Here is a 55,267-nt window from a genome sequence, read left to right on the forward strand (position 1 = left end):
TGTCGAGCGCGGTGCCGGGATCCATGATCAGCGGCTGGCCCTTGACGTTGAACGACGTGTTGACGACGACACCGGCCCCGGTGCGGGCCTTGACCTCGCGCAGCAGCCGGGTGAAGCCGGGGGCGAGGTCGTCGCGCACCGTCTGGATCCGCGCCGAGTCGTCGGCGTGCACGATGCCCTCGACCACGGTGCGCGCCTCGGGGCGGACCTGCGCGGTGCAGAGCATGTAGCGGTCGGGCTCGAAACCGCGGGTGACGAAGAGGCGGTCGACGTCCTCGTCGAGCACCGCGGGGGCGAACGGGCGGAACGCCTCGCGGAACTTCACCGCCCCGTTGATCCGCTCCTTGATCCGGTCGCCGTCGGGCCGGGCGAGGATCGAGCGGTTCCCCAGCGCGCGGGGCCCGAACTCCATGCGCCCGGAGAACCAGGCGACGATCCGGTCGGCCGCGATGTCCGCGGCAGCGCTGGCGTAGTACTCCGCGGTCTCGCCGACGTGGGTCCACCGCAGGTCGGGGCGCGCCTCGAGGGCCGCGCGCACCTCGTCGGGGTCGTAGCGCGGGCCCAGGTAGGGGTCGAACGCGCCGGTGACCGGGGCGAGCCCGCCGCCCTCGCCGCGGGCGACGTGCCAGGCGGCGCCGAGCGCGGTGCCGTCGTCGCCGGAGGCGGGCTGCACGAACATCGCGTCCACGCCCGGCAGGTCGGCGATCGACTGGTTGGACTTGCAGTTGAGGAAGGTGCCGCCGGCGAGGCACAGGTTCCGCTCGCCGGTGCGCTCGAGCCAGACGGAGGTGAGCTCGACGAGCAGCGTCGTCAGCCGTTCCTGGAGGGCGGCGGCGAAGTCGGCCTCGTCGCGGTGGATGTCGCCGTCCGGCGTCCGCGGGGTGAACGACGCCTCGGCCAGGAACGCGCGGGCGTGCGGATAGCCCTGCTCGGCGTCGGCGAGGCCGTTCGTCGGCCAGTCGATGGTCACCGTGCCGCGGTCGGCGTCGACGCGCGCGAGCTTCTCGAACACGGGGCGGAAGCGCTCGGGGTCGCCGTACGGGGCGAGCCCCATGACCTTGTACTCGTCGTTGTTGAACTGGAAGCCGAGGAACCGGGTCGCGATCGAGTAGAGGATGCCCAGCGACGACGCGATCGGCGTGGTGTGCAGCCGCTCGAGCGTGCCGTCGACGGCCCGGAACACCGAGAGCGACTCGGTCTCGCCCATGCCGTCGCTGACGAGGCACAGCGCGCGGTCGAACCCGCTCGGCACCAGCGCGGACTCGGCGTGTGCCTCGTGGTGGCGCACGGGCCGGAAGCGCTCGGCCACGCGGGTCCAGCCCAGGCCGGTGAGCCCGTCGATCACGGTGGCGCTCGAGTACACCTCGTCGAACGGCGCGCCGGTGATCTCGAAGGCGCGGCGGTGGCGGTCGTAGTCGAAGCCGTGGGCGATCAGGTCGACGTCCTCCGGCGTGATCCCGGCCTCGCGCAGGCACCACGCGATCGCCTGCTCGGGGAGGCGCCCCGTGCCCTTCTCGCCGGTGAACCGCTCCTCGGACGCGGCGGCGACCAGACGCCCGTCGACGACGAGCGCCGCGGCGCTGTCGAGGCCCTGGACGATCCGCTCGTCGAGCGGCGAGAGGTCGGGGTGGGTGCGGCGCAGGTGCTCCTGCGCACGCGGGAGGCCGGAGAGACCCAGGACGATCACGGAGCTTCCCCTCGGTCTTGCGGACACGACGTTGTGAGCGTTTCCACTATCGCGTGGGGGTCGGACCCCCTGTGCCCGGGGGGTGGTCCGTGGAACGGTCACGGGTCGCGCTTCGTGACCGGACGGGACGGACCGGACGGACTCCGGGCGACGGATCACACGCTCGGACGAACGGTCTGCGCACGTCCTCCACCGTGCCCCGAGGCCGGTCGGACGGGAGTGAGGCCGGGCGTGGGGCGGGGCGTGAGGTCCGTGCCGGATGGGCACACTCCCGGCCATGGCTCCCCGCGACGATCTCGCCGCGTCCCTGCGCTCGATGGACGGCGCCAGCTACGGCCGCTACAAGTCGCTCTCGGGGCGATGGTCGGTCGCCGGCCTCGACCTCGAGGTGCTGCGCGTCCAGGCCGACCCGTTCGCGCCGCCGAGCCGGGTGCGGCTGACCGTCCACGACGCCGGCCTGCCGGCGGACCTGTGGTCGACCGCCGACCGTCGCCGCGCCCTCGCGTCGTTCCTGCTCCGTGGCCTGCGCCGCTCGCTGCGCGGCACGCCGGTGAACGTCGACGCGGGCGGCCCCGAGGTCCTCGAGCGCAGCGCCGGCACCGTGCACGAGGACGGGGTCGTGGTCCTCGAGGTCGGCGTCCCGTTCCCCGGGCCGAAGCGCCGGATCCTCGGGCGCGAGGCGGCCACGCTGCTGGGGGAGACGCTGCCGACCGCGGTGCGCGAGGCGGTCCACGCGGCTGACCACGCGGCGGCGCGGGCGTGCGTCGAGACCGTCGAGGACGCCGTGGCGCTGCGGGCGGCGCTCGCCGACCGCGGGCTCGTCGGGTTCGTCGCGGACGGGGCCGTGCTGCCGCGGCGCAGCGGCGTCGACGACCGGCCGCTCGACGGGGCGACGCCGTTCGGCGGGCCGTCCTCGTTGCGGGTGACGCTCACCGCACCGAACGCGGGGGAGGTGAGCGGCCTCGGGGTGCCCGAGGGCGTCACGCTGATCGTCGGCGGCGGGTACCACGGCAAGTCGACGCTGCTGCGCGCGCTGGAGGCCGGCGTCTACGACCACGTGCCCGGCGACGGCCGCGAGCAGGTGGTCACCCGGCCGGACGCGGTGAAGCTGCGCGCCGAGGACGGGCGCGCGGTGACCCACGACGACGTCTCCGCGTTCGTCGCGCACCTGCCGTCCGGTGAACCGACCGACGACTTCTCGACGACCAACGCCTCGGGCTCGACGAGCCAGGCCGCGTCGACCGTCGAGGCGGTGGAGGCGGGCGCCGACGTCCTGCTCATCGACGAGGACACCTCGGCGACCAACATGATGATCCGCGACGCCCGGATGCAGCAGCTGATCGCGACCGAGCCGCTGGTGCCGTTCGTCGAGCGCGTCCGCCCTCTGCACGCCGAGCACGGGGTGTCGACGGTGCTGGTGATGGGCGGGTCCGGCGACTACCTCGGCGTCGCCGACACGGTGATCATGATGGACGCGTACCGGGCGTCCGACGTCACCGCGCGGGCCCACGAGATCGCCGCGTCCGGGCCGTCGCGCACCGTGGAGCACACCGGCTTCCCGGCGGTGACGCCGCGCGTCGTCGACCCGGCCTCGCTGGACCCGACGGCGAAGGGCAAGCGGCGGGTGACCGCGCGGGGCCGCGACCGGCTGAGCTTCGGCGAGGACGACATCGACCTCTCGGCGGTGGAGCAGATCGCCGACCGCTCGCAGGTCGCCGGCATCGGGCGCGCCCTCGCCCTGCTCGGCGACGGTGTGCTCGACGGCACGATCACGCTCGCCGAGGGCCTGGACCTGCTCGACGCCGAGCTCGACCGCCGCGGCACCGAGGCGCTGCTCGACGGCCGGTCCGAGGACCTCGCCCGCCCCCGTCGCCACGAGGTCGCGGCCGCCCTCAACCGCCTCCGGTCCCTGCGCCTCCGTACGTGAGCGAAGTTCCCGGCTATAGCCGGGAACTTCGCTCACGGGTCAGGGGACGATCTGGACCCGGTCGTAGACGTTGAGGCCGTTGAAGAAGGCCTGGGCGTCGGGATCGGCCATGCGCACGCACCCGGCGGACTGGCGCGCAGGGTCGCCGCCGTGGAAGGCGCGCCCGTTGCCGTCGAAGAACACCGACCAGGGCATGCGCGCGTTGTTGTACTCCTTCGAGAGGTGCACCTCTTCCTTGCGCTGCACGGCGAACATGCCGACCGGGGTCTCGCTGCCCGGGGCGCCGTGGTTCATCCGCACGGGGCCGCGCAGGATCGTCCCCTTGCCGTCGGAGAGCCACGCCTCGTTCGTGGACAGGCGCGCGCAGGCCTTGACGTTGTCCTCGCACGGCATCGCCGCGACCGGCACCGCCATCGCGACCGCCCCGACACCGCCGATCCCGGCGAGCGCGGTCAGTCCGAGTCCCAGGGCCGCGGCGCGTCTGCCGACCCGACGCCCGACCCGACGGGCGCCCTCACGCGCCTCGGTCCGGACGTCCATCCACGTGTGCCGACCCACCCTGCTCCTCTCGACGGGGCACCGCTGCGCGGCGCCTCCCTCTCAACGGCACCGGGGTCGACACGGACGAGTGGTCTGTCCGGGTGGTCCCTCGCGGTGACCGTCCGGTCGCTCTCCGTGCCGATCTCGGCTGCCGGGCGGGGACTCTCTCATCCGCGACGCCCCCCGGCGGGACCCCCCGCCCCGCGTGTGGCGCTTGCCCGATGTGCCCCTGAGCAGGAAAGTGACGCCGTGGCCGCAACGGGATCCCGCGGGCGGGGGTCCGCCGGCTCGGGCGAGGAGCGCGACGGCGTCGCGCTCACGAACCTCGACCAGGAGCTGTTCACCGGAGCCGGGGTGACCAAGCGCGAGCTCGTCGACTACCTCGACGCGATGGCGCCGCGACTGCTGCCCGCGCTCGCCGGCCGGCCGCTGTCCGTGGTGCGGGCGCTGCGCGGCCAGAAGCCGTTCATGCAGAAGAACGTCCCCAAGTACGCGCCGGACTTCGTGCGCACGGTGTCGTTCTGGGCCGAGTCGTCGCACCGCGAGGTGGCCTACGCCCTGTGCGACGACCGTCCGACGCTGCTGTGGTTCGCCAACCAGCGGGCCATCGAGTACCACCCCACCCTCACCCGTGCGGACGCGATGGGCACGCCCGAGCACCTCGTCCTCGACCTCGACCCGCCCGAGGACGCCGGGTTCGAGGCGGTCGTGGCCGCCGCGCACCTCGTGCGGCGCGCGCTCGACGACGTGGGGCTCGCCGGCGTCGTGAAGACCACGGGGTCCAAGGGCGTGCATATCCTCGTGCCGCTGGCGCCCGGGCCGACCCACGAGGACGTCGCGGGCGCCACCCGCGCGCTCGCCGTGCGCACGGAGCGGCTCGACCCGACCGTCGCGACCACGGCGTTCATCCGCGCCGACCGCGACGGCAAGGTGTTCGTCGACCCCACCCGCGCCGGCGGCTCCACGATCGCCGCCGTCTACAGCCCGCGCGTGCGCCCGGGCCTGCCGGTGTCGTTCCCGGTGACCTGGGACGAGCTCGACACCGTGGTGCCCTCGGAGATCACCGTCCGCACGGCCCCCGACCGCCCCGATCCCTGGTCCGACGCGACGTCCCGCCCGGCGCCCCAGGCGCTGCCCGAGGAGCTCGTCGCCGAGGGGCGCACCATCCCCGTCGCCCGCGTCCAGGCCATGCACGAGGGCAAGCGCCGCAAGCGCGCCGCGGAGAAGAACCCCGAGACCCCCGGGTAGCGGTTACTGGCTGGTATCGCTCGCCAGGCGAGCGATACCAGCCAGTAACCGTCGGCGGGGGTCGGCGTCAGTCGAGAACGCCCGCGATCACCGTCGCGTCGCGGTCGTCGTCGTGGTGCACGACGACGTCGAAGCCGGCCGCGACGAGCGCCTCGCGGGCCACGCCCGCCTGGTGCTCGGCGCACTCGACGAGCAGGTGACCGCCCGGTCGCAGCCACGCCGGCGCCCCGAGCGCGAGCCGGCGCACCACGTCGATCCCGTCGCCGCCGCCGTCGAGGGCGGCGCGGGGCTCGTGGTCGCGGGCCTCGGGGGGCATGTCGGCGAGCGCGTCGGTGGGCACGTACGGGGTGCTCGCGACGATCACGTCGACCCGCCCGGCGAGCGACTCCGGGAGGGCGTCCAGGAGGTCACCGACGTGCACGCCGGCGGCCCCGGGCAGGTTCTCCCGCGCGCAGGCCACGGCGGCCGGGTCGACGTCGGTGGCGTGCAGCACGAGCGACGGGCGCGCCGCCCGCAGCGCCGCCCCGATCGCCCCGCTCCCGCAGCAGGCGTCGACCACGACCTCCCCGGGCACCGCCAGCGCCTGCGCCACCAGGAACTCGCTGCGCCGCCGGGCCACGAACACCCCGGGGGCGACGCGCACCCGCAGCCCCGCGAACTCCGCCCACCCGAGCACCTGCTCCAGCGGCTCGCCGGCGACCCGCCGCGCCACCAGCGCGTCGAGGTCGCCCGGGGCCGCCTGCAGCAGCGCGGCCTCCTCCTCCGCGAACACGCACCCGGCCGCCCGCAGGCGGTCGACCACGCTGCTCACAGACCCAGGATCCCGCGGGTCTCGGCGATGGTCGCCGGCCGGTGCCCGAGGTCGGCGAGCAGGGCGACGGCCTCGTCGACGAGCGCGGTGTTCGTCGGCGTCGACGACCCCGCGAAGTCCTCCAGCCCCACCCGCACGTGCCCGCCCCGGCGCACGGCGGTCTCCGCCAGCCCGCACGCGACGACGTCGCCGCCCAGCACCGCCACCGACCACGGCAGCCCCGACGGTTCGAGCATCTCGAGGTAGGCCTCGAGTGCGGTGGTGGTCGGCGGCAGCCCGAACTCCAGCGCACCGCCGAAGTACAGCTTCACGATCGCGCCGGGCGGCACGCGGCCGTGCCGGTGCAGCGTGAGCGCCACGCGCAGGAAGCTCGGGTCGAAGATCGAGATCGACGGCCCGGTCCCGTGCGCCGCGCAGCGGGCGAACATGTGCTCGGTGTCGGCAAGGCTGTTCTGGTACGGCCCCGGCGCGGCGGCCTCGGCGACGACGCCGTCGCTGGTCAGGCCCAGGTTCACCGACCCGGGGTCGACGAGCGAGAGCCCGCCCATCCCGCGGCGGGCGAGCTCCTCGTGGTGCGCCCAGCGCCGCTCGATGGGGATGCCCCGCGCCCCGGCGGCCATCGTCGCGTAGAGCAGCAGGTCGGGGTACTGCGCGAGCACCGGCGTCCACGCCTCGACGTAGGGGTCGACGGGGTGCACGCCGTCGGCGACGAACATCGCCTCGTGGTGGTCGTGCGCGATGCTCGCCCCGCGGGCCACGCACGCGAGCATCTCGTCGGCGACCTCGGCGGGGGTCAGCGGCACGTGCGGGTTCACCGAGCGGGGCGTCGCGCCGTTGACGGCGACCTCGAGGATCACGGGAGACGTCACGCCGCCGAAGGATCGTCGCCCCGCGGCGCCGCGTCGAGCATCATGGCCGCCCGTGGACTCCCTGACCGCCCACGAGCTGGGTCGCGTGCGCGCGCTCGCGACCTCCTCGCTGTGCGACGCCGACAAGACCCTCGCCCTGCCCGACCCCGCGATCCGGGCGATGGTGCCCGGCGTGCGGATGGCCGGGCCCGCGGTCACCGTCGTGGCCCCCGACGACCACCTGCCGGTGCTCCTCGCGGCGGGCGAGGCGGCGCCGGGCTCGGTGCTGGTCGTCGCCAACCCCGCGGCGCACGGGCGATCGCGGGCGAGCTCGTCGCCGCCGAGGCGCGCCGCCGCGGCCTGGCCGGGATCGTCATCGACGGCTGGTGCCGCGACGTCGCGGGCCTGCGGGCGCTCGGGCTGCCGGTGTTCGCCCGCGGGTCGACGCCGGCGTCGGGCACCGCGCGCGACCCGCGCGGGTTCGACGAGGGCGCCGTCGCCCTCGGCGGGGTCGCCGTGCGGCCGGGGGACGTCGTGCTGGGTGACGACGACGGGCTCGCCGTCGCCACCCCCGACCAGCTGCGCGTCGCCCTGGCCGGCGCCGAGGAGATCGAGCGCGCCGAGGCCGCGGTGCTCGCCGGGCTCGGGCAGGGGCGCTCGCTGGCCGAGCAGACCACGATCGCCGAGCACCGCGCCGCCCGCGCCGCCGGTCGCGAGTCGAGCCTCGGGTTCACCGTCTGATGGCCGTCCTCCTCGTCACCGGGGGCAGCCGCGGCATCGGCGCCGCGGTCGTCGCGCGGGCCGCGGCCGCCGGATGGACCGTGTGCCTGACCTACCGCGGGGACGCCGGGGCGGCGCAGGACGTGGTCACCGCGGCCCGCGAGCACGGCGTCGACGCGCGGGCCGTGCGTGCCGACGTCGCGGTCGAGGCCGACGTCGAGGCCGCCTTCGCCGCCGCGGACGAGATGGGCCCGCTCGCCGGCGTCGTGGTCAACGCCGGGGTGGTGGCCCCGAAGGCGCGGGTCGACGCGATGTCCGCCGAGCGCGTCACGGCGATGCTCGCGATCAACGTCGTCGGCGCGGTCGTCACCTGCCGCGAGGCCGTGCGCCGGCTCTCCACCGCGCACGGCGGCCCGGGCGGGTCGATCGTGCTCGTGTCCTCGGCCGCGGCCCGGCTGGGCTCGCCGGGGGAGTACGTCGACTACGCCGCCTCGAAGGCCGCCGTCGACACCCTGGGCACCGGGCTGGCCAAGGAGGTCGCGGGCGAGGGCGTGCGGGTCAACGTCGTGCGCCCCGGCATCATCGACACGGAGATCCACGCGTCCGGCGGGCAGCCCGACCGCGTCGACCGCCTCGGGCCCTCGGCGCCCGTGGGGCGCGCCGGCACGGCCGACGAGGTCGCCGCCGCCGTGACGTGGCTGCTCTCCGACGAGGCGTCCTACTGCACGGGCAGCGTCCTCGACGTCGCGGGCGGCCGGTAGGAACCGGACATGATCGGGGCGGTGGCGCGCGCCGCCGGGGCCGCGGAGCAGAATCGCGGCCGTGACGAGGAACGAGGCGTCACTCGACGTGCCGGGCCCGCGGCCCGCGCGTGGGGCCTGGCGCAGCTACGTGGCACTCGGGGACAGCTTCACCGAGGGCGTCGGCGACCCCGATCCCGTGACGGGGATCGAGCGCGGCTGGGCCGACCGCGTGGCCACCGCCCTGGCCCGCGGGCGCCCCGGCGTCGAGTACGCCAACCTCGCGATCCGGGGGCTCCTGCTCGACCGGGTCGTCGCCACCCAGGTCCCGGAGGCCGTGCGCCTGGCTCCCGAGCTCGTGAGCATCTGCGCGGCCGGCAACGACCTGCTGCGCCCGACGGCCGACCCGGACGCCCTGGCCGAGCGGCTCGAGGGCGCGGTCGCGACGCTGCGCGCGACGGGTGCCGACGTGCTGGTGTTCACGGGCTTCAACACCCGCGAGAGCCCGCTGCTCAACCTCATCGCCCGGCGCCTGGCCGCGATGAACCAGCACATCCGCGACATCGCCGCACGGCAGGACGCCTACCTCGTCGACCTGTGGGCGATGGCGCCGCTCGCCGACGCCCGGGCCCGCACCGACGACCGGCTGCACCTCAACGCGGCCGGGCACGCGAAGGTCGCCGCCCGCGTCTGCGAGGTCCTCGGGCTCCCGCCCGAGCAGGACTGGCGCGAGCCCTGGCCGCCCGAGGCGCCCACGACGTGGACCGCACGCCGCAGCGAGGACGCCCGCTGGGCCCGCGAGCACCTGTGGCCGTGGGTGCAGCGGCGCGCGCAGGGTCGCAGCACGGGCGACCGCCGCGCGCCGAAGCGCCCGCAGCTCGCGCCCCTGCCGTGACGATCCCGAACGTGGAGATCGTGACCGACGACCTCACCGGCCCCGAGGTCGCCGCCCTGCTCGACGAGCACCTCGAGGAGATGCGGGCGGTGTCGCCGCCGGAGAGCACGCACGCCCTCGACCTCGAGGGCCTGCGCGCAGCGGACGTCACGTTCTGGACGGTCTGGGACGACGGCGCGCTGCTGGGCTGTGGGGCCCTCCGCGAGCTCGACCCGTCCCACGGCGAGATCAAGTCGATGCGCACGGCGTCGGCGCACCGGGGTCGCGGGACCGCGACGCGGCTCGTCGAGCACGTCGTCGCCGAGGCCCGCCGCCGCGGGTACCGGCGGCTGAGCCTGGAGACCGGCGCGGAGGAGTACTTCGCCCCGGCCCGCCGGCTCTACGCGCGCCACGGGTTCGTGCCGTGCGCCCCGTTCGCCGACTACCCCGAGGACCACCACAGCGTGCACCTCACGCTGGTCCTCACGTAGTCCGCGTCGCCTCCGCCACGATCCCGGCGATCTCGGTGTCGACGTAGCGCCGGGTCAGCGGGCCCATCAGCGTCGCGACGACCCCGAGCGGCCCGGTCTGGCGGATCCCGAGCGTCACGCGGCTCCGGCCCGGGCCGATCGGCTCGACCGCGTGCCGGGCCACGCTCTGCAGGCCCGGGGCGGGCGAGGCCCACGTGTAGGAGCGGCCGGACTCGAGCTCGGTGACCTCCCACGTCGCGGTGGGCAGCCGGGGCTGCTCGACCCGGACGCGGGCGCCGACCCGCAGCTCCCCGCCGTCGAGCACGCGGACGCGCGTCATCGTCGACGTCCACGCGGGCATGCGCTCCACGTCGGCGATCACCGCCCACACCGTCCCGGAGTCGGCGTCCACATCCCGGCTGACCGTGTACTCCACGGCTCCCGTCCTACCGTGCCGGACCGCCGGGCGGGAGGGCCGCGACCGCGATCCGCGTCGCCTCGGCGATGGTCTGCCTGCCGTTGGTGCTCGCCGGATCGGACGGGGTCGTGTAGACCGCGATCACCAATGCCGCGCGTCCCGGTGGCCGGGCGACGGCGATGTCGTGGCTCTCGCCCTGGGCACCGGAGCCGGTCTTGTCGCCGACGCGCCAGTCGCCGGGCAGGCCCGCGCGGATCTGCTGGGTGCCGGTGGTCGCGCCGTCCATCCAGCCGAGGAGGAGATCGCGACCCGCCGGGTCGAGGGCGTCTCCCAGCGCGAGGGCGCGCAGGTCCGCGGCCATGGTGTCGGGCGTGCTCGTGTCGCGCTCGTCGCCGGGCCCGGTCTCGTTGAGCTCCGGCTCGAGGCGGTCCAGCCGCGTCACCGGGTCGTCGAGGGTGCGCACGAACGCCGTCGTCGCCGCAGGCCCGCCGAGCAGGCCGGTGAGCAGGTTCGCGGCGGTGTTGTCGCTGACCACGATCGCGGCCTCGCACAGCGCGGCCACGGTCATGCCGGTGTCGACGAAGCGCGTGGTCGTCGGCGCGTAGGAGAGCAGGTCGGCGCGGATGTAGCGGACGGTGCGCTCGAGCAGGCCCGGGTCGTCGAGGCGCCGGCGCAGGATCGCCGCGACGATGAGCACCTTGGCCGTCGAGCACATCAGCACCCGGGTGTCGGCGCGGTGCCGTACCGCCTGACCGGTGCCGGTGTCCAGCACGACGAGGCCGATCCGCCGGCCGGACCGGCGCTCCAGCTCGTCGAGGGCGGCCGGGTCGAGGAGAGGCGTGCCGGGCCTCGTCCGATCGGGAGGGGCGCCACCGGTCGAGCACCCGGCGAGCACCGCCGCGACACCGCCGAGGAGCACCGCCCGGCGGGTCGGAGTGATCACCCGCGGGAGGGTAGCGACCGGTACTCGAGGCCGTTCGCCGTGGCGCGCCACACCACGAGCCGGTCGACGGTGACGACGATCGGCTGCGAGAACGTCATGAGCCAGGCGTCCAGCGGCTGGTCGCCGAGCATCGGGGCGTACTTGCGCCCGAAGGCGTCGAGGGCGTCCTCCACCTGCGCGAGCTCGGAGAGGGCGGCGTCGCCACCGCCGGTCACGACGTCGCCGCCCTGGCCGGCGGTGTCGAGGGCGAGGCTGACGGCCCCGTGCGCCCGGAGATGGCCGATCTTCGCGGTGTCCGGACGGCTGAAGATCGTCACGATCGGGTCGTCGAAGGCGAACCACACCGGCACCGTGTGCGGGCGCCCGTCCGGCGCCACCGTGCCCAGCCAGATCACGGGTTCCGAGGCCAGACGCTCCGCGGCGTGGGCGTCGACGGCGACGGCGGGGTCGAGCAAGGCTCCGCTCACGACGGTCATCGCAGCAGACCGGTCAAGCGCGCCCTCTCGACACGGAGTGTGAACAGGGCTTCGATGTGCCCCGAAGGATCTGTTCCCTGAGAGGAGAACGCTGATGACCAGCGCGGTGGGTGGACCCGGCGTGCGCCGGACGTCGAGCGGATGGGGCTGGATCCTGGCGTCCGGCATCCTCGGCGTGCTGGTCGGGGTGATCGCACTGCTGAATCCCCTGGCCACGACCCTCTTCGCCGCCGTCTTCCTCGGGATCGCCCTGATCGTGCAGGGCGCACTGGAGATCAGCGTCGCCTGGCGCGCCGACACCGGCTCGACGGGCCGCGGCTGGCTCGCCGCGTTCGGGGTCCTGGTCCTGGTCGCCGGCGTCCTCGTGCTCTTCAACCCGGGCGGCGGGGTCCTCGCGCTGGTCTGGGGGCTCATCCTCTGGTTCGTGATCGCGGGCGTCCACGATCTGCTCGTCGGTTTCTCGCAGTCCGAGCACCGAGGGTGGAACATCTTCCTCGGGGTGCTCAGCCTGATCGCCGCCTTCGTCCTGCTCGTGTCGCCCGGTACGGCCATCGTCTGGATCGGGATCCTGGTGGGGCTGGCCTTCATCTTCCGCGGCGCCGGCGACATCGGCCTCGCGCTGAGCATGCGGCGCGACCCGCGCTGACGCGGGCGCGTCAGCCCTGCGACCGCTCCGCCCGCTCCATCTCCTCGACGAGGCTGCGCGGGCGCATGTCGGTCCAGTGCTGCTCGACGTACTCGAGCGCGGCGGCCCGGTCGGCGCCCGGGGCGTCACCGGAGGAGTCCTGACCGAACACGACCGTCCAGCCTGCCGGCACGTCGGCGAAGACCGGCCAGAGGCTGTGCTGCCCCTCGTCGTTCACGAGGACGAGGAAGCGGCCGTCGGGGTCGTCGAAGGGGCTGGGCACGTCGTCACGCTCCGGTGAAAAGGCGGCTCCAGGCCGCGACGGTGGGTTCCTCGGCGAGGTCGACGAACCCGATGTCGGAGCCGGTCTCGCCGCGCCACTGCTCGACGAGGCTCATGAGCCGGATGGAGTCGAGGCCGAGGTCGAAGAGGTCGTCGTCGTCGCCGACGTCCCGGGGCTCCTCGCCCAGTGCCGCGGCCACGTCGGTCCGGATGCGGTCGCGGTCGACGGTTCCCGTCGTCGGGGTCTGCTCTGCCATGGCGGTCCTCTCCCTCGTGCTGCCGTCAGGTGGCGGCAGCGTCACGTCGCGGTGGGCTGCTGCTCGGGGGCGTCGAGGCGACGCCGTCGCCGCTTGGCCGGGACGCACATCGGGGTGTGCTCCTCGGGGTCCGGGACGACGCGGACGTCGAGGCCGAACACCGTGCGCACCATCTCCGCGTCGACGACCTCCGACGGCGGGCCCTGCGCGTGGATGCGGCCCTGGTGCATCGCGACGATGTGGTCGGCGTAGCGGCACGCCTGGTTGAGGTCGTGCAGGACCATGACGATCGTGCGGCCCTGCTCGCGGTTGAGGTCGGCGAGCAGGTCGAGCACCTCGACCTGGTGGGCCATGTCGAGGAACGTCGTGGGCTCGTCGAGCAGCAGGGTCTCGGTGTCCTGCGCCAGGGCCATCGCGATCCAGGCCCGCTGGCGCTGGCCCCCGGACAGCGCGTCGAGCGAGCGGCGCCGCAGCGCGGCGGTGTCGGTGACCTCGAGGGCCCAGTCGATGTGGTGCTGGTCGTCGCGGGAGAACTGCTGCAGCCAGCTCTGGTGCGGGTAGCGGCCCCGGGCGACGAGGTCCTCGACGGTGAGCCCCTCGGGCGCGGACGGCGACTGCGGCAGGAGCCCGAGGCGCCGGGCGACCTCCCGGGTGCCGAGCCGGGCGAGCTCGGTGCCGTCGAGCAGCACCGCGCCCGAGGTCGGCGCCAGGAGCCGGATCAGGCCGCGCAGCAGGGTGGACTTGCCGCAGGCGTTGGCGCCGACGATCGCGGTGACGGCCCCGGGCGGCAGCTCGAGCGAGAGGTCGGCGACCACCGGGGTGCCGCCGTAGCCCAGGGTCAGTTCATGGGCGCGCAGGCTCATGGGGTCACCCTCCACGGACGGGTCGGTTGGCGCGGTGGAGCAGGTAGAGGAAGAAGGGCGCGCCGACGACGGCCGTGACGACGCCGACCGGCAGCTCGACCGGCGCGAGCACCAGGCGGGCGACGAGGTCGCAGACCATCACCAGCACCCCGCCGACCAGGGCGGTCGCGGGCAGGACGGCCGCGCCCGTGAGCCCGGTCAGGCGTCGGGCGAGGTGCGGGGCGATGAAGGCGACGAACCCGATCGGCCCGGCCGCGGCCACCGCGAACGCCGCGAGAGCCGCGCCGACGACCACCAGTCCGAGGCGCGAGCGCTGCACGCGCACCCCGAGCGCGGTGGCGGACTCCTCGCTGAGTGCGAGCGCGTCGAGGGCGCGCGCGAGGACCGCCGTGGCCGGGACGAGCAGCACCAGCCCCGCGAGCAGGGGCCAGAACTCCGCCCACGTGACGCCGTTGAGGCTGCCGACCAGCCACACCGCGGCGCGCTGGACGTCGAGGAGGTCGCCGATCACGAGCAGGTACTGCGTGCCCGCCACCGAGACCGCGGCGAGTGCGATGCCGATCAGCACCAGCCGGTACGGGGAGAGCCCGCCGCGCCAGGCCAGGGCGTAGACCAGCGTCGCCGACGCGACGGCGCCGGCGAACGCGCCGAGGGGCAGCAGGGCGGGCGGGGCGCCGAGGATGAGGATGGCGACGCCGGTCAGGCTCGCGCCGCCGGTGACGCCGATGATGTCCGGCGCGGCCAGGGGGTTGCGCACCAGCGTCTGGAAGATCAGCCCGGAGACGCCGAGCGCCATGCCGCAGCCGAGGCCGACGAGCGCCCGCGGCAGCCGCAGGCCGACGATGATGAACTCGTCGCTGAAGGTCCCCGAGCCGACCAGGGTCGCGGCCACGTCGCCCAGCGGGATCGGGAACTCCCCGACGCTCACCGACAGGGCGATGGCGACGACGCCGACGACGAGCGCGCCGGCGCACACCCCGAGCAGGCGCAGGTCGAGCAGCCGCGAGAACCCGCCGGCGCGGACCGGGACCCGGCGGGGGGTCGGTCGGGGGTCGGCGCGGGTCACAGCTGGACCAGCCGTCCGCGACGGATCAGCGCGATGAACACCGGGGCGCCGATCGCGGCCATCACGATGCCGACCTGCAGCTCGCCCGGCCGCACCAGCACCCGGCCGATCACGTCGGCGACGAGCAGCAGGACCGGGCCCATGAGCATCGAGTAGGGGAGCACCCAGCGGTAGTCCGGGCCGACCAGCGCGCGGGCCGCGTGGGGCACGGTCAGCCCGACGAACCCGATCGGCCCGGCGACCGACACCGCCCCGCCGGCGCAGCACACGATGCCCACCGCGGCGAGGCCCCGGGACAGGGCCACCCGCTGGCCGAGCGCTCGCGCGACGTCCTCGCCGAGGGCCAGCGCGTTGAGCGCGCGCCCGGAGAGGAGGGCGAGCACCACCCCGACCACCAGGAACGGCGCCGCCCCGGCCAGCATCTCCAGGTCGCGGCCGGCGAGCGAGCCGACCACCCAGAACCGGAAGGCGTCCAGGGTGCCGGAGTCGAGCAGGGCCATCGCGGAGGTCAGCGCGGTGAGCAGCGCAGCCACCGCGGCCCCCGCCAGCGCGAGGGTCACCGGGCTCGCGGCCGCCCGGCCCGATGCCCCGAGGGTGTAGACGACCACCGCCGCCACCGCCGCCCCGAGCAGGGCTAACCACGCGTACCCGGACACACTGGTGATGCCCAGGACGTAGATCGACGCGACCACGGCGAACGCCGCGCCGGCCTCGATGCCGAGGATGCCGGGATCGGCGAGCGGGTTGCGCGTCACGCCCTGGATCACCGTGCCCGCGAGGCCCAGCGCCGCGCCGACCGCGATGCCGACCAGCGTCCGCGGCAGCCGGAGCTCCCGCACGGCGACGTGGGCGTCGGTGCCCGCGAAGTCGGTGAACGCGGTGATCACCTGGGGCAGCGAGACCGGCAGCGCGCCCACCGCCAGCGACAGCAGGGTCGCGAGGACCAGCAGCCCCACCCCGACCAGCAGACCCGCCGCGCGCGCCGCCCCGCCGGCGAGCGGGGGCGTCCCTCGCTCGTCGGCCCGCTCGTCGGTCGTGGGGGCGGTCGGCGGCGAGACGCTCATTCGAGGTAGTCCCCCATGCGCCGGAACCAGTCCCCGGCGACGTGCTCGACGCCCTCCTCGTCGCGGACCCGCTGCAGCACCAGCCCGTGCTGCCCGCCCCGCCACGCCTCCGGCCCGGCGACGACGATGACGCCCCGGCCCTCCCGGGCGAACACGCGCCCGAGGGTGCCGCCGGCCTTCTCCTTCGACACCGACGCCTCGAGCACCCGCAGCCGCCGGCCCTCGTGCAGGCACCAGGCGTTCGGGTACGGCCCGGTCTGGGCGCGCACGAGGTTGACGAGGTCGCGGGCCGGCCGCTCCCAGTGAATCTTGTTGTCCGGGTCGGCGCGCTTGTGGAAGAACGACGCGTGCGCGGGGTCCTGGCGCAGCCAGTCGTGCGGGCCGTGCTCGATCCGGTCGAAGGCGTCGAGCGAGAGTTCCCCGAACAGACCGACCGTGCGGTGGAACAGGTCCTCGGTGGTGTCGGTGGGCGTCACCGGCACCGTGCGCTGGGTGATGATGTCGCCGCGGTCGAGGTCGGCGTCCATCCAGTGCGCGGTGATGCCCACCTGGCTCTCACCGTTGATCAGTGCCCAGTTCAGCGGGGAGAAGCCCGCGTACTTCGGCAGCAGCGAGTCGTGGGTGTTGACCGTGCCGCGGGTGGGCGCGGAGAAGACCTCCGGGCTGATCCAGGTGCGCCAGTTGCAGGCCAGCCCGATCTCCGCCCCGGACTCCTCGATCGCCCTCACGAGCTCGTCGTCGACCGCCTTCTCGCGGTAGATCACGGGGATGTCGTGGGCGCGCGCGAGGTCGCCCATCGACTCCTCGAAGATCGCGGGCGCCCACTCGCCCTCCTCGGGGTGGCTCACGGTGAGCACCACCTCGTGGCGGGACTCCCGCAGCGCGGCCAGCAGCCGCGCACCCCACTTCTGGTAGCCGAACAGGACGACGCGCATCGATGGGCTCCTCGGGTTCTGGGCCGCTCGGGTTCCGGGCCGCTCGGGTTGGGGCCGGCGGTCAGCGGAACTGGGCGGCGAAGGCGTCGAGCGTGCTCATGGCGCCCGCGTAGTCCGGACGGAAGGCCGTGGAGGGCAGCTCGTAGACCTGGCCGCTGCTGAATGCGGGCAGCCGGGCGTAGACCGGGTCCGCCCGGAGCTGGGCGAGGGGGCGCTGGCCGATCGGGAGCACGATCGCGGTCGGTGCGTCGGCGACCCGGGGGAGCAGCTCCGGGCTGGTCTCGAACGAGTCGCCGGTGCCGAAGAGCGGCGGGTTGTCCGCCTTGGTGAGGACGTCGTCGGGCACGAAGCCGAGGTCGCCCGCGATGCGCGGGAGCGCCGCGGTCGGGGTGATCACGTAGGGCTTGCCGTCGCGGGCCTGGTAGAGGAAGACCGTCGGCTGCGGGGGCAGCCGCAGGGCGCCCCGGACCTGCGCGACCCGGTCCTGGTAGGCCTGCAGGAGCCCCGGCACGCGGTCCGAGCGCCCGACGACGTCGGCGATCCGCGTCAGCTGGTCCTGCCACTGCGTGAAGGCCGGCAGCAGCACCGTCGGCGCGATCTGCTGCAGCTGCGGGTAGGCGTTGGCGGCCTGCGCGGCGGTGAAGCCCTGCCCGCCACCGATGATCAGGTCGGGGCGGGCGGCCGCGATCTGCTCGATCGACAGCCCCGCGCCCTCGCTCGCGAGCCGCTGCGTGCCCTGCGCCGTCGCCTGTGTCGACCAGCTGGGCGGGAAGCCGGTGGCGTCCGGCTGCACGCCGAGCACGCGGGGCTCCGCCACGGCGACCGGCGCCTCGAGGGTGAACAGGTCGCCCGCGAGGCTGCCCGAGAGCACGGCGATCCGCTGCGGCGTGGCCGGGACCTGCACCGGGCCGCGCTCGGAGTCGACGGTGCGCGCGGGTCCCGCCGGTGCCGCGCCGCCGCCGGACTCGCCGCCGCCGCAGCCGGCCAGCACCAGGAGGGCCGCCAGCCCCGCGAGCAGCAGGCGCGCCGCGGGGAGACGCCCGACGTCCGCGCGCCGGGATCCCTCCCGCATCCCTCGCCCGACGGCCGTGGCGTGCTCGCCCACAGGGCCCACTGGTCCTCCTCGTGTCGGTGGCATCGTCGACCGCGCGTCGGCCGCGACGTTAGGGCAGCCTTCCATAAGGCACCAGACGGGCGATCGCCCGACGTGGTGGTCCTGACACCCACCGTGACCCGTGCGACGTTCCGGCTCGCTTGCGGCGGCGGGGTCCGAAATGGTGGGTTAGGCATGCCTAACCGACGGTGGCGGCTCCGGCAGGGCGACAGAGGAGGACGGGTTGAGTACTGCTGTCCGGACGCGGACCCCGGCGGACGCGCTGCTGGAGCTGACCGGCGCCCAGCTCGGGATCTGGAACGCGCAGTGGCTGGAGCCGGACTCCCCGCACTACCTCGTCGGCGACGTCGTGGAGATCGACGGGACGGAGCCGCTCGACGTCGCCTCCCTCGCGGAGGCCGTCCGCGCCACGATCGCCGAGGCCGAGACCCTGCACCTGCGCTTCCACGACACCCCGGACGGCCCGCGCCAGTCGCTGTCCGACGACCCCGCGCAGCCCCCCGAGATCGTCGACCTGCGCGCCGAGCAAGACCCCGTCGCCGCGGCTCACGCGGCCGTGGCGTCCATCCGGGCGCGGGCGGCCGAGGCGTGCCGCGGCCTGGTGGACCGCCGGCTGGACAGCCAGACGTTGCTGCGGCTCTCCGACCGCGCGGTGTGGTGGGTGCAGCTCTACCACCACGTGATCATCGACGGGTACTCCGCGGCGATGATGGCCCGGCGGGCGGCCGCGCACTACACGGCGCTGGTGCGGGGCACCGAGCGCCCGCCCCCCGAGTTCGGCGCGATCGCCGACCTCGTCGCGGCCGACCAGGAGTACCGGGCGGGCGAGCGCCACGAGAAGGACCGGGCGTACTGGCGCGACCGCCTCTCCCCGCTGCCCGACCCGACGAGCACGGTGTGGACAGCGCGCACGGCGTCCGGGGCGCCGGAGCGCACGGTCGCCGCCGCGGTCGAGGTCCCACCGGAGGTCCTCGCCCGGCTGCGCGCCGTCGGGGACGAGACGTCGACGACCTGGGCCGACGTCCTCATCGGCTGCTTCGCGGCCTTCCTGCACCGCGCCCACGGCGAGACCGACGTCGTCATCGGCATGCCGCTGATGTGCCGCGTCGGGAAGGCGGCGCTGCGCACCCCGGCGATGGCCGTCAACCTGCTGCCGCTGCGGGTCACCGTGCGCGGGGACGACCGCCTCGACGACCTCGCCCGCCGCGTCGCGGGCCTCATGAAGGAGATGCGCTCCCACCAGCGCTTCCGGGGCGCCGACCTCCCGCGGGAGCTCGGGGTGCCCGGGCTGGGCGCGATGCTGATCGGCGGCATCAACCTCAAGGCCTTCGACTACACGATCGACTTCGCCGGATCGACCGGCGTGATGCGCAACGTCGCGGGCGGCCCGCCGCAGGACTTCGAGCTGACGGCCACCCCGACCGCGGACGGCGGCATCCGCCTCGGCTTCGAGATCGACGACCGGCTCACCGACCAGGCCGGCGTCGCGTGGCGCGCGGACGCCCTGCTCCGGGTGATCGACGCGCTGACGTCGGCGGAGGCGCCGCCGATCGGCCGCGTCGACCTCGTCCCCGCCGACGAGCAGGACCGGCTGGTGCGGGAGTGGACGGGGCCGGCGCCGACCGGTGAACCCGACGACGTCCCGACGGCGCTCGACCGGCTGCGCGACGAGGCCGGCGACCGGACCGCCCTGGTCTGCGGCCCGGACCGGCTCACGGCCGTCGAGCTCGTCGACCGCGTGCACCGGACAGCGCGGGCCCTGCGGGCGCGCGGCATCGGCACCGACGACGTCGTCGCGCTCGCGCTCCCGCGCGGCGTGGACCTCGTCGTCACGCTCCTCGCGGTGATGGACGCGGGCGCGGCCTACCTGCCCCTGGACCTGTCCCATCCGCTCCGGCGTCGGCAGGAGCTGATCGACGACGCCCGCCCGGTGCTGGTCGTGGGGAGTGACACGGCTGTCGACGAGCTCGGCGCCGTCGACGTCGCCGACCTGCGTGCGGAGGCCGACGCCCAGGACGCAGGGCCGCTCCTGCGGGGGGACGGGTCCCCGGACCGGCTCGCCTACGTGATCTACACGTCCGGCTCGACCGGGCGCCCCAAGGGCGTGCTCGGCCGGGCCGGCGGGCTCGCGGGCCTGCTGGCGCACCACCGGGAGACCGCCGCCGAGGTGGCCGACGGCGTGCCCGAGAACGTGCTCCGCGTCGCGCACACCTACTCGTTCGCCTTCGACGCCTCGATCGACCAACTGCTCTGGCTGCTCGGCGGGCACGAGCTGCACCTCTACGACACCGAGCTGACCAAGGACGCCGAGGAGCTGCTCGCGGCGTACGCCCGCGACCGGATCGACGTCGTCGACACGACGCCGTCGATGGCCGCGCAGCTGGTGGAGGCGGGCCTGCTCACCGGCGAGCACCCGCCGTCGCTGCTGATCCTCGGCGGCGAGGCCACACCGCCCACGCTGTGGCAGCGCGTCGCCGACTCCGGCGTCGCCGCCCGCAACGTGTACGGCCCGACCGAGGCCGCGGTCGACGCCACCGTCGCCCCGGTCACCACGGGCGCCCCGACCATCGGCCACGCCCTGCCCGGCACGCGCATCTCCGTGCTCGACGTCGCCCTGCAGCCCGTGCCGCACGGTGCCGTCGGCGAGCTCTACCTGGCCGGGCCGCACCTGGCGCGGGGCTACCTGGGGCACCCGGGGACGACCGCCGAGCGGTTCGTCGCGGACCCCTTCGGCCCGGCCGGCGCGCGGATGTACCGCACCGGCGACCTCGCCCGCTGGGTCCCCGGGCGCGGGCTCGACTACCTCGGCCGCGGCGACGGCCAGGTGAAGATCCGGGGCTTCCGGGTGGAGATCGGCGAGGTCGAGGGGCAGCTGGCCGAGCTGCCCGGCGTGCGCGCGGCGGCCGCGGCGATCCGCACCGACACCGGCCGCCCCCAGCTGGTCGGCTACGTGGTGCCGGAGCGGGGCGGCGCGCCGTCGTCGGACGAGGTGCGGCGCGCGCTCTCGACGCGCGTGCCCGAGCACATGGTCCCGTCGACCGTGGTGGTGCTCGACGCGCTGCCGACCACCACCAGCGGCAAGCTCGACCGCCTCGCCCTCCCGGCGCCCCCGGCCACCCGCACGGGCCGGGCGCCGGGGACCGCGCACGAGCGGGTCCTGTGCGAGGTCCTCGCCGACGTCCTCGGGCTGGACGGGGTCGGGGTCGACGACGACTTCGTCGGGATCGGTGGCGACAGCATCACCGCGATCTCGGTGTGCTCGCGCCTGCGCGCGCACGGCCTCGAGCTCCGTCCCCGCGAGCTGCTGGCGGCGCCGGACGTCGCGTCCCTGGCCGCGCTCGCGCGCCGTGCGGAGGACGACGAGGAGGAGGCGCCCGAGGTCCTCGTCGACCCGGCCGACGTGGACCCCCTGGAGGACGGGCTGCGCATCCGCGAGGCCCTCCCCGCCACCGACCTGCAGGCCGGGCTCGTCGTGCACAGCCTGGCCCGCGACGAGCGCGAGGCCGAGGTCTACCTCGTCCAGGGCGTGCACCACCTCGTCGGCACCCTCGACCCGGAGCGTCTGCGGAACGCCGCCGGGGAGCTGCTGGCCCGCAGCCCCGCGTTGCGCAGCGTCCTGACCATCGCGGCCACCGGTGCCGTCGTCGCGGTGGTGCCGGAGGACGTCGTCCTGGGCTGGCAGCACGTCGACGTGTCGTCCCGCCCGCGCGTCGAGCAGGAGCGCGACGTGGCCGCGGCGGCGCGTACCGAGCTGGACCGCCCCTGGCACCCCGCCCGGCCGCCGCTGATCCGGTTCGTGCTCGTCACGCTGGGGGCGAGCGAGCACCGGCTGGTGCTCACCAACCACCACGCGCTGCTCGACGGCTGGTCGATGCCGCTGGTCTGCCGCCAGCTGTTCGCGATCTACGAGGAGATCGGCGGCGGCGCCCCCGCCTCGCGCACCGCCCCCGTCACCGACTTCCTGCGCTGGCTCGCCCGCCAGGACCGCAGCGCGTCGCTGGCGGCCTGGCGCGACCTGCTCGCCGGGCTCGACGAGGGCACGCGGCTGGCGCCCGCCGCGCGGGGTGCCGCCCTCGAGCGGCCCGAGCGGCTGCACACCGCGCTCGACGCCGAGCTCAGCGAGGGCATCCGGGCCTTCGCACGGGAGCACGGCCTCACGCTCGCGACGGTCGTCCAGACGGCGTGGGGCCTGCTGCTCGCCCGGCTCACCGGCCGGCACGACGTGGTGTTCGCGAGCCCGGTGTCCGGGCGCTCCGGCCAGGTCGACGGCATCGAGACGATGATCGGCCAGCTCGGCAACACCGTCGTCGTCCGGCTCGCGTACTCCGACCGGGACACCGTGCTGGAGGTCCTCGGCGCGATGCACGAGCAGTCGATGGCCATGACGGACCACCACCATGTCGGCCTGGCCGACGTGCAGCGCACGGTCGGCGTCGGCGACCTCTTCGACACGCTCATGGTCACCGAGAACCTGCCGATGTCGGCCCGCACGGGCGTGACGCTCGCGCCGGGGATCGAGCTGGCCGGCGTCGACACCGACGACGGCACGCAGTACCCGATGAACGTGGTGGTGCTCCCCGGAGACGGGGCGAGCGAAGCGACGGGGGACGAGGCAGGGCGGATCCTGATCCGCTTCGGCTACCAGCCGGGCGCCTTCGACGCCGCCACCGTGCGCGAGTACAGCGACCGGCTGCGGACGCTGCTGCGCGAGATGATCAGCCACCCGGACCGGGCGGTGTCGCGCCTGCGGCTGCTCGAGCCGGCCGAGGAGGCCCGGGTCCTCGCGGCGGGCACCGACCACGTCGCCGGGCACCGCGTCCGCGGGGGCTGCCTGGAGGAGTTCGCCGCCCAGGTGCGCCGCCGTCCCGACAAGACCGCCGTGGAGTGCCGCGACCGCGCGCTGACCTACGCGGAGCTCGACCGGCGGGCCAACCGCCTCGCCCACGCCCTGATCTCCCGCGGCGTCCGGCCCGAGCAGCCGGTCGCGGTGCTCCTCGAACGCGACGTCGAGATGGTCGTGGCCGTCTTCGGGATCTTCAAGGCCGGCGCGGTCTACGTGCCGATGGACCCGAGCTACCCGCGGGACCGGCTCGAGTACATGGTCGGCGACGCCGCTGCCGTCGCGGCGGTGACCACCGAGGGAGTTCTCGACGACCTCGGGGGCCTGCCCTTCGCCGACGCGGTGGCCGTGCTGCGCCTCGACGACCCGGAGCTGGTGGGGGAGCAGCCCCCCACCTGGGACGACGACCCCGCCGACGCACGCCGCGGCCTCACGCTCGACGCGCTCGCCTACGTCATCTACACCTCGGGCACGACGGGCCGCCCGAAGGGCGTCGCGGTGAGCCACACCGGGTTCGCCGGCCTCATCGCGCTGCAGGAGGACGTCGTCGGTGCCACCGACCGGGAGCGCTACCTGCACTTCGCCTCGACGAGCTTCGACGTCGCGGTGTGGCAGATGATGCTGCCGCTGCTCTCGGGCGGGACCTCGGTGATCGCGCCGGAGGAGGTCCGGCTGCCCGGCCACGAGCTGCTCGACTACGCCGCCGCGCACCGCGTCACCGGGATCAACCTGCTCCCGTCGTTCCTCGCCGCGATGCCCGACGACGCGCAGGTCGACCCGGACGTCTTCTTCGTCGTCGGCGCCGAGCGTCTGGATCCGGCGCTGGCGCGGCGGTGGGGCGACGGGCGGCGGGCGCTCTTCAACGCCTACGGCCCCACCGAGGTCACGATCAACGCGGTGACCTGGCGCTACGACCCGGCCGAGCCTGCCCTCGACACCGACGAGGGGACCTTGCCGATCGGGCGACCCGACCCCGACGTCCGCGCCTACGTCCTCGACAGCGGCCTGCTGCCCGTCGGCGTCGGGATGGTGGGCGAGCTGTACCTCGCCGGGCCCGGCCTCGCCCGCGGCTACCTCGGCCTGCGCGGGCAGACCGCCCAGGCGTTCGTCGCCGACCCCTTCTGTGCTGACTCGTCCGGCCGTGCCGGCGAGCGGATGTACCGCACCGGCGACCGCGTCCGCTGGCGCGCCGACGGGCAGCTCGTCTACCTCGGCCGCACCGACGACCAGGTGAAGATCCGCGGGGTGCGCATCGAGCCCGGCGAGATCGAGGCCGCGCTCGCGCGCCACCCCGACGTGCGGGCGGGCGTGGTCGAGGTCCGCGAGGACCGCCCCGGCGACCGGCGCCTCGTCGGCTACGTCGTCCCGGTGGACGGCGCGCGGATCGAGCCGGCCGCGCTCCGTGCGGACCTCGCGGCGGTCCTGCCGACCGCCATGGTGCCCACCGCGCTGGTGCCGCTGGACGCCCTGCCGCTGGGCCCGAGCGGGAAGCTCGACCGCGGCGCGCTACCGGCTCCCGACCACGTGTCGACGCCGCCACGGGCGCCGGCCACCCCGGCCGAGTCCGTGCTGCTCGGCGTGCTGCGCGAGGTGCTGGAGAACGACGCGATCGAGCTCGACGACACGTTCATCGACGTCGGCGGCGACAGCATCGTCTCCCTCGCGCTCGTCTCGCGGGCCGGGCGCCAGGGGGTGGCCCTGTCCGTGCGCGACGTGCTCGAGGGCGGCACGATCGCCGGGATCGCGGCGCTCGCCACCGTCGGGCAGGACGCCGACGCGGGAGCGCCCGGGATCGACCTGCCGCGCGACCACGTCCTGACCCTGCGGGCCACCGACGGCACCGGTCCCGCTCCGCTGTTCTGCGTCCACCCCGCCGGCGGCTTCGCGACCGTCTTCACCGGGCTGGTGCGCGAGCTCCCGTCCGACCGGCCGGTGATCGGGCTGCAGCTGCCGGTGCTGGAGGGTGCCCCGGTGCCCGCGACGACGATCGACGAGCTCGCCGCGAGCTACCTCGAGACGATCCGCGGGATTCAGCCGACGGGCCCGTACCACCTGCTCGGGTACTCGTTCGGCGGCAACGTGGTGCACGCCCTCGCGGCCCTGCTCGCCGAGGACGGCGAGGAGGTCGCCTTCACCGGGATGATCGACTCGGGGCCGCTGGCCGCCGAGCGGGCCGACGGGCGGGGGCCGTCCGCGGACGTCGTGGAGCGCGAACTGCGCGCCGCGCTGCCCCCGGGCGCCGCCGAGGACGCGCCGGAGCTGCTCGCGGCGGTCCGGTCCGCGGTGGAACGGACCGTGGCCATCCGGACGAACTCCCACGCGCCGATCTACGACGGTCGCCTGACGCTGTTCGCGGCGGCGGGTCCCGACGGCGCCGACGCCGAGCGTCTGGCCGACGCCTGGCGGGATCTCGTCGGCCCCGACCGCATCGTCGCCCACCCCGTCGAGGGCGACCACGCGGCGATGGTGGCGCCCCGCGGGTGGGCGGTGATCGGACCGATCGTCGCCGAGGCCCTCGCCGACGCGGCCGCGCGCTAGACCGCGGCGGCCTCGTCGTGCCCGTGCCCGTGCCCGTGCCCGTGTCCGTGCCCGTGGTCCTCCCCGTCACCGGGGTTGTGGTCCTCGTCGAACATCGCGAGGCCCACCTTCCAGTAGCCGGTGACGGAGCAGTCGGCCGGCGGGAGGCGGAGCTCGTCGCGGACCCAGCGCCGCAGCGGCTTGATCGACCCGGCCTCGCCGGCGACCCACACGTACACCGACTCGCCGGCGGGGACCTCGACGCCGCGGACCGCGCGGGCCAGGACGTCGCTCCGCCCGGCCGCGACGCCGTCGCGGTGCAGCCAGGTGACGGTGACGCCCTCGGGAGCGGCGAGGTCGATCTCCTCGGCGGCGTCCGCGACCTCGACGAACACCCAGCCGCGGGCGGTCGCCGGCATCGCCTCGACCCAGCGCGCGATCGCGGGCAGCGCGGTGGTGTCGCCGGCGAGCAGGTAGCGGTCGTAGTGCTCCGGCACGGCCAGGCCCGCGGGCGGCCCGGCGACCCACACCGGCTCGCCGGGGCCCACGCGCGCCGCCCACTCCGAGGCGAGCCCACCGGCGTGCAGCACGACGTCGAGGTCGAGCTCGCCGGCGGCCGGGTCGTAGCGGCGCACCGTGTAGTCGCGGGTCGGGGGCATCGGGTGCGGCCAGCGGACCATCGACCCGTTCGGCTCGGGGACGCGCAGCCCGCCGTCCGGGTCCGGAAAGACGATCTTGACGTGCTCGTCGACGACCGAGTGGCTCTCGAAGCCCACGAGGTCCTGACCGCCGAGGGTCAGGCGCAGCATCGTCGGGCTGATCGTCTGCCGGCCGACGACCTCGAGACGGCGGATGCGGATGGGGTAGGGCACCTTCGCGCCCCCGGCGCCGAGGCGGGCCTCCGCGACGCGCTCGCGGGGTCGTTCGCGGTCCATGGGTCGGTCCCTCCCGGGTCGGCACGTCGGGTGCCGCGCCGGGCACCAGTTGTTAGGGCACCCTATCCTTCGGCAGGCCCGGATCCGTCCCCGTGTCCCACCCCCACTCCCCGGAGGACCCCGACCCCGTGACCGCCGCCGGTTCCCCGCCCGAGGCCTCCGAGCCGCCCCCTGCGCCCACCGAGATCGACGGCCGGCTCCTGCGCACGGCGTTCGTCCTCGTCCTCGGCACCTTCATGGCGACGCTGGACGCGACGATCGTCAACGTCGGCATCGACACCCTGGCGCAGGAGTTCCAGGCGTCGGTGACCGAGATCCAGTGGGTTACGACGGCGTACCTGCTCGCGCTCCTGCTCGCCGTGCCCTCGTCCGGGTGGATCGTCGACCGGTTCGGCGGCCGCCGCACCTGGATCTCCGCGGTGGTCCTGTTCCTCGCGGGGTCGCTGCTGTGCGCCCTGGCGTGGTCGGTGGAGAGCCTGGTGGTGTTCCGGGTGATCCAGGGGCTCGGGGGCGGGCTCCTCCCGCCGGTCGGCCAGGCCCTGGTCGCCCGCGAGGCCGGACCGAAGCGCATCGGCCGCATCATCAGCATCGTCGGGGTCATCCCGCTGCTCTCGCCGGTGATCGGGCCGATCGTGGGCGGCACGATCCTCGGCGTCGCGAGCTGGCCGTGGCTCTTCTACGTCAACCTGCCGATCGGCCTCGTCGCCGTGCTGCTGGCCCTGCGCTTCGTCGCGCCCCACCCGCCCGCGGCGCAGGGCGCGCCGTTCGACGTCCTCGGTGCGGCCCTGCTGCCGCCGGGGGTGGCGGCGCTCGTCTTCGGGCTGACGGAGGTCGGCAACGGGCGCGACCTCGGGTCCCTGCCGGTGCTCCTCGGTCTGGTCGGCGGCGTCGCCCTGTTGACCGGCTACGTGGTGCACGCCCTGCGGATGCGCGGCGTCCCGCTCATCGACCTGAGGTTGTTCACGCGTCCGCCGTTCGGGGCCGCGGCGAGCGCGCTGATCATCCTCGGTGCCTCGGTGTACGGCGCCGTGTTCCTGCTGCCGCTGTACTTCCAGGTCGGGCGCGGCCTCACGCCGTTCGCCGCCGGCCTGCTGCTCGTCCCGCAGGGCCTCGGAGCAGCCGTGGGGTCGGTGGTGGTGAACCGGACGATCGACAAGGTCGCCCCGCGCACCCTCGTGCTCACCGGGATCGGGCTGATCGCCGCCGGCACGGTGCTGTTCACGCAGCTCGGCAGCGTGCCGTCCGACCCGCTCATCAGCGCGTCCCTGCTCGTGCGCGGGATCGGCCTCGGCATGATCGGGGCACCGGTGATGAACATCGTCTACTCGTCGATGCCGCACGCCCAGCTCCCGCGGGCCTCCAGCGCGCTGAACCTGCTCAACGTCCTCGGCGGCTCCATCGGCACAGCGGTGCTCGCCGTCGTCCTGCAGACCCGGCTCGAGGCGCGCGCGCCCCTGGGGGAGCCGGGGGTGGCGCTGGCCTTCGCCGACACCTTCTGGTGGACCCTCGCCTTCTGCCTCGTCGCCGTCATCGGCGCGACGAGGCTGCCCCGCCGCTCGTCGGCGACGGAGTGAGGGCGACGGAGTGAGTCAGCGCCCGGGGGCTCGACGCGGTGCGGGGACGGTCCGCTCCTGCGCGCAGGCCCACCGGCACGCGAGGTGGTCCCAGTAGCAGGCGCGGGTGTGCTCGTGGGGCCCGGACGGCGCGGTCACGGGCCGGGGCAGGGTGCTCAGCGACATGAGGGCCTCCGACGACGGAACGAGGTCACCCACGGTGACAGCGACGCCGAGCAGGCGTCTGTACGTATCACCCGATCGGCGCTGTACGTCGTCAACAATGACGAGGCGCAGCAGTCAGAGCTCGAGGTGGGCGATGGTCGTGTCGCCGTCGCGCTCCATCTCCACCGGCCCCGCGCGACGCATCAGCTCGAGCATCGCGCGGTTCTCGCTCAGCACGTCCGCGGTGAAGCAGGTGATGCCCTCCTCGCGCGCCCGGTCGGCGAGGGCGTCGAGGAGCCCGCGCCCGAGACCCCGGCCCTGCCACGCGTCGAGCACGGTCAGGGCCAGCTCGGCGTGCGTCGGGTCCTCGGTGTCGCGGACGTAGCGGGCGATCCCGAGGCCCTCGCCCGTGTCCGGGAGGACGGCCCCGAGGGCCTCGTGGTCGTGGTGGTCGAGCTCGGTGAAGTACCGGAGCTGCGTCGGTGACAGCTCGGAGTACAGCGTGTGGAACCGGCTGTAGGCCGAGTGGGCGCTGAGCTGCTGGTAGCCGTCGGCGAGCGCCGCGGCGTCGTCGCTGCGGACAGGGCGCAGCTCGACCGTGGTCTCGTCGGCGAGGACCAGCGGCCAGGACCGTCCGACCGGCATGCGGTCCGAGGGTAGGGGCCGTGTCCGATTCCGTCAGCCCCGATCCCAGCGCCCCACGTAGGCCGCCAGGTGCTCGCCGGTGAGGGTGGAACGGCCGGCGACGAGGTCGGCCGGCGTCCCCTCGAACACCACCCGGCCGCCGTCGTGCCCCGCACCCGGCCCGAGGTCGATGATCCAGTCGGCGTGCGCCATGACCGCCTGGTGGTGCTCGATGACGATCACCGACTTGCCGGAGTCGACGAGGCGGTCCAGCAGGCCCAGCAGCTGCTCCACGTCGGCGAGGTGCAGGCCCGTGGTGGGCTCGTCGAGCACGTAGACGCCACCCTGCTCGCCCATCTGCGTGGCCAGCTTGAGCCGCTGGCGCTCGCCGCCCGAGAGCGTCGTCAGCGGCTGGCCGAGCGTGAGGTAGCCGAGACCGACGTCGGCGAGCCGGACGAGGATCTTGTGGGCGGCCGGCGTCTTCGCGTCGCCGGCCCCGAAGAACTCGACGGCCTCGGACACCGGCATCGCCAGCACCTCGGCGATGTCCTTCCCGCCGAGGGTGTACTCGAGCACCGAGGCGTCGAAGCGCTTGCCCTCGCACACCTCGCAGAGCGTCGAGATGCCCGCCATGATCCCGAGGTCGGTGTAGATGACGCCGGCGCCGTTGCAGTTCGGGCAGGCGCCCTCGGAGTTCGCGCTGAACAGGGCCGGCTTCACGCCGTTGGCCTTGGCGAACGCCTTGCGGATCGGCTCGAGCAGGCCGGTGTAGGTCGCCGGGTTGCTGCGTCGCGAGCCCTTGATCGCGGTCTGGTCGACGAGCACCACGCCGTCCCGCGACGCCACCGAGCCGTGGATCAGCGAGGTCTTGCCCGAGCCGGCCACCCCGGTGACGGCCACGAGCACGCCCAGCGGGATGTCGACGTCGACGTTGCGCAGGTTGTGGGAGTCCGCGCCGCGCACCTCCATCGCGCCGTCCGGCGTGCGTACCGACGTCTTGAGCGTGGCGCGGTCGTCGAGGTGTCGCCCGGTCAGGGTGCCGCTGGCCCGCAGCCCGTCGAGGCTGCCCTGGTAGACGACCTCCCCGCCGGCGGTGCCGGCGCCCGGTCCGAGGTCGACGACCTGGTCGGCGATCGCGATCGTCTCCGGCTTGTGCTCGACGACGAGCACGGTGTTGCCCTTGTCGCGCAGGCGCAGCAGGAGCGTGTTCATCCGGTCGATGTCGTGCGGGTGCAGCCCGATGGTGGGCTCGTCGAAGACGTAGGTGACGTCGGTGAGCGCCGACCCGAGGTGCCGGATCATCTTGGTGCGCTGCGCCTCGCCGCCGGACAGCGTGCCCGCCGGGCGGTCGAGGGACAGGTAGCCGAGCCCGATCTCGACGAACGAGTCCAGCGTCTCCGAGAGCGACGACAGCAGCGGCGCGACGGAGGGTTCGTCGAGGCCGTGGATCCAGTCGGCCACGTCGCTGATCTGCCAGGCGCTGACCTCGCCGATGTGGACGCCCGCGATCTTCGACGACCGCGCGGCCTCGGACAGGCGGGTGCCGCCGCACTCCGGGCACTCCGCGAAGACGACCGCCCGGTCCACGAACGCGCGGACGTATGGCTGCATCGCCTCCCGGTCCTTGGACAGGAACGACTTCTGGATCTGGGGGATCAGGCCGGTGTAGGTGAGGTTGATGCCCTCGATCTTGAGCTTCGTCGGCTCCTTGTAGAGCAGGGCATCCAGCTCCCGCTTCGTGAACTGCGCGATCGGCTTGTCCGCGGGGAAGAAGCCGCAGCCGCGCAGGATGCGGCCGAACCAGCCGTCCATGCTCATGCCGGGGATCGTGATCGCGCCCTCGTCGATCGACTTGGAGTCGTCGTAGAGCGCGGTGAGGTCGAAGTCCGACGCGGTGCCCCGGCCCTCGCAGCGGGGGCACATGCCGCCGGTGATGCTGAACTCGCGGCGTTCCTTGATCTCCCGGCCGCCCTTCTCGAGGGTGACCGCCCCCGCCCCGCTGATCGACGCCACGTTGAACGAGAACGCCTGGGGTCCGCCGATGTGCGGCTCGCCGAGCCGGCTGAACAGGATGCGCAGCATCGCGCCGGTGTCGGTGGCGGTGCCGACGGTGGAGCGGACGTCGCCGCCCATCCGCTCCTGGCCGACGACGATCGCGGTGGTCAGCCCGTCGAGGACGTCGACGTCCGGCCGGTTGAGGGTGGGCATCAGCCCCTGCAGGAACGCGCTGTACGTCTCGTTGATCATCCGCTGGGACTCGGCGGCGATCGTCGAGAACACCAGCGAGCTCTTGCCCGAGCCGGAGACGCCGGTGAAGACCGTGAGCCGGCGCTTGGGTAGCTCGACGCTCACGTCGCGCAGGTTGTTCTCGCGCGCGCCGTGGACGCGGATCAGGTCGTGGCTGTCGGCCGCGGCCTGCGCCGGCGCGCCTGTGCTGGTGGCCGTGCTGGTGGCCGTGCTCATCAAGGGCTCCGTTCCTGCGGGCGGATGCGTCACTTCACCTCGAAGATCCGGATCATGCTGCCCGCAGGGTCGCGGAAGGCGGCGTCGCGGATGCCCCACGGCTGCTCGGTGGGCTCCTGGACGACCTCGGCGTCACCGGACTGCAGGCGCTCGAAGGTGCCGTCGAGGTCGGTGGTGGCGAGGTTGATCGACGCGAAGGTGCCCTTGGCCATCATCTCGGCCACGGTGCGTCGCTCCTCCTCGGTCATCCCGGGCTGGGCCGCGGGCGGGTACAGCACGATCGAGGTCGCGGGCTGGTCGACGGGGCCGACGGTGAGCCAGTGCAGCCCGTTCCACTCGACGTCGTTGCGCACCTCGAAGCCGAGGGTGTCGCGGTAGAACGCGAGCGAGGCCTCGTTGTCGGTGTGGGGGAGGAAGGTGTGGTGGATGGTGAGGTCGGGTGTGCTCATGGCGGTCACGCTAGGGGCGCCCCGGAGACCCGTGCTTCTCGATTCCTGACCGGTCGTGTCACCTGCTTCGACACGCAGGGCGGCATCCCCGGACCGGGGCCCGCCGTCTGCTTCCGGTAGGCGCTCGGCGACATGCCGACGAGCTCGGTGAAGCGGGTGCTGAAGGTGCCCAGCGACGAGCAGCCCACCGCGAAGCAGACCTCGGTGACGCTCAGGTCGCCCCGGCGCAGCAGGGCCATGGCGCGCTCGATGCGCCGCGTCATGAGGTAGCTGTAGGGCGATTCGCCGAAGACCCGCCGGAACTCGCGGCTCAGGTGCCCCGCCGACACGGCCGCGCCGCGCGCGAGCGCCTCGACGTCGAGCGGCTGCGCGTACTCGCGGTCGATCCGGTCGCGGACACGGCGCAGCCGCGCGAGGTCGCGCAGGCGGTGGGTGTCCGGAACGTCCACGGGGACGATCCTTCCCCGCCCGGCTGCCCGTCGTCCATCACCCTCACTGACGCTGGGTGAGCCCCGTCATGCACCACTCACCGTCGGTCACGCCGAGCACCAGGTCGGCGGGCAGGGTCTGCGTCTGCCCCTGGGCGCTCAGCGTGAGGTCGATCGGCGCCCGCGCCTGGGTGTCGAGCATGAGCTGCGACGGCCCGGCCGGGACCGCCGACTGGATCAGCGTGAGCGCGTCCGGCGTGAGCGGGTTCAGCGGCTGGCCGTTCGGGGTGCGGCAGGACGCCGCGTCGAGCGCCGCCCCGTCCTTGCTCGCGAGCGCGGTGGTGATCTGCGCGGCGCGGTCGTCCGGGGAGCCCGGGTTGACCAGGAAGCCGGGGTAGAGCAGCGCGGTCACCGCCAGCGCGACGACCGCGATCGCGGCGACGGCGCCGAGGGCGATGACGAGGCCCAGGGGACGGCCCGCGGGCTCGTCGTCGTCCTCGTCGGTGAGGTCGTCGTCGTCGTCGGTGTCATCGGTCTCGTCGCTGTCGGTCGCGGCCGCCGGCTCGGCGTCGGCCGTCGTGTCCGCCTCGTCGGCCGGGGTGTCGGCCGGGGTGTCGGGCGCGGTGTCGGCCGCGGTGTCGGCGCCCTCGTCGGGAGCGCTGTCGGCCGGGGTGCCGGCGTCGTCGGGAGTGCTGTCCGCCGGGGTCGTGCTGTCCGTCGCGGTGGTGCTCCCGGTCCCGGTGCCGGCCTCGCCGTCCCCGGCCGGCGGATCGTCCGTCGCCACGGTCTCGTTGTGAGTCGTGTCGGACATACTTCTGATTCCTCCCAGGACGCTTCGGCGGGCGCCGTTTCCGCAGCGGAATGCCTGTCCGCACGGTGCCTCATGGGTGATGGCGCGCCGACACCCGGGCCCGTGCGTGCCACGCCGGTGACCCGATCGGGGTTCTCCCTCGTGTGACCCGGCGCTACCGACTCCTCGGGGCCGACGGCCGGAGCCGCGCCTCGTCGACGGCCGGCACCCTCGGCGGCCACCGCCGCCTGCGCATCTACGGCCGGCTCGACTGCCCGAGCGCGCGGCGGTGGCTCGCCCGCGGCCACTATGCGGCCCACCGGGTGTTCTTCGCCGACAACGAGGCCGCCCGCGCCGCGGGCTACCGGCCCTGTGCGGTGTGCCTGCCCCGCGAGTACGACCAGTGGACGACCCTCCAGGAGGACCGATGACGACGAGCCCCACCACGACCGACGAGATCCCCGCCGTCGACCGCGTCGACTGGGACGACCTCGCCGCCCGCCTCGACCGCGACGGGTTCGCGACGACCGCGCCGCTGCTGGACCCCGAGCAGTGCCGGCAGATGATCGACGTCTTCGACGACGAGGACGCGTTCCGGTCCACGATCGACATGGCGCGGCTGTCGTTCGGCGAGGGCCGCTACCGCTACTTCGCCGACCCGCTCCCGTCGCTGGTGCAGACGTTGCGCACCCGGCTGTACCCGCCGCTCGCGCGGATCGCGAACCGCTGGGCCGGGCTGCTCGGGGAGGACACCTTCCCCGAGCGCCACGACGGGCTCGTCGAGGCGTGCGCCGCGGCGGGCCAGCAGAAGCCCACGCCGCTCGTGCTGCGCTACGGCCCCACCGGCTACAACTGCCTGCACCAGGACGTCTACGGCGACCTGACCTTCCCGCTGCAGGTGCTCGTCATGCTCAACACGCCCGACGTCGACTTCACCGGCGGGGAGAGCGTGTTCGTCGAGCAGCGGCCCCGGCAGCAGTCGCGCCCGATGGTGGCGCGCCCCGGCCTGGGGCAGGCGGTGGTCTTCCCGGTGCGCCACCGCCCGAAGCAGGGCTCCCGCGGCCACCATCGCGTGCAGATGCGCCACGGCGTCTCGGCGGTGCACACCGGCGAGCGTCACGTGCTCGGCATCATCTTCCACAACGCCCGGTGAGGGGCGGGTTCACGCGCTGAGCGCGGGCGGCGTCCGTCGTCGGCCGGCGTGCCAGGCGAGGGTGCGGGCGAGGCCGTCGCGCAGGGGCGTGGTCGCGGCCCAGCCGAGGTGCTCGGCGGCGGGCCCGGTGTCGGCGACGTGTGCGGCGTCGTGGCGGCGGTCGGAGACGTCGCCGAAACCGAGCGGGCCCCGGTAGTGCGCCAGGTCGGCCAGCTCGGTGGCGACCTCGGCGACGGTGGCGGTGTGCCCGGAGCCGATGTCGACCACGCGGCCCGGCGCCTCCTCGGCGGTGGCGGCCCGGACCAGGGCGTCGCACACGTCGTCGACGTAGACCCAGTCGACGGGACGGGTGCCGCTGCTCAGGGCGGGCGCGACGCCGTCGAGCACGCACGTGCAGACGTAGGGGACGAGCTTGTGGTCGTCGGGCTGGTCGGGCCCGTAGACCATGGCGATGCGCAGCACGGTGACGGGCAGGTCCCACTGGGTGTGGAACAGACGCGCGTAGCCGGTCGCCGCGGACTTGGCGGCGGCGTACGGGGAGACCGGGGCGTCCTCCCCGCGGGGCTCCTCGATCGAGCCGGCGAGCACGACGCGGCAGCCGGGCAGCGCGTGGGCGGCGGTCATCACCGCGACCGCGGCGCGGGTGTTGGCCTCCAGCATGGGCAGGGCGAGGGCGCTGTCGCGTCGGCCCTGCACCTGGCTGGCCAGGTGGAACACCGCGGCGGGGGCGACCCGGCGGACGAGGTCCTCGACACCGTCCGCGTCGGTGAGGTCGCCCTGGTGCCAGGTCACGCCGGGCAGGTCGGGGCGCGGGGCACCGGCGTCGCGGGTCAGGGCGTGGACCTCGGCGCCGTCGCGCAACAGCCGGCGCGCGAGGTGGCGGCCCAGGAAGCCGGTGGCACCGGTGACGAGGACCGGGCGACCGCGCAGGGCGCCGTGGAGGGTGGCAGGGCGGGTGGTCATGAACGGGCGCCTCGGGAGGTCGTGGCGAGGGGTGCGGGCCGTCGCGGGCACACCGATCGACGCCGCGAACACCGCGGGCTTCCCGCCGCCACGGGGCGGGAACCGGACGGTGAGCCCCACCACGCGCCGCGGGCCGACCGCCACCCGTTGCTCAGGACACGGACGCTTCACCCGAAGCATCCGGCCCCGGATCAGGCCCCCTCATCCGGCGTCTCGAGGGTGAGCCGCCCCACCCGCTTCAGGACGTCGAGCTGGGCCGGGGAGTAGAGCTCGATCATCGCCTGGCCCATGGTGCGGGCGGCGAACTTCGCGCCCTGCGGAGCGTCCTCGTCCGCGGTCCGCAGCTCGGGGTGCTCGGCCCGCAGGGCGCGGACGTGGGGGAGCATCCGTTCGGCGAGGTCCTGGCGGGTCTGCTCGTCGGCCTCGGGGGAGAGCTCGTCGAACTCGGTCATGAGGGGTTCGTGCTGGTAGTTCGACATCAGGTCCGCGTAGGCCTTGATGCCCTTCGGCCCGAGCACCCGGGAGAGGACGACCATGTAGGAGCGGTCGGCGTCCGAGAGGTCCGCGCGGGCGGCGGCCGGGGCGATCTCGGGCGGCAGGTCGGTCGGCGCCGCCTCGCGCAGGATGAGGGCGAGCTCGGCGCGGATCCGCTGCAGCCGCTCGATGCTCTCCGCGAGCTCCGCGTCCAGCTTCCGCAGCGCCGCCTCGGGGTGCTCGTCGGCGTCGCCCATCTCGGCGATCTCGGCGAGCGAGAGGCCGAGATCGGTCAGGCGCTTGATCCGCAGGACGCGCACGAGGTGGGCCACGCCGTACTGCTTGTAGCCGTTGGCGCGCCGCTTCGGCTCCTCGAGCAGGCCGACCTCGTGGTAGTGCCGGACCGTGCGCAGGGTGGTGCCGGTGAGCTCGGCGAGCTGCCGGGTGCTCCACGCCATGGGGGCTGCTCCTCCTGTCGTCGGACCTCGGGCGAGGTGTGCGGACGACAGTGAAAACCGTGCCGCTGCGGCATGGTCAAGCGTGACGGACCTCGCCCGCGCCGGCACGGCGACGAGGACCTGCCGGAGGCGACGTCCGGGCCGTAGCGTCGCCGACCATGCCGGAGCCCACGCCTCCCGACCGCGAGCGACACCTGATCCGGTACTCCGGCCGGGGCGGGTTCAGCCCCGGCATCGCGGACCGGGCCACCGGCAGCACGGTGATCACCGAGGACGGGCGCGAGCTGTTGGACTTCACGTCCGGGCAGATGAGCGCGATCCTCGGGCACGGCCACCCGGAGATCGTGGCGACCGTCCGCGAGCAGGTCGGCCGCCTCGACCACCTCTACAGCGGAATGCTGAGCCGCCCGGTCCTCGACCTCGCCCGGCGGCTGGCGGAGACGCTCCCGGCGCCGCTGGAGAAGGCGATGCTGCTGACCACGGGCGCCGAGTCCAACGAGGCGGCGCTGCGGATGGCGAAGCTCGTCACCGGACGCCACGAGATCGTCTCGTTCGCGCGGTCCTGGCACGGCATGACCGGCGCCGCCGCGAACGCGACCTACGTCGCCGGACGCACCGGGTACGGCCCCGCCGCGCCTGGCAACTTCGCCCTGCCGGTGCCCGACCGGTTCCGGCCCGACCTCGTCGACGCGGACGGGGAGCTGGACTGGCGCCGCCAGCTCGACCTCGGGTTCGACCTGATCGACGCCCAGTCGGTCGGCAGCCTCGCGGCCTGCCTGGTCGAGCCGATCCTGAGCTCCGGCGGCGTCGTCGACCTCCCGCCCGGCTACCTCGCCGCGCTGCGGGACAAGTGCCACGAGCGCGGCATGCTGCTGATCGTCGACGAGGCGCAGACGGGCCTGTGCCGCACCGGGGACTGGTACGCCTTCCAGCGCGACGGCGTCATCCCCGACATCCTGACCCTGTCGAAGACCCTCGGCGCCGGGCTGCCGCTGGCGGCGGTGCTGACCAGCGACGCGATCGAGCAGGAGGCCCACGACCGCGGGTTCCTGTTCTTCACGACCCACGTCAACGACCCGCTGCCCGCCGCCGTCGGCAACACCGTGCTGGACGTCCTGATCCGCGACCGCCTCGACGAGCGCGCCCGCGAGCTCGGCGATCGCCTGCAGGGTGGGCTGCTCGAGCTCGCGGAGCGGCACAAGGTGATCGGCGACGTGCGGGGACGCGGGCTGCTGGTGGGGCTCGAGCTGGTGGACGGGGGATCCGGCGACGCCGACGCGCTCGGCGCCGCCGTCACCCGGCGCTGCGCCGATCTCGGCCTGCACATGAACATCGTGCAGCTGCCGGGCATGGGCGGGATCTTCCGGATCGCCCCGCCGCTCACGGCCTCGGACGCCGAGATCGACCGCGGGGTCGCGATCCTCGACGAGGCCCTGACCGCCGAGACCAGCTGATCAGCGCAGGCCGTCGGCCGCCGCGACCCGCGAGCGCTTCTCCTCGGCCGCCGGCTCGGCGCCGGAGTTCGGCCACATGAGCTCGAACTCCAGCTCGATCTTGTCGCCGTAGGGCTCCAGCTCCAGCTCGACCTCGAACTCGTCGGGCAGGTTGAGCGCCACGCCCGGTCCGACCAGGGACACCTCCGTCGTGCCGCCGTTCTCGAGGGCGTTCGCGAGCGAGTGGAGCCACTTGGCGGCCTCCTGGCGCGACAGGATGACCCTCTGCTCGATCTTTCCACCCGCCATGGGTGCTCCTCTCCTGGGGAATTCGATCTCACTCCGGCCCGGCGAGGGTAGCGGCGACGGGGCCGTCGTGACGGGGTCGCGAGCCGGTCCTCGGCCACCTCAGCTCGATCTCCAGTTCGACCGTCTCGCCGTGCGGCTCGATCTCCAGCTCGCAGCGGAACTCCTCGGGCAGCTCCAGCGTCACGGGCGGGCCGGCCAGCGAGACCTGCATGGTGCCGCCGTCCTCGACCGCCTTCGCCAGATCCGCCAGCCACCGCGCGACCTCCTGGCGCGACAGGGTCGCCTTCTGCTCGATCTCGTCCTTCGACATCTCACCGCTCCTTCCTCGGAGGAACCGGCCACTCTCCTCCGCCGGGCCGCCCTCGACGAGGGTCAGGGCCGTCGAGGCCGAGCCGCGAGGACCTCGGCGAGGACGGTCGCGTGGCTCGTGACCAGGTCCGTCGTGGCGGTGAGCAGGGTGAGACCGCGTCCGTCCTGCCACGCGCGCAGGTCGTCGAGGGCCTGCGCGCGCTCCGGCTCGGCGAGCTCGGCGCGGTAGCGGCGCGCGAACTCGTCGAAGCGGTCGGGCGCGTGCCCGTACCAGGACCGCAGCTCGTTCGACGGCGCGACGTCCTTGGCCCACCGGTCGAGGTCGGCCGCGTCCTTGCGCAGGCCCCGGGGCCACAGCCGGTCCACCAGGACCCGGAGGCGGTCGGGCTCGCGCGGGTCGTAGACCCGGCCCACGGCGATCTCGGGTGACGGCACGCGCTCATCCTCGTCCAGAGCGACCGTTCGACGCTGCTCTGACCGGGGTCGCCCCGGCGTCACCCGTTCGGAGGCTCCGGGGCTGACCCGTCCGGGTCGATGGGGACGGGGAAGCGGCACGCGCAGGGCACCTGCCCCGCGATCTCGGGAGGTCCAGTCATCGGTATCGGAGCCACGTCGGGCAGCGGACGTCATCGGTGGGAGGGCACCCGGTCCCCGGGTCGCCGCCCACGCCGGGGTCTGACGATCGCGCTCGCGGGCGCCGCCGTGACCACGACCGTCGGTCTCCTCGCCGGCCCGGCGCTGGCCGACGCCGCGTCGGAGAGCCCCGAGGCGAGCCAGGTCGCCCGGGAGACCCACGCCGAGGCGTTGGTGCCCGGCACCCCGTGCTCGGTGTCGGCGCGGGCGTGCGTCGACCTGGAGTCCCAGCGGGCCTGGCTGATCCGCGACGGGAAGGTGACCCGCGGGCCGATGACGATCTCCTCCGGCGGCGAGGGACGGGCCACGCCGGTGGGCCACTCGTTCCGCGTCTACCGCAAGGACCGCGACCACGTCAGCGGGGAGTCGCGGACCGCCGAGGGTCGGCCCGCCCCGATGCCCTTCTCGACGTTCTTCGCCGACGGCGGGATCGCCTTCCACGGAGGTGACCCCTCGCGCTCGTCGGCCGGGTGCATCCGGATGAAGGCCGCCGACGCCGAGGCGGTGTTCAACGACCTGCAGAACGGCGACAAGGTGCAGGTGGTCAACGGCTCGCAGGAGCGGGCGGCGCGGGGCGAGGCGTCGTAGGACCGCTCCACCGCTGATCGGGGACGTCGAGCCGTCGTCGGCTCATCGGCGCGCGCGTCCGAGGCGCAGCGCCGAGACGAGGAAGAAGATGCCGCCCAGCAGGGCGTAGCCGGCGAGGCCGGCGAGCGACGCTCCGGCGGCCGAGGCCATGAGGACGAAGGCGACCCCGGCCAGCACGGAGATCGACCCGCTCGCGATCATCGCCCCCTGCCCGCCCAGGGATCGACGGCGGATCGCGACGACGAGCTGCACGACGCCGGCGACGACCGCCCACACACCCCAGACGCGCAGGACGGCCGGAATGCCCGAGGAGAGGGCGACGGCCAGCCCGATCGCGGCGAGAGCACTGATGGTCATGGTGGCCCGCAGCCCCACGGCGCTCCGGGCCCCCGGAGTCGCGGCTCGCGACGACCGTGCGTCGACCGCGGCCGCCGCCACGTCGACGAGCGGGTAGAGCACGAGCAGGGCCGCGGTCAGCGGGCCGAGGTGCGACCCGACCACGAGCAGCAGCAGGGCCCAGACGACGGCGAAGCCGAAACGGGCGAGGTGGAGGCGACGCAGGGTGGACGGGTCGCCGGACGCGACCGGGACGGGCGTGGTGGCGGTGGTCATGACGGGTTCCCCTCGTTCAGCGTGGGCCGACCCACGCACGCATAGTAGAAAGACCGTTCTCTCTACGTGCTCGCCAGCATCAACCTCTGACGCCTCAGATGCAAGACCGATCGTTCTTTCTGTTAACGTGGGGCATGGCCGCCAGCAGGGGAGACGCCGGCCGCTCGCCTGCTCGTGAGCGGTTGCTGTCCGTCGCCGGCGGGCTCTTCTACGGCGAGGGCATCCGGGCGGTCGGTGTCGAGCGGATCCTCGCCGAGGTCCCGACGACGCGGGCCACCTTCTACCGCCACTTCCCGTCCAAGGACGACCTCGTCGTGGCCTACCTGCGCGGGGTCGACGCACAGACGCGTGACCGGGTGCAGGCCGACATCGACGGCGCGGCCACACCGATCGAGGCGCTCCGGGCCATCGGCGACTCGGTGGCGGAGAGCCTGACGACCCCGGGCTTCCGTGGGTGTGCCTTCCTCAAGGCCGCCACCGAGTTCCCCGACCCCGACGACCCGATCCACCGGGCCGTGCTCGAGCACCGGGCCTGGTACGCCGCCACGATCACGGAGCTGTTCGCCCGGATCTTCGACACCGACGTCGAGCGCCCCGACCCCCGCGAGGCCGCCCAGCACTTCATCGTCATGCGCGACGGCGCCATGGCGGGCGCCCAGATCGACGGTGCCGCGGACGTCGGGGTCGTCCTGCGCCGAGGTGTGGAAGGGCTGCTCCACGTCGTCCACCCGACGGGCCTCGACGGCCGGCCGATCGACCCCCGACGCGGGAGCCCTCGGTAGCGGGCGCTGAGCGAGGGCTCGACACGTTCGTCGGTTCGCCGTAGCTTACGGTTCGTGTCAGCTTACGGAGACGCGGGCCTCGGGTTGCTCGGCGACCCGATGCGCCGCGCGATCTTCGAGACGCTGGCGCGCCGGCCCAGCTCGGTCGGCGAACTCGCCGAGCAACTCCCGATCAGCCGCCCGGCCGTGTCCCAGCACCTCAAGGCGCTCAAGGACGGCGGACTGGTCGTCTCCCACGCCGAGGGCACACGCCGCATCTACCGCCTCAACCCGCAGGGCGTGGCCGCCTTGCGGAGCTGGCTCGACGGCGTCTGGGAGCACGCCCTCGCCGACTTTCACAAGTTCGCTGAACAGGCCGTCGCCGACGAGAACGCCGGCACCGACCCCGCAGACCAGCCCCGCAAGGAGCAACCATGACCACACCGATTCCGGCGATCGAGGGCAAGACCACCGTCAACGTCGGCCGTGACAAGGCGTTCGCGTTGTTCACCGGCCACTTCGGTGCCTGGTGGCCGCGGCAGTACCACATCGGATCGTCCGAGGTCGCCGACGTGATCCTCGAGCCGCACGAAGGGGGACGGTGGTTCGAGCGCGGCGTCGACGGCTCCGAGTGCGACTGGGGCCGGGTTCTGGCCTGGGAGCCCACGGAGCGGGTCGTGTTCACCTGGCAGATCGGTGGCGACTGGCAGTTCGACCCCGACCCCTCGCACGCCAGCGAGATCGAGGTCCGCTTCCACGCCGACGGGCCGGAGCAGACCACGGTCGAGGTCGAGCACCGACACTTCGAGCGCCTCGTCGGCGGCGAAGGCGTCCACGGCGCCATCGAACACGGCGGCGGCGGCTGGGTCGCGCTGCTCGCTGCGTACGCGCAGACGGTGGCCGCGGGAGGCCGGTCGTGAGAGATGGAGTTCAGGAGCTGAGCAGGGCCGCGAGCTTGATGACGGCGGCCGTCCAGCCGGCCTCGGCGCCGGCCCGACCGCGGGTGGGGTAGGGGCCGTCGCTGAGTGTCATGCGGGTCTTGGTGCCGTGATCGTGGAACTCGACCCGCAGCACGCTGGGCTCTGGCATGCCCATCTGGGGCATGGGGTCCGAGCGCAGCACGAGCAGCTCGGGCTCGACCAGCTCGACGATCTCGTAGCCGACGGTGAACTCGCTGCCGTCGGGGGCCAGCATGGTGAGGTGGTAGCGGCCGCCGACCCGCAGGTCGATCTCGATGCGGTCGCGGGGCACCTCGATGTGCTCGGGGCCGTACCAGGCGGCCAGCGCCTCTGGGTCTGTCCAGGCCCGGAAGACGCGTTCGCGGGGGGCGTCGAACACACGGGTGATCAGGACGTGCTGGTCAGTCGGGGTGGGGGTCTGCTCGGGCATCGCGGGCTCCTCGCTCGCCAGGGTTGTCCGGGTGCGCGCGCAGGTGTGCCTCGAGCCGGTCCATGCGGGCCTGCCAGGTCCGGGTCCGGGCCTGCATCCAGTCCATCGCGTCGTCGAACGGCGCGGTGTGCAGGCGATTGTGGCGCCACTGGGCTTCGCGGCTGCGGGTGATCAGTCCGGCGCCTTCGAGGACCTTGAGGTGCCGGGAGATCGCCGGAACGCTGATCGGGAACCGGGCAGCGACCTCGTTGACGGTGGCCTCGCCCTCGGCGAGCAGGGTCACGATCGCGCGCCGGGTCGGGTCGGCGAGCGCGGCGAAGGTCAGGCTGAGCTGATCGGCGGTCATGTCACTCCTGACTCTCGTGCCGAACACTCCTGTTAATTGCGCTATCGATTAAATACGCTGGTGAGGGCGTCGGCAAGGGTCGAGTACCGGTTGGTCGGACCACCAGCCGGTCGGTGTTCATGAAGGGCCCGACGAGCCCCGACTGGCCGACGGCGCGAACCTCGTCGCCAGTGCGCGGTCCAACGCCGCTGCTCCGGACCCTGCCCAGACCAGGTACACCATCGAGAGCAGCAGCGCCGGGGCCACGCCGAGGTGGAACGGGCCACCCACCTGGACCCCGGCGGTCGCGACGGCACCGGCCATGTCCAGGGCCAGCCCCAGCGCGGCCAGCCGGGTGCCGATCCCGAGGATGAGCATCAGGCCGGCTCCGAGTTCGAGGGCGCCGACCAGGTAGACGATCGCACTGGAGTCGGGGAGCCCGTAGCGGACGAACTCGGCGAGCTCGTCCTCGTGAGCGAGGAACTTCGGCAGGGAGAACAGCACGAACACCAGGCCGGTGACGATCCGCAGCACCGCCGTGGCCACGGCGACGCGTCCGCGGACCCGGGTGCTGAAGAACCGTTGGGTCGGGCTGCGGTCGGATCGGTGCTCGACATCCCCACTACCGCCCATGGTCGTGCTCCTTCTGATCCAGCAACCGCCGCCCGCGGTCAGCATCGTCGGAAGCCGACGGCGTCACTACCCGGGTTCGAGAACATTGCTGCGACGACGGTCGCCTGGCCGGTGCAGGGCGCGGCAAGCACTTCCGCGGCGCTCGGCGCAGTCGCCGCAGGTGCCGAGTGCGGTCCACCTGCAGCTCGGTGCCGACGGGCGCCGACGTCGCGGACGACCGGTCAGCAGGTCGGTGCCGGCAGGGACTGAGGCGCTGTGAGCCGCTCGGAAGTGACTCGATCCAGGCGCGCCGACGGTGTGGGCGAGGTGCCAGGGGACCGGAGTGGGAACGTTCGTCCCACGCGGACTCGAGCTGGTGACGGACCGGGACGTTTTCGCAGGTCATCGCGTGGTGCCCCCGGCAGGATTCGAACCTGCGCCACCGCCTCCGGAGGGCGGTGCTCTATCCCCTGAGCTACGGGGGCGGACCGGTCGCGAGCCTAGCGCACGGGCCGCCGAGGACCGACGCTCGGGTAATGGCACACGCAGAGATCCATCGGGACCGTCGTATCGATGCTGGGGACCTCGCCGCCCTGTCCGGACGCACGATCGCGGTGATCGGGTTCGGCAACCAGGGCGCGGCGCAGGCGGCGAACCTGCGCGACTCGGGGTTCGCGCCGCTGGTCGGCAACCGGGACGACGAGTACGCGACGTCGGCCGCGGAGGAGGGCTTCGACCTGCGCCCGATCGCCGACGCGGCGGCGGCCGCCGACATCGTGCTGCTGCTGGTCCCCGACGAGGAGCAGCCCGAGCTCGTGCGCAGCGAGGTCGCTCCCGGCCTGCGCGCGGGCGACACGCTCGTCGTCGCCAGCGGCTACAACTGGCACTTCGGCCTGCTCGAGGTGCCCGACGGCGTCGACGTCGTCATGGTCGCGCCACGCATGATCGGCGCGGCGGTGCGCGACCGCTACGTCGATCGGCACGGCTTCCCCTGCTTCGTCTCCGTCGAGCGCGACGCGAGCGGGCACGCGTGGGAGACGACGATGGCGATCGCCCGCGCCATCGGGGGCACGCTCGGCGGCGCGATCGTCTCGAGCGCCCGCGAGGAGGCGGCGCTCGACCTGTTCAGCGAGCAGGCGATCTGGCCCGCCATCCTCGACGTGGTGCGCACCGCCCACCGGGTCGCCGTGGAGGCGGGGTTCACCGAGGAGGCGGTGCTCAACGAGCTCTACCTCTCCGCCGAGCCGGCCGAGGTGTTCGCGCACATGGCCCGCGAGGGGCTGTTCGGCCAGCTCGGACTGCACTCACGGACGTCGCAGTACGGGCAGCTGCGGTCGTTGTCGGCGCTCGACGAGGGCGGCGAGCTGGCCGACCGCTTCCGGCGCGTGATGCACGACGACATCCTGTCCGGGGCCTTCGCGCAGGAGTGGAGCCGTCCCGAGGCGGGGGAGCGGCTCGACGCGATGCGCGACGAGGTCGGGGCCACCCGGCTCGCGACCGCCGAGGCCGAGGTCCGCGCCCGCCTGGACTCCTAGTTCATGCCGTGCATGCCCGCGTGCGCATCGACCGGGGCGGGCAGGGGAGCGGCGCCGCGCTCGGCGAGCATCTGCGTCATCACCGCCGCCTCGGAGGTCTGGGACGTCACCATGCTCTGCGCGAGCGCACGGACCGCCGGCACCGAGGCCTCGTCGGCGGCCGCCTGCATCATCGGCAGCCCGCCCTGGTGGTGGCGCAGCATGAGCTGGAGGAACACGACGTCGAGCGCAGGTCCGGTGGAGGCCCGCAGCCGGGCGAGGTCCTCGGGCGACGCCATGCCCGGCATCGTCGCCGTCGGCATACCCATCCAGCCCATGAACTGTCCGGACGGCGGGGTCAGCGGCTCGCCCCAGAGGGTCAGCCAGCCCTCCATGCGCCCGACCTGCGAGGTCTGGGTCGACTCGATGTCGAAGGCGATCTGGCGCACCGCGGGGTCGGCGGTGTTGTTCCGCGCCCACACGGCCATCTCCACGGCCTGGCTGTGGTGGGAGAGCATGTCCTGCAGGAAGCCGACGTCGACCGAGCCCTCGGCCGGCCCGTAGGTCGTCGCGGTGGAGCGCCCGAGGGCGATGCCGCCGATGACGCCGGCGAGCACCAGCACCAGCGCGAGGCCGCCGGCGATGAACGCCTTGGCCCAGGTCGGGCTCGCCGACCACCAGCCGCCGCCGGAGCCGCCGTCGTCCGCGCCGTCGTCGTCGACCGGGGGCGGCGGCGGGTCGGTGCGGTCGGTCTCGCTCACCGGGGTGTCGGTCATGTCGGTGGGGGGCGCGCTCATCCGCCGTTGCCCGCGGCCGCGCCGCGACCGTCCATCGTCACCGCGTCCGGCGGCGGGGGCGAGGGGTCGAACGGGGGCGGGTTGTCCGGGTCGAAGTAGCCCGGGCCCAGGGCGTCGCAGCTCGCCCCGACCTCGGGGTACTGGTACTGGTTCTGGCGCAGCGACTGGATGAACTGGTCGATCCGCGGGTCGTTGGGGTCGGAGACCTTGAGCTCGTGGCCCCACGACTGCAGCGCGATCGGCTGGTCGAGGCCCGGGTACGGCGACATCATCGTGTAGTCCTGGCCCTGCACGCGGCCGGCCAGCGCCTGCACGCCCGGCCCCTGCACGCGCGCCGGGTCGTAGGCGATCCACACCGCGCCGTGCTCGAGGGAGTGGACCATGTTCTCGGTGCGCACCGGGGTCGGGTAGACCACGCCGGTGCAGGCCGCCCAGTAGGCGTCGTGCGGGCCGCCGAACGGGGGCGAGCGGTCGTACGCCACGCGCTGTTGGGCGGTGACGTGCTGCTGGCCCGCGTACTGGCCGGTGACGATGCCCGGGATCGCGAGCGACGGGTCGCGGTTGTCGTCGCCCGGACGCCACGCGCTGACCTCGCCCTCACGCATGAGCGCGAAGCCGATGACGCCGACGGCGAGCAGCACGACGACGGTGACCGCGCCGATGACCGCCCACGGGACCTGGCGGCGGGTGCCGGGGGCGGGCCGCTTGCCGCGGGTGACGGGGTTGGGACCCCGCTTCGCGCCCGGGCGCTGGCCGTTCTTCGTGCCGCCCCTGGCGCCGCCCTGGCCGTTCTGTCTGCGCTGCCCGCCCGAGGACGACCGCCCCGAGGACGGCGTTCCCGACCCGGCCGACCCGGATCGACGACCGGATCCACCACTCGCCATGCCGGCGAGTCTACGGAGCGCGCGGTGACGCTCGAGGGACGGGTGCGCACCCGCGGTGATCGCCGCTCGTGCTTGACGCGGCCATCACCGCAGCGTGTGACGCGTGTGCTGCCCGGTCCCGGAGGTCAGCCGCGCGCCGGTCCCTAGAATCAGCGGGGTGACCCCCGCTGCCTTGGCCGACCTGCTGCACGCCGTCGCCGTGGACGTGCTCACCGAGCGCGGCCTCGACACGGCGGTGCTGCCGGACACGGTCACGGTGGAGCGCCCGCGCAACCCCGAGCACGGCGACTACGCCACCAACCTCGCGCTGCGCTCGGCGAAGAAGGCCGGGGTGGCGCCCGCCGAGCTGGCGGGCTGGCTCGCGACGCGCCTCGAGGACACCGACGCCATCGCCACCGCCGAGGTCGCGGGCCCCGGCTTCCTCAACCTGCGCCTCGCCGCCGACGCCCAGGCCGGGATCGTCGACGCGGTGCTCACCGCGGGCGAGGCCTACGGCCACACCGACGCGCTGACCGGCCAGGCGATCAACCTCGAGTTCGTCTCCGCGAACCCCACCGGTCCCATCCACCTCGGGGGCACGCGCTGGGCCGCGGTCGGCGACGCGCTGGGCCGGGTCCTCGCGTCGCAGGGCGCCGCGGTCACCCGCGAGTACTACGTCAACGACGCGGGCGCGCAGATCGACCGGTTCGCCGAGTCCCTGCTCGCGGCCGCCGAGGGACGCCCGGTGCCCGAGAACGGCTACGGCGGGGCCTACGTCGCCGAGGTCGCGCAGAAGGTCCTGAAGGCCTCGGGTGGGGTGGGGGACAGCAGCACAGCCGGCCTGCTCGACCAGCCCGAGGACGAGAAGCTCGCCGCGTTCAAGCGCCTCGGCGTCGAGGCGATGCTCGAGGAGATGCGCGCGAGCCTGGAGTCGTTCGGCACGCACTTCGACGTCTGGTCCTCCGAGCAGGCGCTGCACAGCTCGGGCGCGGTGGAGCGGTCGGTGCAGCAGCTCAAGGACGACGACGCCCTGTACTTCGCCGACGGCGCGTGGTGGCTGCGCTCCTCGGACCACGGTGACGACAAGGACCGCGTCGTCATCAAGAGCGACGGGCGCCCCGCCTACATCGCGGGCGACATCGCCTACTACCGGGACAAGCGCGCCCGCGGGGCCGACCTCGCGATCTACATGCTGGGCGCCGACCACCACGGCTACATCCACCGCCTCAAGGCCGTGGCCGCGGCGTTCGGCGACGACCCGGCGCGCGTCGAGGTGCTGATCGGCCAGCTCGTGAGCCTCGTGCGCGACGGGCAGCCGGTGAGGATGTCCAAGCGCGCCGGCACGATCATCACGCTGGAGGACCTCGTCGACGCCGTCGGCGTGGACGCGGCGCGCTACACGCTGGCGCGCTCGTCGGTCGACCAGGTGCTCGAGATCGACCTCGACCTGATCTCGAGTCGCACGAACGAGAACCCCGTGTTCTACGTGCAGTACGCCCACGCCCGGCTCGCGTCGCTGGCCCGCAACGCCGCGGACCTGGGCGTCTCCGCGCAGGACCCGGACCTCGCGCTGCTGACCCACCCCCGCGAGGGCGACCTCATCCGCACGCTGGGGGAGTTCCCGCGCGTGCTGTCGTCGGCCGCGAACCTGCGCGAGCCGCACCGCGTCGCGCGCTACCTCGAGGAGCTGGCGGGCGCCTACCACCGGTTCTACGACACCTGCCGCGTCCTGCCGCAGGGCGACGAGGAGCCGTCGGCGATCCACACCGCCCGCCTCGCGCTCTGCTCCGCGGCGCGCCAGGTGCTCGCCAACGGTCTCGGCCTGCTCGGTGTGAGCGCGCCCGAGCGCATGTGACCCACCCGTCCACCCACCAGGTCTGGTTGAACCCACGATGACCCGCGCCCACCCTGCCGGGCCCCGCCACGCCGACGTGATCCCGCAGCACGAGGACGCCGGCGGGCCGCCGCCCGAGGCCGCCCTCGACGCCCTGCCGGCCGCCGTGTGGCCCCGGCACGCCGCCCGCGAGACCGACGGCGTCGTCCGCCTCGCCGGCGTCGACGTCACCACCCTCGCCCGCGAGTACGGCACCCCGCTGTTCGTCGTCGACGAGGCCGACTTCCGCTCCCGGTGCGCCGAGCACGCCGACGCCTACGGCGACCCCGCGCTCGTGCACTACGCGAGCAAGGCGTTCCTGACCACCGAGATCGCCCGCTGGGTGGCCGACGAGGGCCTCGGGCTCGACGTCTGCACCGAGGGCGAGCTGCGCACGGCGCTGCGCGCGGACTTCCCGCCCGAGCGGATCACGGTGCACGGCAACAACAAGAGCCGCCGCGAGCTCACCGCCGCACTGGACGCCGGGGTCGGCGCGATCGTGCTCGACTCCTACGTCGAGATCGGCCGCCTCGACGAGATCGCCCGCGACCGCGACGTCCGCGCCCAGGTCATGGTGCGGGTGACGGTGGGCGTCGAGGCGCACACCCACGAGTTCATCGCCACCGCGCACGAGGACCAGAAGTTCGGCTTCTCGCTGGCCGCGGGCGACGCCGCCGAGGCGGTGCGCCGGGTGCTGAAGTCGCCGGGGCTGCACCTCGTGGGGCTCCACAGCCACATCGGCTCGCAGATCTTCGACGCCGACGGCTTCGAGCTGGCCGCCCGCCGGGTGATCGGCCTGCTCGCCGAGATGCGCGACGAGCACGGTGAGGCCGTCGCCGACGCGCTGACCACCGTCGACCTCGGCGGCGGCATGGGCATCGCGTACACGGTCGCCGACAAGCCCCGCTCGCCCGCGTGGCTGGCCGGGGAGCTGCGGGCGATCGTCGAGCGCGAGTCCGCGCGGGTGGACCTGGTGCCCCCGCGGATCGCGGTCGAGCCCGGGCGCGCGATCGCCGGCCCGGGCACCGTGACGCTCTACGAGGTCGGCACCGTCAAGGACGTCGAGCTCGGCGGGGGCGCGCGGCGCCGGTACGTCAGCGTCGACGGCGGGATGGGCGACAACATCCGCACCGCGCTCTACGACGCCCACTACGACTGCCGGCTGGTCTCCCGGCACGCGACCGGGGCGCCGCCGGTGCGCTCGCGGGTGGTCGGCAAGCACTGCGAGTCCGGTGACGTGGTGGTACGCGACTGCTGGCTGCCCGCGGACGTCGCGCCCGGCGACCTCGTCGCGGTGGCCGCGACCGGGGCCTACTGCTACGCGATGTCGAGCGCGTACAACAAGGTCCCGCGCCCCGCCGTCGTCGCGGTGGCGGACGGCACGTCGCGCACGCTGCTGCGGCGCGAGACCCTCGACGACCTGGCGCGACTGGAGGTGGGGTGAGATGGCCACGCCGCGGAGCGGAGCGGAGCCGGCGGAGTTGAGGTCGAGCAACGAGGGCCGAGCGATCAACGTCGCACTCCTGGGCTGTGGCGTCGTCGGGTCGCAGGTGGTCCGCCTGCTCACCGAGCAGGCCGACGAGCTGGCCGCCCGTGTCGGGGCGCCGGTGCACCTCGTGGGCATCGCGGTGCGGCGGCCCCAGCGGCACGCCGACGTGCCCGCGGACCTGCTGACCACCGACGCGGCCGGGCTGGTCGCCCGCGACGACGTCGACATCGTGGTCGAGCTGGTCGGAGGCATCGAGCCGGTGCGTGGGCTGCTGCTCACCGCGCTGAAGAACGGCAAGTCGGTGGTGTCGGCCAACAAGGCGCTGCTGGCCGAGGACGGCGCGGCGCTCGCGGCGGCCGCGGACGAGTCCGGCGCCGACCTCTACTACGAGGCCTCCGTCGCGGGCGCGATCCCGCTGCTGCGGCCCATCCAGCAGTCGCTGGCCGGCGACCGGATCCGGCGGATCGCCGGCATCGTCAACGGCACCACCAACTTCATCCTCTCGGCGATGGCGACGTCCGGCGCGAACTACACCGAGGCGCTCGAGGAGGCCGGCCGGCTGGGCTACGCCGAGGCCGATCCAACCGCCGACGTCGACGGCTACGACGCGGCGTCCAAGGCCGCGATCCTCGCCAGCCTCGCCTTCCACACCCGGGTGACCGCCGACGACGTCTACCGCGAGGGCATCCGCGACGTCTCCGCCGCCGACATCGCCGCGGCGAAGGCGCTGGGGTGCACGGTGAAGCTCCTCGCGATCTGCGAGCAGGTGGACGGCGGCCGGGGCGAGCGCAGCGACGGGAAGTCTTACGTGACGGCCCGCGTGCACCCGGCGATGATCCCGCGGTCGCACCCGCTGGCCTCGGTCTCCGGGGCCTACAACGCGGTGTTCATCGAGGCCGCCGCCGCGGGCCAGCTGATGTTCTACGGCCAGGGCGCCGGCGGCCCGGAGACCGCGAGCGCCGTGCTGGGTGACCTCGTCGCGGCGGCGCGCAACCGTGTCATCGGCGGCCGCGGGCCGCGGGACTCCGCCCACGCCCACCTGCCCGTCCTGACCATGGGCGAGACCCGCACCCGCTACCACGTCGCGCTCGACGTCACCGACCGCGCGGGCGTCCTCGCCCAGGTCGCAGGCGTGTTCGCCGACCACGACGTGAGCATCGCGACCGTGCGCCAGGAGGGCCGGGGCCAGAACGGGGGTGACGCGGGTGATGGCGTCCCGAACACCCGGGACGCCACACTGGTGATCGTGACCCACTCGGCGACGGACGCGGCCCTCGCGAGCACCGTCGAGGCGCTCACCGGCCTCGACGCCGTGCGCGGCGTCGCCGGCGTGCTGCGCGTCGAGGGCCTGGGTCGTCCCGTGACCGAGCTGGGGGGTGCGTCGTGACCGGAGTGGTCGGTGGGGCCTTCGCGGGGGGTCCGGCGGTGGCGCTCGGCGCCCGCGTCGAGTGGCCCGGGATCATCCCCGCGTACCGCGACCGCATGCCCCGGGTCCAGGACGGCTGGGAGGTCGTGACGCTGCGCGAGGGCGGGACACCGCTGCTGCCCGCGCCGCACCTCTCCGAGCTGCTCGGGTGCGAGGTCCACCTCAAGATCGAGGGCGCGAACCCCACGGGCTCGTTCAAGGACCGCGGCATGACCGTGGCCATGACCGAGGCCCTCGCGGGCGGCGCGAAGGCCGTGATCTGCGCGTCGACGGGCAACACCTCGGCGTCGGCGGCCGCCTACGCGACCCGTGCCGGGATGACCTGCGCCGTCCTCGTGCCCCAGGGCAAGATCGCGCTCGGCAAGCTCGCCCAGGCGACGGTGCACGGCGCGCGGATCCTGCAGCTCGAGGGCAACTTCGACACCTGCCTGGAGCTCGCCCGCCGGGCCGCCGAGCAGTACCCGATCGCGCTGGTCAACTCGGTGAACCCGGCGCGCATCGAGGGGCAGAAGACCGCGGCGTTCGAGATCTGCGACCAGATCGGCCGCGCGCCGGACATCCACGCGCTGCCCGTCGGCAACGCCGGCAACATCACGGCCTACTGGCGTGGCTACACGGAGTACGCCGGGGACGGCGTCGTGGCCGGCACCCCGCGCATGCTCGGCGTGCAGGCCGCGGGCGCCGCCCCGCTCGTGCACGGTGCGCCCGTGACCGACCCGGAGACCCTGGCCACCGCCATCCGCATCGGCTCGCCCGCGTCCTGGGACGGGGCCATCGCGGCGCGCGACGAGTCCGCGGGCGAGATCACCGCGGTGGACGACGACGCCATCCTCGAGGCCTACCGCCTGCTGGCGGCCCGCGAGGGCGTCTTCGTCGAGCCGGCCTCGGCCGCCTCGGTGGCGGGCCTGCTCGCGAAGTCGCGGGCCGGGCGCCTCGACACGGGGCAGCTGATCGTCGCGACGGTGACCGGGCACGGCCTGAAGGACCCCGCCACCGCGCTCGCCGACGCCGCCGAGCCCGTCGTGCTGCCCCCGCACGTGGACGCGGTGGCCGACGCCCTGGGCCTGCGCTGAGCGCCGGGGCGCAGGTCGCGCAGGAGCCGGCGGTGCCGGCCCGCGCCACCGCGCGTGTCCGGGTGCCGGCCACGTCGGCCAACCTCGGCCCCGGTTTCGACACGCTCGGGCTGGCTCTGGGCCTGTGGGACGAGGTCGAGCTCGGCGTCGTCGACGCCCCGTCCTGCCGCGTCGACGTCGAGGGCGAGGGCGCGGGCCGGGTGCCGCGCGACGGCCGCCACCTCGTGCTGCGGGCCGCGCACGCCACCTTCGACCGGGCCGGCGCCCCGCGCGCCTCGCTGCACCTGCGATGTCGCAACGCGATCCCGCACAGCCGGGGCCTCGGTTCCTCGGCGGCCGCGGCCGTCGCGGGGATCGTGGCGGCGCGCGCGCTGCTCGCCGACACCCACCCTCTCGACGACGCCGCGGTGCTCGACCTCGCGGCCGGGTTCGACGGGCACGCCGACAACGTCGCGGCCTGCCTGCACGGCGGGCTCGTCGTCAGCTGGGGCCACGAGGGCTCGTGGCACGCCGCCCACCTGACGCCGCACCCGGCGCTGCGACCGGTGGCCCTGATCGCCGACCGCTCGAGCTCCACCGAGGCCACGCGCGGGCTGCTGCCCGACCGTGTCCCGCACGCGGACGCGGCGTTCACGGCGGCCCGGTCGGCGCTGATGGTCCACGCCCTGACCTGCGAGCCCGAGCTGCTGCTCGCCGCCACCGAGGACCGGCTGCACCAGCCCTACCGGCGTCCGGCCTACCCCGAGACCGCCGCGGCGGTCGATCACCTGCGGGCGGCGGGCATCCCCGCGGTGGTCTCCGGAGCGGGCCCGACGGTGCTCGCGCTGACCCTCGACGGACGGCTGCCCGACGATCTCGACACCACCGGCTTCGCCGTCCGCCCGCTCGCGGTGGACACCGAGGGCGCGCGGGTCGAGACGGGCTGACCGGGCGTCCCGCCCGAGATCGCTGCCCGACACCGCCGCGCGGGGGGTGGTTGTTGCCGGTGCCCACGTCTGGGTCTACATTGACGGTCACAGCGACCACGCGTGTGGCGCGTCGGTGCCCTGGTCCCGTCATCGCTCGGGGCCAATCTCTCCTTCAGTCGCCGGGATGCCCGGCGGCCGGACACTCATGATCGCTGTACGACAACTCCGCGGGTCCTCCCGCCCGGGGCCGATGATCCTCATCGGACCGCCGGACCGGCCAAGACCCGCGAGACGCCCCGCCCCGTGCGGGACGGACACATCCGCTGGTCAGGGTGGTCCCCGGGCCGGTCAGGAAGGACCTGTGTGACCGAAACCGACGTCATCTCCACCGACGCCGAGGGATCCTCGGCCTCCGCGCCCGAGCGGCGCCGTCGGGGAGGTGTCTCCGGCATGGTGCTGGCCGAACTGCGCGAGCTCGCGACCTCGCTCGGCGTCTCCGACACCACCGGGATGCGACGCAACGACCTCATCTCCGAGATCAAGCGGCGGCAGTCCGGCAGCGGGGACCAGCTCCCCCTCGCCGAGGACGCCTCCGAGGGATCGAACGGCTCGAGCGCCCGCGCCGAGAGCCCCGCCGAGAGCCCGGCCCCGGCCGACGAGCCGGCGGCCGAGAGCGCTCCCACGCGCCGTCGCGGCACCCGCCGCCGCGCCACCGCCGCCTCCGGCCCCCCGCCGGTCGGCGACGAGGCGCCCAGCGGTGATGCGCCTGCGGCTTCCGCGCCGGCCACGGCCGACGCACCCGGGGCCCCCGACGCCTCCGCCGTGACCGCCGCCTCCGACGCGCTGCCCGGCGCCGAGGCCGCCGCGGCCGCGGCCACCGAGGCGCCGACCTCGAACGGCTCGTCCGGCTCGTCCGGCTCGTCCGAGGGCTCCGGCTCCTCCCGGCGCGGCCGACGCGGCGCGCGCCGCGAGGCGGGTCCGGGCGTCGGCGACGCCGAGTCCGGCGGCGCTCCCGCCGAGTCCCCCGCGGAGACCTCCACCGAGTCCTCGGACGTCGAGGCCGCCGCGGCGACCTCCACCGAGCAGACCTCCGCGCCGACCACGACCCCCGACAGCGACGGCGACGGGCAGGGCGGCGAGCAGGGCGGCGGCCAGTCCCGTCGCCAGCGCGAGCGCGACCGCGACCGCGACCGCCAGCAGGGCGGCCGGCCCGACCAGAACGGCCAGCAGGGCGGCGGCCGCGGGCAGCAGCAGGGCGGCGGCAACCAGCAGGGCGGCGGCAACCAGCAGGGTGGCGGCAACCAGCAGGGCGGCGGCAACCAGCAGGGCGGCGGCAACCAGCAGGGTGGCGGCAACCAGCAGGGCGGCGGCCAGCAGCAGACGAACCAGCGCGACGACGACGACGATGACGAGGACGGCGGTGGCCGTCGCCGCGGCCGTCGCTTCCGCGACCGTCGCCGCAACCGCAACGACCGCGGGGAGCGCCCGGAGCGCAACGACCGCGGCCAGGGCGGCGGCGGGGGCGAGCCGGAGGTCCGCGACGACGACGTCCTCATCCCGGTCGCCGGCATCCTCGACGTGCTCGACAACTACGCGTTCGTCCGCACCTCGGGCTACGCCTCGGGGCCGAACGACGTCTACGTCTCGATGTCGCTGGTGCGCAAGCACGGCCTGCGCCGCGGTGACGCCGTCACCGGCCAGGTCCGCCAACAGCGCGAGGGCGAGCAGAACCGGCAGAAGTTCAACCCGCTGGTCCGCATCGACTCGATCAACGGGCTCGACCCGGAGGCGGCGCGCAAGCGCCCCGAGTTCACCAAGCTCACCCCGCTCTACCCCAACGAGCGGCTGCGCCTCGAGACCGAGTCGCACCTGCTGACCACGCGCGTGATCGACCTGGTCATGCCGGTCGGCAAGGGCCAGCGCGCGCTGATCGTCTCGCCGCCGAAGGCCGGCAAGACGATGGTGCTGCAGGCGATCGCCAACGCGATCACCACGAACAACCCCGAGGTCCACCTCATGGTCGTGCTCGTCGACGAGCGGCCGGAGGAGGTCACCGACATGCAGCGCTCGGTGAAGGGCGAGGTCATCGCCTCGACCTTCGACCGGCCGCCGTCGGACCACACGTCGCTCTCGGAGCTGGCCATCGAGCGGGCGAAGCGCCTGGTCGAGATGGGTCACGACGTCGTGGTCCTGCTGGACTCCATCACCCGCCTCGGGCGCGCCTACAACCTGGCGGCCCCGGCGTCCGGGCGCATCCTGTCCGGCGGTGTCGACTCGACGGCGCTCTACCCGCCCAAGCGGTTCCTGGGTGCGGCCCGCAACATCGAGGACGGCGGATCGCTGACCATCTTCGCGACGGCCCTGGTCGAGACCGGGTCGACGATGGACACGGTGATCTTCGAGGAGTTCAAGGGCACCGGCAACGCCGAGCTCAAGCTCGACCGCAAGCTCGCCGACAAGCGCATCTTCCCCGCGATCGACCCCGACCCGTCGGGCACGCGCAAGGAGGAGCTGCTGCTCTCGCCGGACGAGATGGCGGTGACGCACCGGCTGCGCCGCGTCCTGGCCGCGCTGGACTCCCAGCAGGCCATCGAGCTGGTCCTCGACCGCCTGCGCAAGTCGCGGACGAACAT

54 protein-coding genes, 1 tRNA gene and 2 pseudogenes (2 of these 57 cut by a window edge) are annotated in these 55,267 nt (G+C 74.4%); 24 read left to right on the forward strand and 33 right to left on the reverse strand.

Annotation, left to right across the window (positions count from 1 at the left end; translation table 11 throughout):
• Positions 1-1,687: the 5' portion of a carbamoyltransferase family protein gene (locus ACQPYN_RS09180; protein ID WP_433036113.1), read on the reverse strand. It extends 77 nt beyond the left edge of the window; the window shows 1,687 of its 1,764 coding nt (coding positions 1-1,687); it begins with the start codon at positions 1,685-1,687; its stop codon lies beyond the left edge, outside the window.
• 277 nt (positions 1,688-1,964) lie between these two features.
• On the opposite strand from ACQPYN_RS09180, the gene ACQPYN_RS09185 reads away from it, so the two are divergent.
• Positions 1,965-3,614 carry a P-loop domain-containing protein gene (locus ACQPYN_RS09185; protein ID WP_433036115.1) on the forward strand — a complete coding sequence of 550 codons (1,650 nt, stop codon included), beginning with the start codon at positions 1,965-1,967 and terminating at the stop codon, positions 3,612-3,614.
• Between the two features lie 39 nt (positions 3,615-3,653).
• On the opposite strand, the gene ACQPYN_RS09190 is transcribed toward ACQPYN_RS09185, so the two are convergent.
• Positions 3,654-4,172, reverse strand: a complete 519-nt coding sequence (locus ACQPYN_RS09190) for a L,D-transpeptidase (RefSeq protein WP_433036117.1) — start codon at positions 4,170-4,172, stop codon at positions 3,654-3,656.
• A 231-nt stretch (positions 4,173-4,403) separates the two neighbouring features.
• On the opposite strand from ACQPYN_RS09190, the gene ligD reads away from it, so the two are divergent.
• Positions 4,404-5,402: a non-homologous end-joining DNA ligase gene (gene ligD, locus ACQPYN_RS09195; RefSeq protein ID WP_433036119.1), complete on the forward strand. Its 999-nt coding sequence runs from the start codon at positions 4,404-4,406 to the stop codon at positions 5,400-5,402.
• A gap of 67 nt (positions 5,403-5,469) precedes the next feature.
• Here ligD and ACQPYN_RS09200 read toward each other — a convergent pair whose 3' ends face one another.
• The gene (locus ACQPYN_RS09200; RefSeq protein ID WP_433036121.1) at positions 5,470-6,213 is read right to left on the reverse strand and encodes a putative protein N(5)-glutamine methyltransferase; all 744 of its coding nucleotides are present in this window, start codon (positions 6,211-6,213) and stop codon (positions 5,470-5,472) included.
• Entirely contained in the window at positions 6,210-7,082 is an 873-nt protein-coding gene (locus ACQPYN_RS09205) for a 3-keto-5-aminohexanoate cleavage protein (protein ID WP_433036123.1), read from the reverse strand. Before ACQPYN_RS09205 ends, ACQPYN_RS09200 begins: the two co-directional genes overlap by 4 nt.
• Before the next feature lie 42 nt (positions 7,083-7,124).
• Between ACQPYN_RS09205 and ACQPYN_RS09210 the strand changes: the two genes are divergently transcribed.
• The 4 genes from ACQPYN_RS09210 (at position 7,125) to ACQPYN_RS09225 (ending at position 9,886) form a co-directional block, all read left to right on the forward strand.
• Positions 7,125-7,802: an RraA family protein gene (locus ACQPYN_RS09210; RefSeq protein ID WP_433036125.1), complete on the forward strand. Its 678-nt coding sequence runs from the start codon at positions 7,125-7,127 to the stop codon at positions 7,800-7,802.
• Positions 7,802-8,542, forward strand: coding sequence for an SDR family oxidoreductase (locus ACQPYN_RS09215; protein ID WP_433036127.1), 741 nt, complete (start codon positions 7,802-7,804; stop codon positions 8,540-8,542). The genes ACQPYN_RS09210 and ACQPYN_RS09215 overlap by 1 nt, the downstream gene beginning before the upstream one ends.
• 61 nt (positions 8,543-8,603) lie before the next feature.
• Positions 8,604-9,416 carry an SGNH/GDSL hydrolase family protein gene (locus tag ACQPYN_RS09220; RefSeq protein WP_433036129.1) on the forward strand — a complete coding sequence of 271 codons (813 nt, stop codon included), beginning with the start codon at positions 8,604-8,606 and terminating at the stop codon, positions 9,414-9,416.
• Positions 9,417-9,427: 11 nt separating this feature from the next.
• On the forward strand, positions 9,428-9,886 hold the full coding sequence (locus ACQPYN_RS09225; RefSeq protein ID WP_433036131.1) for a GNAT family N-acetyltransferase: 459 nt from the start codon (positions 9,428-9,430) through the stop codon (positions 9,884-9,886).
• On the opposite strand, the gene ACQPYN_RS09230 is transcribed toward ACQPYN_RS09225, so the two are convergent.
• The 3 genes from ACQPYN_RS09230 to ACQPYN_RS09240 are packed head-to-tail and all read right to left on the reverse strand — an operon-like array spanning position 9,879 to position 11,693.
• Positions 9,879-10,301 (reverse strand): SRPBCC family protein, encoded by a 423-nt coding sequence (locus tag ACQPYN_RS09230; RefSeq protein WP_433036133.1) that lies wholly within the window; start codon positions 10,299-10,301, stop codon positions 9,879-9,881. The two genes, ACQPYN_RS09225 and ACQPYN_RS09230, sit on opposite strands and share 8 nt — an antisense overlap.
• Before the next feature lie 10 nt (positions 10,302-10,311).
• Positions 10,312-11,226, reverse strand: coding sequence for a class A beta-lactamase (gene bla, locus ACQPYN_RS09235; protein WP_433036135.1), 915 nt, complete (start codon positions 11,224-11,226; stop codon positions 10,312-10,314).
• A complete protein-coding gene (locus tag ACQPYN_RS09240; protein WP_433036137.1) occupies positions 11,223-11,693 on the reverse strand; it encodes a pyridoxamine 5'-phosphate oxidase family protein in 471 nt (156 codons plus the stop codon). Before ACQPYN_RS09240 ends, bla begins: the two co-directional genes overlap by 4 nt.
• Before the next feature lie 103 nt (positions 11,694-11,796).
• Here ACQPYN_RS09240 and ACQPYN_RS09245 point away from each other — a divergent pair, with 103 nt between their 5' ends.
• Complete coding sequence (locus ACQPYN_RS09245) at positions 11,797-12,348, forward strand: HdeD family acid-resistance protein (protein WP_433036139.1); 552 nt, start codon at positions 11,797-11,799, stop codon at positions 12,346-12,348.
• 10 nt (positions 12,349-12,358) lie between these two features.
• Here the strand turns inward: ACQPYN_RS09245 and ACQPYN_RS09250 are convergent, their stop codons facing one another.
• From ACQPYN_RS09250 to ACQPYN_RS09280, 7 genes are all read right to left on the reverse strand, one after another.
• Positions 12,359-12,610, reverse strand: coding sequence for an MbtH family protein (locus tag ACQPYN_RS09250; protein ID WP_433036141.1), 252 nt, complete (start codon positions 12,608-12,610; stop codon positions 12,359-12,361).
• 4 nt (positions 12,611-12,614) lie between these two features.
• Positions 12,615-12,866, reverse strand: a complete 252-nt coding sequence (locus ACQPYN_RS09255) for a phosphopantetheine-binding protein (protein ID WP_433036143.1) — start codon at positions 12,864-12,866, stop codon at positions 12,615-12,617.
• A gap of 41 nt (positions 12,867-12,907) precedes the next feature.
• The gene (locus tag ACQPYN_RS09260) at positions 12,908-13,729 is read right to left on the reverse strand and encodes an ABC transporter ATP-binding protein (RefSeq protein WP_433036145.1); all 822 of its coding nucleotides are present in this window, start codon (positions 13,727-13,729) and stop codon (positions 12,908-12,910) included.
• A 4-nt stretch (positions 13,730-13,733) separates the two neighbouring features.
• Complete coding sequence (locus ACQPYN_RS09265) at positions 13,734-14,795, reverse strand: FecCD family ABC transporter permease (protein ID WP_433036147.1); 1,062 nt, start codon at positions 14,793-14,795, stop codon at positions 13,734-13,736.
• Positions 14,792-15,859: a FecCD family ABC transporter permease gene (locus ACQPYN_RS09270; protein WP_433036149.1), complete on the reverse strand. Its 1,068-nt coding sequence runs from the start codon at positions 15,857-15,859 to the stop codon at positions 14,792-14,794. Before ACQPYN_RS09270 ends, ACQPYN_RS09265 begins: the two co-directional genes overlap by 4 nt.
• The gene (locus ACQPYN_RS09275; protein WP_433036151.1) at positions 15,856-16,794 is read right to left on the reverse strand and encodes a methionyl-tRNA formyltransferase; all 939 of its coding nucleotides are present in this window, start codon (positions 16,792-16,794) and stop codon (positions 15,856-15,858) included. The genes ACQPYN_RS09270 and ACQPYN_RS09275 overlap by 4 nt, the downstream gene beginning before the upstream one ends.
• 61 nt (positions 16,795-16,855) lie before the next feature.
• Positions 16,856-17,908 carry an ABC transporter substrate-binding protein gene (locus tag ACQPYN_RS09280; RefSeq protein ID WP_433036153.1) on the reverse strand — a complete coding sequence of 351 codons (1,053 nt, stop codon included), beginning with the start codon at positions 17,906-17,908 and terminating at the stop codon, positions 16,856-16,858.
• A gap of 262 nt (positions 17,909-18,170) precedes the next feature.
• Here ACQPYN_RS09280 and ACQPYN_RS09285 point away from each other — a divergent pair.
• Positions 18,171-24,497 (forward strand): annotated as a pseudogene (locus tag ACQPYN_RS09285) (amino acid adenylation domain-containing protein); the annotation flags it as partial.
• A 114-nt stretch (positions 24,498-24,611) separates the two neighbouring features.
• Positions 24,612-25,286 (forward strand): annotated as a pseudogene (locus ACQPYN_RS09290) (thioesterase domain-containing protein); the annotation flags it as partial.
• Here ACQPYN_RS09290 and ACQPYN_RS09295 read toward each other — a convergent pair.
• Positions 25,283-26,200, reverse strand: a complete 918-nt coding sequence (locus ACQPYN_RS09295) for a siderophore-interacting protein (RefSeq protein ID WP_433036155.1) — start codon at positions 26,198-26,200, stop codon at positions 25,283-25,285. The pseudogene ACQPYN_RS09290 and the gene ACQPYN_RS09295 sit on opposite strands and share 4 nt — an antisense overlap.
• A gap of 128 nt (positions 26,201-26,328) precedes the next feature.
• Between ACQPYN_RS09295 and ACQPYN_RS09300 the strand changes: the two genes are divergently transcribed.
• Complete coding sequence (locus ACQPYN_RS09300; protein ID WP_433036157.1) at positions 26,329-27,774, forward strand: DHA2 family efflux MFS transporter permease subunit; 1,446 nt, start codon at positions 26,329-26,331, stop codon at positions 27,772-27,774.
• Between the two features lie 15 nt (positions 27,775-27,789).
• Here ACQPYN_RS09300 and ACQPYN_RS09305 read toward each other — a convergent pair whose 3' ends face one another.
• The 6 genes from ACQPYN_RS09305 to ACQPYN_RS09330 all read right to left on the reverse strand — a co-directional run bounded on the left by ACQPYN_RS09305 (position 27,790) and on the right by ACQPYN_RS09330 (position 32,693).
• Entirely contained in the window at positions 27,790-27,939 is a 150-nt protein-coding gene (locus tag ACQPYN_RS09305; protein WP_433036159.1) for a hypothetical protein, read from the reverse strand.
• Positions 27,940-28,053: 114 nt separating this feature from the next.
• Positions 28,054-28,563: an N-acetyltransferase family protein gene (locus ACQPYN_RS09310; RefSeq protein ID WP_433036161.1), complete on the reverse strand. Its 510-nt coding sequence runs from the start codon at positions 28,561-28,563 to the stop codon at positions 28,054-28,056.
• A 33-nt stretch (positions 28,564-28,596) separates the two neighbouring features.
• The gene (locus ACQPYN_RS09315) at positions 28,597-31,005 is read right to left on the reverse strand and encodes an ATP-binding cassette domain-containing protein (protein WP_433036163.1); all 2,409 of its coding nucleotides are present in this window, start codon (positions 31,003-31,005) and stop codon (positions 28,597-28,599) included.
• Between the two features lie 29 nt (positions 31,006-31,034).
• The gene (locus ACQPYN_RS09320) at positions 31,035-31,454 is read right to left on the reverse strand and encodes a VOC family protein (protein ID WP_433036165.1); all 420 of its coding nucleotides are present in this window, start codon (positions 31,452-31,454) and stop codon (positions 31,035-31,037) included.
• 5 nt (positions 31,455-31,459) lie between these two features.
• Entirely contained in the window at positions 31,460-31,903 is a 444-nt protein-coding gene (locus ACQPYN_RS09325; protein ID WP_433036167.1) for a helix-turn-helix transcriptional regulator, read from the reverse strand.
• 43 nt (positions 31,904-31,946) lie between these two features.
• Positions 31,947-32,693: a hypothetical protein gene (locus ACQPYN_RS09330; RefSeq protein WP_433036169.1), complete on the reverse strand. Its 747-nt coding sequence runs from the start codon at positions 32,691-32,693 to the stop codon at positions 31,947-31,949.
• Positions 32,694-32,836: 143 nt separating this feature from the next.
• Between ACQPYN_RS09330 and ACQPYN_RS09335 the strand changes: the two genes are divergently transcribed.
• Both ACQPYN_RS09335 and ACQPYN_RS09340 read left to right on the forward strand, forming a co-directional pair.
• The gene (locus ACQPYN_RS09335) at positions 32,837-33,103 is read left to right on the forward strand and encodes an Ada metal-binding domain-containing protein (protein ID WP_433036171.1); all 267 of its coding nucleotides are present in this window, start codon (positions 32,837-32,839) and stop codon (positions 33,101-33,103) included.
• Entirely contained in the window at positions 33,100-33,825 is a 726-nt protein-coding gene (locus ACQPYN_RS09340) for a 2OG-Fe(II) oxygenase (RefSeq protein ID WP_433036173.1), read from the forward strand. Before ACQPYN_RS09335 ends, ACQPYN_RS09340 begins: the two co-directional genes overlap by 4 nt.
• A 9-nt stretch (positions 33,826-33,834) precedes the next feature.
• Here ACQPYN_RS09340 and ACQPYN_RS09345 read toward each other — a convergent pair whose 3' ends face one another.
• Positions 33,835-34,932: an NAD-dependent epimerase/dehydratase family protein gene (locus tag ACQPYN_RS09345; protein WP_433036175.1), complete on the reverse strand. Its 1,098-nt coding sequence runs from the start codon at positions 34,930-34,932 to the stop codon at positions 33,835-33,837.
• Between the two features lie 47 nt (positions 34,933-34,979).
• Positions 34,980-35,720: a MerR family transcriptional regulator gene (locus tag ACQPYN_RS09350; RefSeq protein WP_433036177.1), complete on the reverse strand. Its 741-nt coding sequence runs from the start codon at positions 35,718-35,720 to the stop codon at positions 34,980-34,982.
• Positions 35,721-35,878: 158 nt separating this feature from the next.
• Between ACQPYN_RS09350 and ACQPYN_RS09355 the strand changes: the two genes are divergently transcribed.
• Complete coding sequence (locus ACQPYN_RS09355; protein ID WP_433036179.1) at positions 35,879-37,174, forward strand: aspartate aminotransferase family protein; 1,296 nt, start codon at positions 35,879-35,881, stop codon at positions 37,172-37,174.
• On the opposite strand, the gene ACQPYN_RS09360 is transcribed toward ACQPYN_RS09355, so the two are convergent.
• From ACQPYN_RS09360 to ACQPYN_RS09370, 3 genes are all read right to left on the reverse strand, one after another.
• Positions 37,175-37,462, reverse strand: a complete 288-nt coding sequence (locus ACQPYN_RS09360) for an amphi-Trp domain-containing protein (RefSeq protein ID WP_433036181.1) — start codon at positions 37,460-37,462, stop codon at positions 37,175-37,177.
• Between the two features lie 28 nt (positions 37,463-37,490).
• The gene (locus ACQPYN_RS09365) at positions 37,491-37,772 is read right to left on the reverse strand and encodes an amphi-Trp domain-containing protein (protein ID WP_433036183.1); all 282 of its coding nucleotides are present in this window, start codon (positions 37,770-37,772) and stop codon (positions 37,491-37,493) included.
• A 62-nt stretch (positions 37,773-37,834) separates the two neighbouring features.
• Complete coding sequence (locus ACQPYN_RS09370) at positions 37,835-38,206, reverse strand: DUF488 domain-containing protein (protein ID WP_433036185.1); 372 nt, start codon at positions 38,204-38,206, stop codon at positions 37,835-37,837.
• Between the two features lie 267 nt (positions 38,207-38,473).
• On the opposite strand from ACQPYN_RS09370, the gene ACQPYN_RS09375 reads away from it, so the two are divergent.
• A complete protein-coding gene (locus ACQPYN_RS09375) occupies positions 38,474-38,992 on the forward strand; it encodes a L,D-transpeptidase (protein ID WP_433036187.1) in 519 nt (172 codons plus the stop codon).
• A gap of 42 nt (positions 38,993-39,034) precedes the next feature.
• Here ACQPYN_RS09375 and ACQPYN_RS09380 read toward each other — a convergent pair whose 3' ends face one another.
• Positions 39,035-39,604, reverse strand: coding sequence for a hypothetical protein (locus ACQPYN_RS09380; protein WP_433036189.1), 570 nt, complete (start codon positions 39,602-39,604; stop codon positions 39,035-39,037).
• A gap of 134 nt (positions 39,605-39,738) precedes the next feature.
• Between ACQPYN_RS09380 and ACQPYN_RS09385 the strand changes: the two genes are divergently transcribed.
• The 3 genes from ACQPYN_RS09385 to ACQPYN_RS09395 are packed head-to-tail and all read left to right on the forward strand — an operon-like array spanning position 39,739 to position 41,285.
• The gene (locus tag ACQPYN_RS09385) at positions 39,739-40,386 is read left to right on the forward strand and encodes a TetR/AcrR family transcriptional regulator (RefSeq protein ID WP_433036191.1); all 648 of its coding nucleotides are present in this window, start codon (positions 39,739-39,741) and stop codon (positions 40,384-40,386) included.
• A gap of 54 nt (positions 40,387-40,440) precedes the next feature.
• Entirely contained in the window at positions 40,441-40,803 is a 363-nt protein-coding gene (locus ACQPYN_RS09390) for an ArsR/SmtB family transcription factor (protein ID WP_433036193.1), read from the forward strand.
• Positions 40,800-41,285 (forward strand): SRPBCC family protein, encoded by a 486-nt coding sequence (locus tag ACQPYN_RS09395; protein WP_433036195.1) that lies wholly within the window; start codon positions 40,800-40,802, stop codon positions 41,283-41,285. The genes ACQPYN_RS09390 and ACQPYN_RS09395 overlap by 4 nt, the downstream gene beginning before the upstream one ends.
• Positions 41,286-41,295: 10 nt before the next feature.
• Here the strand turns inward: ACQPYN_RS09395 and ACQPYN_RS09400 are convergent, their stop codons facing one another.
• From ACQPYN_RS09400 to ACQPYN_RS09415, 4 genes are all read right to left on the reverse strand, one after another.
• Complete coding sequence (locus ACQPYN_RS09400; RefSeq protein ID WP_433036197.1) at positions 41,296-41,754, reverse strand: SRPBCC family protein; 459 nt, start codon at positions 41,752-41,754, stop codon at positions 41,296-41,298.
• Positions 41,726-42,100, reverse strand: a complete 375-nt coding sequence (locus ACQPYN_RS09405) for an ArsR/SmtB family transcription factor (protein WP_433036199.1) — start codon at positions 42,098-42,100, stop codon at positions 41,726-41,728. Before ACQPYN_RS09405 ends, ACQPYN_RS09400 begins: the two co-directional genes overlap by 29 nt.
• A gap of 117 nt (positions 42,101-42,217) precedes the next feature.
• Positions 42,218-42,712, reverse strand: coding sequence for a DoxX family protein (locus ACQPYN_RS09410; protein ID WP_433036201.1), 495 nt, complete (start codon positions 42,710-42,712; stop codon positions 42,218-42,220).
• A 389-nt stretch (positions 42,713-43,101) separates the two neighbouring features.
• Positions 43,102-43,176, reverse strand: a tRNA-Arg gene (locus tag ACQPYN_RS09415).
• Between the two features lie 51 nt (positions 43,177-43,227).
• Here ACQPYN_RS09415 and ACQPYN_RS09420 point away from each other — a divergent pair.
• Complete coding sequence (locus tag ACQPYN_RS09420) at positions 43,228-44,226, forward strand: NAD(P)-binding domain-containing protein (protein ID WP_433036203.1); 999 nt, start codon at positions 43,228-43,230, stop codon at positions 44,224-44,226.
• Here ACQPYN_RS09420 and ACQPYN_RS09425 read toward each other — a convergent pair.
• Together ACQPYN_RS09425 and ACQPYN_RS09430 are read right to left on the reverse strand one after the other, a co-directional pair.
• Positions 44,223-45,002, reverse strand: a complete 780-nt coding sequence (locus ACQPYN_RS09425; RefSeq protein ID WP_433036205.1) for a DUF305 domain-containing protein — start codon at positions 45,000-45,002, stop codon at positions 44,223-44,225. The two genes, ACQPYN_RS09420 and ACQPYN_RS09425, sit on opposite strands and share 4 nt — an antisense overlap.
• The gene (locus ACQPYN_RS09430; protein ID WP_433036207.1) at positions 44,999-45,886 is read right to left on the reverse strand and encodes a DUF3105 domain-containing protein; all 888 of its coding nucleotides are present in this window, start codon (positions 45,884-45,886) and stop codon (positions 44,999-45,001) included. Before ACQPYN_RS09430 ends, ACQPYN_RS09425 begins: the two co-directional genes overlap by 4 nt.
• Positions 45,887-46,043: 157 nt before the next feature.
• Here ACQPYN_RS09430 and argS point away from each other — a divergent pair, with 157 nt between their 5' ends.
• The 6 genes from argS to rho all read left to right on the forward strand — a co-directional run.
• On the forward strand, positions 46,044-47,720 hold the full coding sequence (argS, locus tag ACQPYN_RS09435; protein ID WP_433036209.1) for an arginine--tRNA ligase: 1,677 nt from the start codon (positions 46,044-46,046) through the stop codon (positions 47,718-47,720).
• 37 nt (positions 47,721-47,757) lie between these two features.
• A complete protein-coding gene (gene lysA / locus ACQPYN_RS09440) occupies positions 47,758-49,182 on the forward strand; it encodes a diaminopimelate decarboxylase (RefSeq protein WP_433036211.1) in 1,425 nt (474 codons plus the stop codon).
• 1 nt (position 49,183) lies between these two features.
• Positions 49,184-50,614 (forward strand): homoserine dehydrogenase, encoded by a 1,431-nt coding sequence (locus tag ACQPYN_RS09445; RefSeq protein ID WP_433036213.1) that lies wholly within the window; start codon positions 49,184-49,186, stop codon positions 50,612-50,614.
• A gap of 95 nt (positions 50,615-50,709) precedes the next feature.
• Positions 50,710-51,726, forward strand: coding sequence for a threonine synthase (gene thrC / locus ACQPYN_RS09450; protein WP_433038804.1), 1,017 nt, complete (start codon positions 50,710-50,712; stop codon positions 51,724-51,726).
• Positions 51,727-51,758: 32 nt separating this feature from the next.
• Positions 51,759-52,652: a homoserine kinase gene (gene thrB / locus ACQPYN_RS09455; RefSeq protein WP_433036215.1), complete on the forward strand. Its 894-nt coding sequence runs from the start codon at positions 51,759-51,761 to the stop codon at positions 52,650-52,652.
• A 345-nt stretch (positions 52,653-52,997) separates the two neighbouring features.
• A protein-coding gene (gene rho, locus ACQPYN_RS09460; RefSeq protein ID WP_433036217.1) for a transcription termination factor Rho crosses the window boundary here: on the forward strand, positions 52,998-55,267 show its 5' portion. 52 nt of this gene lie beyond the right edge of the window; the window shows 2,270 of its 2,322 coding nt (coding positions 1-2,270); it begins with the start codon at positions 52,998-53,000; its stop codon lies beyond the right edge, outside the window.

It is taken from the genome of Actinomycetospora sp. CA-053990, from assembly GCF_050948445.1.
Lineage (GTDB): Bacteria > Actinomycetota > Actinomycetes > Mycobacteriales > Pseudonocardiaceae > Actinomycetospora > Actinomycetospora callitridis.

What these genes read in the sequence shown, in the direction of transcription:
- ACQPYN_RS09185 (WP_433036115.1), top strand. Translation starts at nt 1,965, where the DNA reads ATGGCTCCCCGCGACGATCTCGCCGCGTCCCTGCGCTCGATGGACGGC.
- ACQPYN_RS09210 (WP_433036125.1), top strand. Translation starts at nt 7,125, where the DNA reads ATGGCCGCCCGTGGACTCCCTGACCGCCCACGAGCTGGGTCGCGTGCG.
- ACQPYN_RS09215 (WP_433036127.1), top strand. Translation starts at nt 7,802, where the DNA reads ATGGCCGTCCTCCTCGTCACCGGGGGCAGCCGCGGCATCGGCGCCGCG.
- ACQPYN_RS09245 (WP_433036139.1), top strand. Translation starts at nt 11,797, where the DNA reads ATGACCAGCGCGGTGGGTGGACCCGGCGTGCGCCGGACGTCGAGCGGA.
- ACQPYN_RS09255 (WP_433036143.1), bottom strand. Translation starts at nt 12,866, where the DNA reads ATGGCAGAGCAGACCCCGACGACGGGAACCGTCGACCGCGACCGCATC.
- ACQPYN_RS09260 (WP_433036145.1), bottom strand. Translation starts at nt 13,729, where the DNA reads ATGAGCCTGCGCGCCCATGAACTGACCCTGGGCTACGGCGGCACCCCG.
- ACQPYN_RS09270 (WP_433036149.1), bottom strand. Translation starts at nt 15,859, where the DNA reads ATGAGCGTCTCGCCGCCGACCGCCCCCACGACCGACGAGCGGGCCGAC.
- ACQPYN_RS09275 (WP_433036151.1), bottom strand. Translation starts at nt 16,794, where the DNA reads ATGCGCGTCGTCCTGTTCGGCTACCAGAAGTGGGGTGCGCGGCTGCTG.
- ACQPYN_RS09295 (WP_433036155.1), bottom strand. Translation starts at nt 26,200, where the DNA reads ATGGACCGCGAACGACCCCGCGAGCGCGTCGCGGAGGCCCGCCTCGGC.
- ACQPYN_RS09305 (WP_433036159.1), bottom strand. Translation starts at nt 27,939, where the DNA reads ATGTCGCTGAGCACCCTGCCCCGGCCCGTGACCGCGCCGTCCGGGCCC.
- ACQPYN_RS09310 (WP_433036161.1), bottom strand. Translation starts at nt 28,563, where the DNA reads ATGCCGGTCGGACGGTCCTGGCCGCTGGTCCTCGCCGACGAGACCACG.
- ACQPYN_RS09315 (WP_433036163.1), bottom strand. Translation starts at nt 31,005, where the DNA reads ATGAGCACGGCCACCAGCACGGCCACCAGCACAGGCGCGCCGGCGCAG.
- ACQPYN_RS09320 (WP_433036165.1), bottom strand. Translation starts at nt 31,454, where the DNA reads ATGAGCACACCCGACCTCACCATCCACCACACCTTCCTCCCCCACACC.
- ACQPYN_RS09330 (WP_433036169.1), bottom strand. Translation starts at nt 32,693, where the DNA reads ATGTCCGACACGACTCACAACGAGACCGTGGCGACGGACGATCCGCCG.
- ACQPYN_RS09340 (WP_433036173.1), top strand. Translation starts at nt 33,100, where the DNA reads ATGACGACGAGCCCCACCACGACCGACGAGATCCCCGCCGTCGACCGC.
- ACQPYN_RS09350 (WP_433036177.1), bottom strand. Translation starts at nt 35,720, where the DNA reads ATGGCGTGGAGCACCCGGCAGCTCGCCGAGCTCACCGGCACCACCCTG.
- ACQPYN_RS09355 (WP_433036179.1), top strand. Translation starts at nt 35,879, where the DNA reads ATGCCGGAGCCCACGCCTCCCGACCGCGAGCGACACCTGATCCGGTAC.
- ACQPYN_RS09360 (WP_433036181.1), bottom strand. Translation starts at nt 37,462, where the DNA reads ATGGCGGGTGGAAAGATCGAGCAGAGGGTCATCCTGTCGCGCCAGGAG.
- ACQPYN_RS09365 (WP_433036183.1), bottom strand. Translation starts at nt 37,772, where the DNA reads ATGTCGAAGGACGAGATCGAGCAGAAGGCGACCCTGTCGCGCCAGGAG.
- ACQPYN_RS09380 (WP_433036189.1), bottom strand. Translation starts at nt 39,604, where the DNA reads ATGACCACCGCCACCACGCCCGTCCCGGTCGCGTCCGGCGACCCGTCC.
- ACQPYN_RS09385 (WP_433036191.1), top strand. Translation starts at nt 39,739, where the DNA reads ATGGCCGCCAGCAGGGGAGACGCCGGCCGCTCGCCTGCTCGTGAGCGG.
- ACQPYN_RS09395 (WP_433036195.1), top strand. Translation starts at nt 40,800, where the DNA reads ATGACCACACCGATTCCGGCGATCGAGGGCAAGACCACCGTCAACGTC.
- ACQPYN_RS09400 (WP_433036197.1), bottom strand. Translation starts at nt 41,754, where the DNA reads ATGCCCGAGCAGACCCCCACCCCGACTGACCAGCACGTCCTGATCACC.
- ACQPYN_RS09405 (WP_433036199.1), bottom strand. Translation starts at nt 42,100, where the DNA reads ATGACCGCCGATCAGCTCAGCCTGACCTTCGCCGCGCTCGCCGACCCG.
- ACQPYN_RS09410 (WP_433036201.1), bottom strand. Translation starts at nt 42,712, where the DNA reads ATGGGCGGTAGTGGGGATGTCGAGCACCGATCCGACCGCAGCCCGACC.
- ACQPYN_RS09420 (WP_433036203.1), top strand. Translation starts at nt 43,228, where the DNA reads ATGGCACACGCAGAGATCCATCGGGACCGTCGTATCGATGCTGGGGAC.
- ACQPYN_RS09425 (WP_433036205.1), bottom strand. Translation starts at nt 45,002, where the DNA reads ATGAGCGCGCCCCCCACCGACATGACCGACACCCCGGTGAGCGAGACC.
- ACQPYN_RS09430 (WP_433036207.1), bottom strand. Translation starts at nt 45,886, where the DNA reads ATGGCGAGTGGTGGATCCGGTCGTCGATCCGGGTCGGCCGGGTCGGGA.
- lysA (WP_433036211.1), top strand. Translation starts at nt 47,758, where the DNA reads ATGACCCGCGCCCACCCTGCCGGGCCCCGCCACGCCGACGTGATCCCG.
- ACQPYN_RS09445 (WP_433036213.1), top strand. Translation starts at nt 49,184, where the DNA reads ATGGCCACGCCGCGGAGCGGAGCGGAGCCGGCGGAGTTGAGGTCGAGC.
- thrC (WP_433038804.1), top strand. Translation starts at nt 50,710, where the DNA reads ATGCCCCGGGTCCAGGACGGCTGGGAGGTCGTGACGCTGCGCGAGGGC.